43 protein-coding genes are annotated in these 46,353 nt (G+C 72.7%); 23 read left to right on the top strand and 20 right to left on the bottom strand.

What is annotated here, in order from left to right; translation table 11 throughout:
• The coding region (locus MTP10_RS40190) for a hypothetical protein (RefSeq protein WP_310717020.1) at positions 1-236 on the top strand (236 nt) is incomplete at its 5' end.
• Between the two features lie 54 nt (positions 237-290).
• On the opposite strand, the gene MTP10_RS40185 is transcribed toward MTP10_RS40190, so the two are convergent.
• Positions 291-1,073: a type II CAAX endopeptidase family protein gene (locus MTP10_RS40185; protein WP_310717019.1), complete on the bottom strand. Its 783-nt coding sequence runs from the start codon at positions 1,071-1,073 to the stop codon at positions 291-293.
• Between the two features lie 132 nt (positions 1,074-1,205).
• On the opposite strand from MTP10_RS40185, the gene MTP10_RS40180 reads away from it, so the two are divergent.
• The 6 genes from MTP10_RS40180 (at position 1,206) to MTP10_RS40155 (ending at position 8,089) form a co-directional block, all read left to right on the top strand.
• Positions 1,206-3,329 carry a SpoIIE family protein phosphatase gene (locus MTP10_RS40180; RefSeq protein ID WP_310717017.1) on the top strand — a complete coding sequence of 708 codons (2,124 nt, stop codon included), beginning with the start codon at positions 1,206-1,208 and terminating at the stop codon, positions 3,327-3,329.
• A 98-nt stretch (positions 3,330-3,427) separates the two neighbouring features.
• On the top strand, positions 3,428-4,483 hold the full coding sequence (locus tag MTP10_RS40175; protein WP_310717015.1) for an ABC transporter substrate-binding protein: 1,056 nt from the start codon (positions 3,428-3,430) through the stop codon (positions 4,481-4,483).
• Between the two features lie 71 nt (positions 4,484-4,554).
• Positions 4,555-5,385 carry an ABC transporter ATP-binding protein gene (locus MTP10_RS40170; protein ID WP_310717013.1) on the top strand — a complete coding sequence of 277 codons (831 nt, stop codon included), beginning with the start codon at positions 4,555-4,557 and terminating at the stop codon, positions 5,383-5,385.
• Positions 5,375-6,235, top strand: a complete 861-nt coding sequence (locus tag MTP10_RS40165; RefSeq protein WP_310717011.1) for an ABC transporter permease — start codon at positions 5,375-5,377, stop codon at positions 6,233-6,235. Before MTP10_RS40170 ends, MTP10_RS40165 begins: the two co-directional genes overlap by 11 nt.
• Before the next feature lie 5 nt (positions 6,236-6,240).
• On the top strand, positions 6,241-6,726 hold the full coding sequence (locus MTP10_RS40160; protein ID WP_310717009.1) for an Rrf2 family transcriptional regulator: 486 nt from the start codon (positions 6,241-6,243) through the stop codon (positions 6,724-6,726).
• Between the two features lie 193 nt (positions 6,727-6,919).
• A complete protein-coding gene (locus MTP10_RS40155; RefSeq protein WP_310717007.1) occupies positions 6,920-8,089 on the top strand; it encodes an NAD(P)/FAD-dependent oxidoreductase in 1,170 nt (389 codons plus the stop codon).
• A gap of 60 nt (positions 8,090-8,149) precedes the next feature.
• Here the strand turns inward: MTP10_RS40155 and MTP10_RS40150 are convergent, their stop codons facing one another.
• Positions 8,150-9,010 carry a UbiA family prenyltransferase gene (locus tag MTP10_RS40150; protein ID WP_310717005.1) on the bottom strand — a complete coding sequence of 287 codons (861 nt, stop codon included), beginning with the start codon at positions 9,008-9,010 and terminating at the stop codon, positions 8,150-8,152.
• A 173-nt stretch (positions 9,011-9,183) separates the two neighbouring features.
• Here MTP10_RS40150 and MTP10_RS40145 point away from each other — a divergent pair, with 173 nt between their 5' ends.
• From MTP10_RS40145 to MTP10_RS40130, 4 genes are all read left to right on the top strand, one after another.
• Complete coding sequence (locus MTP10_RS40145) at positions 9,184-10,236, top strand: 3-oxoacyl-[acyl-carrier-protein] synthase III C-terminal domain-containing protein (protein ID WP_310717003.1); 1,053 nt, start codon at positions 9,184-9,186, stop codon at positions 10,234-10,236.
• A gap of 49 nt (positions 10,237-10,285) precedes the next feature.
• Positions 10,286-10,816 (top strand): isoprenylcysteine carboxyl methyltransferase family protein, encoded by a 531-nt coding sequence (locus tag MTP10_RS40140; protein WP_310717001.1) that lies wholly within the window; start codon positions 10,286-10,288, stop codon positions 10,814-10,816.
• Positions 10,813-11,826 carry an NAD(P)/FAD-dependent oxidoreductase gene (locus MTP10_RS40135; RefSeq protein ID WP_310716999.1) on the top strand — a complete coding sequence of 338 codons (1,014 nt, stop codon included), beginning with the start codon at positions 10,813-10,815 and terminating at the stop codon, positions 11,824-11,826. The genes MTP10_RS40140 and MTP10_RS40135 overlap by 4 nt, the downstream gene beginning before the upstream one ends.
• Before the next feature lie 85 nt (positions 11,827-11,911).
• Positions 11,912-12,406: a hypothetical protein gene (locus MTP10_RS40130; protein ID WP_310716997.1), complete on the top strand. Its 495-nt coding sequence runs from the start codon at positions 11,912-11,914 to the stop codon at positions 12,404-12,406.
• Between the two features lie 34 nt (positions 12,407-12,440).
• Here the strand turns inward: MTP10_RS40130 and MTP10_RS40125 are convergent, their stop codons facing one another.
• Complete coding sequence (locus tag MTP10_RS40125) at positions 12,441-13,394, bottom strand: NAD-dependent epimerase/dehydratase family protein (protein ID WP_310716995.1); 954 nt, start codon at positions 13,392-13,394, stop codon at positions 12,441-12,443.
• An 82-nt stretch (positions 13,395-13,476) separates the two neighbouring features.
• The gene (locus tag MTP10_RS40120) at positions 13,477-14,370 is read right to left on the bottom strand and encodes an SDR family oxidoreductase (protein WP_310716993.1); all 894 of its coding nucleotides are present in this window, start codon (positions 14,368-14,370) and stop codon (positions 13,477-13,479) included.
• A 62-nt stretch (positions 14,371-14,432) separates the two neighbouring features.
• Here MTP10_RS40120 and MTP10_RS40115 point away from each other — a divergent pair, with 62 nt between their 5' ends.
• Positions 14,433-14,846, top strand: coding sequence for a helix-turn-helix domain-containing protein (locus MTP10_RS40115; protein WP_310716991.1), 414 nt, complete (start codon positions 14,433-14,435; stop codon positions 14,844-14,846).
• A 250-nt stretch (positions 14,847-15,096) separates the two neighbouring features.
• On the opposite strand, the gene MTP10_RS40110 is transcribed toward MTP10_RS40115, so the two are convergent.
• The 6 genes from MTP10_RS40110 to MTP10_RS40085 form a co-directional block, all read right to left on the bottom strand.
• Positions 15,097-15,252, bottom strand: coding sequence for a hypothetical protein (locus MTP10_RS40110; protein WP_310716989.1), 156 nt, complete (start codon positions 15,250-15,252; stop codon positions 15,097-15,099).
• 527 nt (positions 15,253-15,779) lie between these two features.
• Positions 15,780-16,205 (bottom strand): nuclear transport factor 2 family protein, encoded by a 426-nt coding sequence (locus MTP10_RS40105; RefSeq protein WP_310716988.1) that lies wholly within the window; start codon positions 16,203-16,205, stop codon positions 15,780-15,782.
• Positions 16,206-16,350: 145 nt separating this feature from the next.
• Positions 16,351-18,732 carry a SpoIIE family protein phosphatase gene (locus MTP10_RS40100; protein ID WP_310716986.1) on the bottom strand — a complete coding sequence of 794 codons (2,382 nt, stop codon included), beginning with the start codon at positions 18,730-18,732 and terminating at the stop codon, positions 16,351-16,353.
• A 66-nt stretch (positions 18,733-18,798) separates the two neighbouring features.
• Positions 18,799-23,097 (bottom strand): HAMP domain-containing protein, encoded by a 4,299-nt coding sequence (locus MTP10_RS40095; RefSeq protein ID WP_310716985.1) that lies wholly within the window; start codon positions 23,095-23,097, stop codon positions 18,799-18,801.
• 216 nt (positions 23,098-23,313) lie between these two features.
• Complete coding sequence (locus tag MTP10_RS40090) at positions 23,314-24,573, bottom strand: C39 family peptidase (RefSeq protein ID WP_310716983.1); 1,260 nt, start codon at positions 24,571-24,573, stop codon at positions 23,314-23,316.
• Positions 24,574-24,777: 204 nt separating this feature from the next.
• The gene (locus MTP10_RS40085) at positions 24,778-25,830 is read right to left on the bottom strand and encodes a hypothetical protein (protein ID WP_310716980.1); all 1,053 of its coding nucleotides are present in this window, start codon (positions 25,828-25,830) and stop codon (positions 24,778-24,780) included.
• Between the two features lie 384 nt (positions 25,831-26,214).
• On the opposite strand from MTP10_RS40085, the gene MTP10_RS40080 reads away from it, so the two are divergent.
• From MTP10_RS40080 to MTP10_RS40070, 3 genes are all read left to right on the top strand, one after another.
• Positions 26,215-26,457, top strand: a complete 243-nt coding sequence (locus tag MTP10_RS40080) for a hypothetical protein (RefSeq protein ID WP_310716978.1) — start codon at positions 26,215-26,217, stop codon at positions 26,455-26,457.
• Positions 26,458-26,483: 26 nt separating this feature from the next.
• On the top strand, positions 26,484-26,687 hold the full coding sequence (locus tag MTP10_RS40075) for a hypothetical protein (RefSeq protein WP_310716976.1): 204 nt from the start codon (positions 26,484-26,486) through the stop codon (positions 26,685-26,687).
• A gap of 75 nt (positions 26,688-26,762) precedes the next feature.
• Positions 26,763-27,206, top strand: a complete 444-nt coding sequence (locus MTP10_RS40070) for a GNAT family N-acetyltransferase (protein WP_397334583.1) — start codon at positions 26,763-26,765, stop codon at positions 27,204-27,206.
• A gap of 25 nt (positions 27,207-27,231) precedes the next feature.
• Here the strand turns inward: MTP10_RS40070 and MTP10_RS40065 are convergent, their stop codons facing one another.
• From MTP10_RS40065 to MTP10_RS40045, 5 genes are read right to left on the bottom strand one after another with little or no spacing between them, the layout of a single operon-like run.
• The gene (locus MTP10_RS40065) at positions 27,232-27,996 is read right to left on the bottom strand and encodes an amino acid ABC transporter ATP-binding protein (protein WP_310716972.1); all 765 of its coding nucleotides are present in this window, start codon (positions 27,994-27,996) and stop codon (positions 27,232-27,234) included.
• On the bottom strand, positions 27,993-28,940 hold the full coding sequence (locus MTP10_RS40060) for an amino acid ABC transporter permease (RefSeq protein WP_310716970.1): 948 nt from the start codon (positions 28,938-28,940) through the stop codon (positions 27,993-27,995). Before MTP10_RS40060 ends, MTP10_RS40065 begins: the two co-directional genes overlap by 4 nt.
• Positions 28,937-29,860 carry an ABC transporter substrate-binding protein gene (locus tag MTP10_RS40055; protein WP_310716968.1) on the bottom strand — a complete coding sequence of 308 codons (924 nt, stop codon included), beginning with the start codon at positions 29,858-29,860 and terminating at the stop codon, positions 28,937-28,939. The genes MTP10_RS40060 and MTP10_RS40055 overlap by 4 nt, the downstream gene beginning before the upstream one ends.
• A complete protein-coding gene (locus tag MTP10_RS40050) occupies positions 29,853-30,665 on the bottom strand; it encodes a nitrilase-related carbon-nitrogen hydrolase (protein WP_310716966.1) in 813 nt (270 codons plus the stop codon). Before MTP10_RS40050 ends, MTP10_RS40055 begins: the two co-directional genes overlap by 8 nt.
• A complete protein-coding gene (locus tag MTP10_RS40045; protein WP_310716965.1) occupies positions 30,662-31,603 on the bottom strand; it encodes a hypothetical protein in 942 nt (313 codons plus the stop codon). Before MTP10_RS40045 ends, MTP10_RS40050 begins: the two co-directional genes overlap by 4 nt.
• A 106-nt stretch (positions 31,604-31,709) precedes the next feature.
• On the opposite strand from MTP10_RS40045, the gene MTP10_RS40040 reads away from it, so the two are divergent.
• Entirely contained in the window at positions 31,710-33,062 is a 1,353-nt protein-coding gene (locus MTP10_RS40040) for an aminotransferase class I/II-fold pyridoxal phosphate-dependent enzyme (protein WP_310716962.1), read from the top strand.
• Between the two features lie 58 nt (positions 33,063-33,120).
• Here the strand turns inward: MTP10_RS40040 and MTP10_RS40035 are convergent, their stop codons facing one another.
• Entirely contained in the window at positions 33,121-34,494 is a 1,374-nt protein-coding gene (locus MTP10_RS40035) for an MFS transporter (protein ID WP_310716961.1), read from the bottom strand.
• A gap of 65 nt (positions 34,495-34,559) precedes the next feature.
• Here MTP10_RS40035 and MTP10_RS40030 point away from each other — a divergent pair, with 65 nt between their 5' ends.
• Entirely contained in the window at positions 34,560-35,294 is a 735-nt protein-coding gene (locus tag MTP10_RS40030; protein WP_310716959.1) for a helix-turn-helix transcriptional regulator, read from the top strand.
• Here the strand turns inward: MTP10_RS40030 and MTP10_RS40025 are convergent.
• Entirely contained in the window at positions 35,279-36,136 is an 858-nt protein-coding gene (locus MTP10_RS40025; protein ID WP_310716957.1) for an SCO6745 family protein, read from the bottom strand. The two genes, MTP10_RS40030 and MTP10_RS40025, sit on opposite strands and share 16 nt — an antisense overlap.
• A gap of 148 nt (positions 36,137-36,284) precedes the next feature.
• Here MTP10_RS40025 and MTP10_RS40020 point away from each other — a divergent pair, with 148 nt between their 5' ends.
• Positions 36,285-37,295 carry an NADP-dependent oxidoreductase gene (locus MTP10_RS40020; RefSeq protein ID WP_310716955.1) on the top strand — a complete coding sequence of 337 codons (1,011 nt, stop codon included), beginning with the start codon at positions 36,285-36,287 and terminating at the stop codon, positions 37,293-37,295.
• A 34-nt stretch (positions 37,296-37,329) separates the two neighbouring features.
• Here the strand turns inward: MTP10_RS40020 and MTP10_RS40015 are convergent, their stop codons facing one another.
• Positions 37,330-39,408, bottom strand: a complete 2,079-nt coding sequence (locus MTP10_RS40015; RefSeq protein WP_310716953.1) for a cellulose binding domain-containing protein — start codon at positions 39,406-39,408, stop codon at positions 37,330-37,332.
• Between the two features lie 254 nt (positions 39,409-39,662).
• Between MTP10_RS40015 and MTP10_RS40010 the strand changes: the two genes are divergently transcribed.
• Complete coding sequence (locus MTP10_RS40010; protein ID WP_310716951.1) at positions 39,663-40,958, top strand: PHB depolymerase family esterase; 1,296 nt, start codon at positions 39,663-39,665, stop codon at positions 40,956-40,958.
• A 92-nt stretch (positions 40,959-41,050) separates the two neighbouring features.
• A complete protein-coding gene (locus tag MTP10_RS40005; protein ID WP_310716950.1) occupies positions 41,051-41,518 on the top strand; it encodes a hypothetical protein in 468 nt (155 codons plus the stop codon).
• Between the two features lie 7 nt (positions 41,519-41,525).
• On the opposite strand, the gene MTP10_RS40000 is transcribed toward MTP10_RS40005, so the two are convergent.
• Both MTP10_RS40000 and MTP10_RS39995 read right to left on the bottom strand, forming a co-directional pair.
• Positions 41,526-41,930, bottom strand: coding sequence for a hypothetical protein (locus MTP10_RS40000; protein ID WP_310716948.1), 405 nt, complete (start codon positions 41,928-41,930; stop codon positions 41,526-41,528).
• Positions 41,931-42,079: 149 nt separating this feature from the next.
• Complete coding sequence (locus MTP10_RS39995) at positions 42,080-43,069, bottom strand: acyl-CoA desaturase (RefSeq protein ID WP_310716947.1); 990 nt, start codon at positions 43,067-43,069, stop codon at positions 42,080-42,082.
• A 215-nt stretch (positions 43,070-43,284) separates the two neighbouring features.
• Here MTP10_RS39995 and MTP10_RS39990 point away from each other — a divergent pair, with 215 nt between their 5' ends.
• The 3 genes from MTP10_RS39990 to MTP10_RS39980 all read left to right on the top strand — a co-directional run.
• Positions 43,285-44,589 (top strand): cytochrome P450, encoded by a 1,305-nt coding sequence (locus tag MTP10_RS39990; protein ID WP_310716944.1) that lies wholly within the window; start codon positions 43,285-43,287, stop codon positions 44,587-44,589.
• Positions 44,586-46,163: a peroxidase family protein gene (locus MTP10_RS39985; protein WP_310716942.1), complete on the top strand. Its 1,578-nt coding sequence runs from the start codon at positions 44,586-44,588 to the stop codon at positions 46,161-46,163. Before MTP10_RS39990 ends, MTP10_RS39985 begins: the two co-directional genes overlap by 4 nt.
• Positions 46,160-46,353 (top strand): hypothetical protein (locus MTP10_RS39980; protein ID WP_310716940.1); only part of this gene is annotated, 194 nt, incomplete at its 3' end. The genes MTP10_RS39985 and MTP10_RS39980, both read left to right, overlap by 4 nt.

Genomic DNA, 46,353 nt, shown 5'->3' with positions numbered 1-46,353 from the left:
ACTGGGGCCAGCGCATCGGCAGCGAGTACTTCATGAGCAACCTCAACGCCGACAACATCCACATCCTGCTGCACGAGATGGGGCACTCGTTCGGCCTGGACGACTTCTACGACTGGACGCCCACGGGGCAGTGCTGCTTCATCATGAACGCGGGCAGCGCCACCTCGATCACGGAGTTCGACGCGTGGATGCTGCGCGACTGGTGGCGGCACCTGAAGAGCCGCTACGGCCTCTGACGCAGCTTCGACCCGCCTGTGATCCCGCGTCCGGGCGCGGGATCACAGGCGGGGTCAGGGCAGCCAGCTCACCTTGCCGTGCAGCAGCGCGTACCCGACGAAGGCCACGGTGTCGATCAGCGTGTGCGCAACGACCAGCGGCATCGCCCGGCCCCACCGCTGGTAGAGGCGGCCGAACACCAGCCCCATCACCACGTTGCCGACGAACCCGCCGAACCCCTGGTACAGGTGGTACGAGCCGCGCAGCAGCGACGAGATCACCAGCGACCGCCAGGGGCCGTGGCCGGCCTGCGCCAGCCGGTGCAGCAGGTAGCCGGCGACCAGCACCTCCTCCAGCACGCCGTTCTGCGCGGCGGCGAGCACCAGCACCGGTACCCGCCACCACTCGTCGGGCAGGGCCCCGGCGACCACCGTGAGGTTGACCCCGGCGGCGTACACGGCGAGGTAGAACGCCAGCCCCGTGCCGCCGATCACGGCCGCGAGCGTCGCGCCGCGCCGCAGGTCGCGACCCGGCTCGCGGGCGTCCACGCCGATGGCGCGCATGGACTCGCCGGAGCGGACGAGCAGGTAGGCGACGAGCGCGACGGGCGCCACCGTGATGGCGATGTCCACGAGCTGGAGCGCCAGGTCGAGCCAGGGTCGTCCGGGCGCGAGCGAGGGGGTGAGCACGGCGCGCTGGCCCCTGAGCTCCTTCGGGGCCGTGATGGCGCCCACCAGGCGGACGAGCGCCACCAGGCCGCTCGCGCCGAGCGACACGGCGAAGACCACGAATATCTCGGCTCGGATGAGCCGCGGCGTGAGCTCGGAGACGCCTGCGGGGGCGGTCGGCGTGTGCATGGCCGCAGGGTAGCCGCCGGCCCGTCGGTCCCGAGTAAGGGGCTGGGGGTGCCCGCCAGGGCGACTCGGGCATATTGTCCTATATAGGCATTTTTCGGGTATTGAGCTCACTTCGAGAGTGAGGCACCGCCCATGGGTGACCAGGCCAGCTACTTCTTCGGCCCCGCAGACGACCTGCCGGGACTCGACGAGCTGCTGGCCCACGCCGTGGGGAACACCGGATCGCACATGGGCGGCGTCTACCTCCTCACCCCCGGCCAGAACGCGTTGCGCCTGGAGGTGGCGATGGGGCTTCCCTCACCCATCGCCAGTCAGTGGTCCCGGCTCCGTCTGGAGAGCCTGGCCCCCGCCTCCAACGCGCTGCGTGAACGGCGCCTGATCTGGGTGCCCGGCCAGGAGGAGATGGCCCGGTACTTCCCGGACGCCGCGCTCGTCCTGCCGTACAGCTTCTCGACCGCCGCCGCGCCCATCTACACCGAGCCGGACGACTGGGGAACGCTTCTCCTCCTGTGGCCCTCGCCGCACGCCTCCGACCTCAACCGGCACGAGCGGGACGTCATCGAGATCACCTGCCGCAGGATGGGCGTGCTGCTGCGGCGGGCCGCCGAGGCCGGGCGCCGCGTCGTGCCCGGCGAGCGCCCCCGCCTTCTCGTCGCCGCCCGCGGGAACACCCCGGACATGGAGGAGGCGCTGGCCGCGCTCGACTACGTCAACCGGCTGCCCGAGGGCTGCTGCGCGCTCGACATGGACGGCCGCGTCACGTTCATCACCCAGCGCGCGGCCGACATGCTGGGCGGCAAGGTGTCCGAGCTGCTGGGGGCCCGGCCGTGGGACGTGCTGCCGTGGCTGCGGGACCCGGTCTTCGAGGACCACTACCGGGCCGCCGCCCTCAGCAACCAGGTCACCGCGTTCACCGCCCGCAACCCGCGCGGCGAGCGGCTCGCCTTCGAGCTGCACTCCGATCCGCTCGGCATCAGCATCCGCGTCGTCCCCGTCCCGGGGCCGGCCCTCCCGGGGCCGCCCGGGGCGGCCGAGCCGCTGATCAGGCCGATCCGGGCGGACACGCTCTACAACCTGGTCCACCTCGCGGCCACCCTCACCCGGGCCGTCACCGTCCAGGACGTCGTCGACCTCGTCAGCGAGCAGGTCATGGTGCTCTGCGACGCCCAGGGCATGGCCATCCTGCTCGCCGAGAACGGCCGGATGCTGGTGGTCGGCTCCCACAACTACGAGACGGAGATCATCGACCACTTCGACGGACTGCCGCTCACCGCGCACACCGCGAGCCAGCACGTCATGCTGACCGGCGAGGCGGCGTTCTTCGAGAGCTGGGACGACCTCGTCGCGCGGCACTCCGACGCGATACGCCAGCCCGGCATGTCCGCGTGGGCGGTGCTTCCGCTCATCGCCTCCGACCGCCCGATCGGCACCTGCGTGCTCTCGTACGCGCGCCCGCGCGCCTTCACCGCCGACGAGCGGGCCACGCTCACCTCCCTGGCCGGGCTGGTCGCCCAGGCCCTGGAACGCGCCCGGCTCTACGACGTCAAGCACCAGCTGGCCGAGGCGCTCCAGGCGAGTCTGCTCCCCAGCGCGCTGCCCGCCATCCCACGGCTGGACGTGGCCGCCCGCTACCTGCCCGCCACCCTCGGCATGGACATCGGCGGGGACTTCTACGACCTCATCAGCCTGGACGACACCACGGCCGCCGCCGTCATCGGCGACGTCCAGGGCCACGACATGACCGCGGCGGCCCTCATGGGGCAGGTGCGCACCGCCATCCACGCCCACGCGACCGCCGGCGCGAGCCCCGGCGAGGTCCTGTACCACACCAACCGGCTGCTCATCGACCTCGCGCCCGACCTGTTCACGAGCTGCCTGTACGTCAACCTCGACCTGGCGCGGCACACCGCCTGCCTGGCCAGCGCCGGACACCTCCCGCCCCTGCTGTGCCGGCCCGGCGAGCCCGCGGAGATCATCGACATACCCTCGGGGCTGCTGCTCGGGCTGGACCCGGAGTCCGACTATCCGACGCTGGAGCTGCCGCTGCCGCCCGGCTCGCTGCTCGCCCTCTACACCGACGGCCTGATCGAGGTGCCGGGCGTCGACATCGGCGAGGGCATGGAGGCCCTGGGCCGCCGCCTCACCCGCAGCGCAGGCCGCCCCCTGGCCATGGTCGCGCAGACGCTCATCGACCACGCGCTGGACGTCCAGCAGCGCACCGACGACATCGCCCTGCTGCTGCTGAAGCACGTCTGAAAATCCGAAGGTAGCTGGAACCCCCGGCTTGACTCCACGCCCGCGCGGCCCTATAAACACATTATATCTACTAAATAAGTGGGAAATAGGGAGAACCGATGAACGCTCGCGGGCTTCGCGGGGTGGTGGCCGCCGTGGCGGCTCTGGCACTCACGACCTTGACCGCGGCCTGCGGGGGGTCCGGCGGCGACAGCAAGGCCGGCACCGCGCCGGCTGAGGTGCGGCTCGGGTTCTTCCCGAACATCACCCACGCCACCGCCCTCGTGGGCGTCGAGAAGGGCCTGTTCGCCAAGCACCTCGGCAGCGGCACCACGCTCAAGACCAGCACGTTCAACGCCGGTCCCGCCGCGATCGAGGCCGTCTTCTCCGGCGCCATCGACGCCACCTACGTCGGCCCCAACCCGGCCATCAACGCCTGGTCCAAGTCCAAGGGCCAGGCCATCAAGATCGTCGCCGGAGCGGCCTCCGGCGGCGTGTTCCTCGTCGTCAAGCCCGGCATCACCACCCCCGAGCAGCTCAAGGGCAAGAAGATCGCCACCCCGCAGCTCGGCAACACCCAGGACGTCGCCCTGCGCTACTGGCTGACCGAGAAGGGCCTGAAGACCGACACCAAGGGCGGCGGCGACGTCCACATCGTCCCGCAGGAGAACTCCCAGACCATCCAGACGTTCGCCACCGGCGACATCGACGGCGCCTGGGTGCCCGAGCCGTTCGCCAGCCGCCTCATCAAGGAGAGCGGCGGCAAGGTCCTCGTCGACGAGCGCGACCTGTGGCCGAACAAGCAGTTCGTCATCACCCACCTGATCGTCCGGCAGGAGTTCCTCAAGGAGCACCCCGACACGGTCCGCAAGCTCATCGAGGCACACGTCGAGGCCAACGCGCTGATCAAGTCCGACCCGGCGGGCGCCGCCCGGACCGCCAACGCCGCGCTGGAGAAGCTCACCGGCAAGCCGCTCAAGCCCGAGGTCCTCGACAGCGCGTTCAAGAACATCACCTTCACCGACGACCCGATCGCCTCGTCGCTGGTCGGCAGCGCCGAGCACGCCACCAAGGTCGGCCTGCTGGACCCCGTCGACCTGAACGGCATCTACGACCTCAAGATCCTCAACGAGGTCCTGGCCGCCGAGGGCCAGCCGGCCATCTCGGACAAGTGACTCTCGGACCAGCGACTCTCGGACCAGCGACTCTCGGAACAACCGACTCTCGGACAACCGACGGAGGTGCCATGACCGCTCCGCTCACGGAGCAGGCCGGCGGGCGGGTCGGCGGGCAGGAGCCCGCCGTCCGCATCCAGGCCGTCTCCAAGATCTACGGGCAGGGCAAGGCGGGACTGCAGGCCCTGGACAACGTGGCCCTCGACGTCGCGCCCGGCGAGTTCGTGTGCCTGCTCGGCGCCTCCGGCTGCGGCAAGAGCACGCTGCTCTCCCTGGTCGCCGGCCTCGACGCGCCCACCGCCGGCCGCATCGACGTCGACCGCGACCGGATCGCGCTCATGTTCCAGGAGCCCGCGCTGTTCCCCTGGCTGACCGTCTCGGCCAACGTCGAGATGGCGCTGCGGGCCAAGGGCCTCAACCGGCAGGAACGGCGGGACAGCGCGGCGGAGTTCCTGGACATCGTGCACCTCGGCGGGTTCGGCAAGAAGCGGCCCCACGAGCTGTCGGGCGGCATGCGGCAGCGCGTGGCCCTGGCCCGGGCCCTCGCCCAGGACGCCGACGTCCTGCTCATGGACGAGCCGTTCGGGGCGCTCGACGCGATGACCCGCGACCTGCTCCACGACGAGCTGGAGCGCATCTGGCGCGAGCGCGACCTCGCCGTCCTGTTCGTCACCCACAACGTCCGCGAGGCCGTCCGGCTCGGCGACCGGGTCGTGCTGCTGTCCAGCCGTCCCGGCCGGGTGGTGGAGGACTTCCCGGTCACGCTGCCCCGGCCCCGCCGTACCGACTCGGCCGAGGTCGCCGGGCAGGCCGGCGAGATCACGCAGCGCCTGCGCGAGGAGGTCATGCGCCACGGCTTCACGCAGCCCGGCGCCCAGGAGGTCGCCCCCGATGGCCGCTGACACGCACGCCCGGCAGATCGCCGGGCTCGACGCCCTGGAGCTCACCCCGGCTAGGCGCGCCGGCCTGCTCACCCGCGCCTGGGCCGGCGCGTGGCCGGTCGCCCTGGCGGTGGCCCTGGTGCTCGCCGCCTGGGAGCTCGTCGTGCTGGCCGGCTGGTGGCCCGAGTACGTCTTCGCCGGGCCGCTCACCACGCTCCGCGAGCTCGGCGACCGGCTCGGCGAGGCCGAGTTCTACCAGGCCTTGTCGGTCACCATGCGCCGCGCCGTCGTCGGGTTCGCCCTCGCGATCGCCGTCGGGCTGGTCGTCGGGGCGCTGGTGTCGCGGATCCGGCCCCTGCGCCGCGCCGTCGGCTCCCTCATCACCGGGCTCCAGACGATGCCGTCCATCGCCTGGTTCCCGCTGGCGATCCTGCTGTTCGGGCTGAGCGAGAGCGCCATCCTGTTCGTGGTGGTGCTCGGCGCCGCGCCGTCCGTCGCCAACGGCCTGATCGCCGGCGTGGACTACACGCCGCCGATCCTGCTGCGGGCCGGGCACATGCTCGGCTTCCGGCGGCTCGCCCTGTACCGGCACGTCATCCTGCCGGCCTCGCTGCCGTCGTTCCTGGCCGGGCTCAAGCAGGGCTGGGCGTTCGCCTGGCGCTCGCTGATGGCCGGGGAGCTGCTGGTCATCATCGCCAACCGGCCGTCGCTGGGCGAGCAGCTGCACTTCGCCCGCGAGCTGGCCGACTCGCCCGGCCTGCTCGCCACCATGATCGTGATTCTGGTCATCGGCATCTTCGTGGACCGGCTGTTCGGCGTCGCCGACGACGCCCTGCGCCGCCGCTGGGGCCTTCACCAGGTGACCAACTGAGCGATATGCGGATCTCCGCCCGGACCCAGTACGCCCTGAGAGCCGCCGCAGAGCTGGCCGCCGCCCCACCCGGGCCGGTGCCCGCCGAGCGCATCGCGGCGGCCCAGGGCATCCCCCGCAAGTTCCTCGACAACATCCTGCTCCAGCTGCGCCGCGCCGGCCTCCTGCACAGCCAGCGCGGCCCCGACGGCGGCTACTGGCTCGCCCACCCCAAGGACCAGATCAGCCTGGCCGACATCATCACGGTGGTGGAGGGCGTCCCGGAGGGGGGTGACCACGGCGGGTATCCGGGGGTGGCCCGGCCCCTGGCGGACGTGTGGAGCGCGTTGCGGGACCACGAGGAGACGCTCCTGTCGGAGATCACCCTCGCCCACGTCGCCCAGGGAGCCCTCCCCGCCGCGCACCACCAGGACCACCAGGTCCCCGGCCCCCGCCCGCCCACGGAGGACGTGACACCGGCCGGCTCCGGGACCCGCGACGGCGACGACTGACCCCCGCCCGGGGCGACGACTGACCCCCGCCCGGGGCGGCGACTGAGCCCCGCCCCGGGGCGGCGACGGGCGCCCGGCTGGGGCGGCGACTGACCTCCGCCCGGGGCGGCGACGGGCGCCGGCCGTACCCGAGGAGGGCACTCCGTCACCGGCCGGACGGTTTCGGCGGTGGCCGGCGTGGCACAGACCCGATGTGAACGACGTCTGGGATCTGGTGGTCGTCGGCGGCGGCCCGGCGGGAGCGGCGGCGGCGCTGCGGGCGGCGCAACTGCGCCCCGGAGCGCGCGTCCTGCTGCTCGACAAGTCCGGCTTCCCGCGCGACAAGGCGTGCGGCGACGGCATCGCGGCCCACGGCCGGGACGAGCTGGCCCTGCTCGGCCTGCCGGGCCTCATCGACGACTACCGGCCCACCTCCCGCCTCTCGGTGGTGTCCCCGAGCGGCGCGCGGGTCAGCGCGGAGGCGGCCCGGCCCAACCACGTGGTGCCGCGCCGGGTGTTCGACGCCCGCCTGGTCGAGGCCGCCCGGGCGCGTGGCGTCGAGGTCCGCCGCCATCGCGTCCGCGCGATCGACCAGAGCGGGCCGTACACCGTCATCGACGCGGACATCGCCGCCCGCGCCGTCGTGGCCGCCGACGGCGCCCACTCCACGCTCCGCCGCCTCGCCGGTCTCGCGGCCAACACCGCCCAGCACACCGCCATCGCCGTCCGCGGGTACGCCGACGTGCCCGGCTCCGAGGACGCCCAGCTCATCGCCATGCAGAAGGAGGGCTGGCCCGCCTACGCCTGGTCGTTCCCCATCGGCGACGGCACCGCCAACGTCGGGTTCGGGATGCTGCTGCCCCGCCTGCACGCCGTCGGGCCACCCGGGCGGCAGGTGCTGCACGGCCGCCTCGCCGAGTTGCTGCCCGACCGTCCGGCCCGGGACCTGCGCGCCCACCACCTGCCGCTGTCCTCCGGACGGCCGGCGCCCGGCGCGGGCCGCGTCATGCTCGCCGGCGACGCCGCCAGCCTGATCAACCCGCTCACCGGCGAGGGCATCTACTACGCCCTGCTGTCGGGCCGGCTGGCGGGGGAGGCGGCCGTCGAGGCGCCCGGCGACCCGCTGCCCGTCTACCGGCGCAAGCTGCGCGCGGCCCTCGGCCCGCACCTGCGCACCACCGACGTGCTGGCCCGCCTCGCCCAGTCGCCGGGGTTCATCGACGCGGCCATCGGAACGGCGGCGCGCCGCAAGGAGGTGTTCGACCTGCTGGTGGAGGTGGGGCTGGGGGCGGGGATGGTGCCGCTGCCGATGGCGCTCGCGGTGGCCCGCCGCTGGCTGCGCGACTCCGTGTCCGGCCTCCTCCGTACGTCCCACGGCCGGTGAACCTCGTCCGGCCTCCTCCGTACGCCCCACGGCCGGTGAACCGGCCCGGCCGGTGCGGCGTCACGCGGTGAGGGCGGGGCCGTTGGCGAGCAGCACGAGGACGCCCACCGCCGCCACCCCGATCGCGGCCGCGAACGGCGCCCGCGCGGCCCGCCCGTGCAGCAGCGTGCCCGCGACCACCATCACGCCCGTCACCGCCACCGCCAGCCACCCGGCGGCGCCCGCGTCGCCAGGCGGGGCGAAGACCAGCAGCCACGTGGCCGCCAGCAGCGGCAGCGGGGCCAGCAGCCGCGTGCGCTCCGTGCCGAGCCGCTGCGGCCACCCGCGCACCCCCGCCGCCAGGTCGTGCGGGATGTCCGGCAGGACGTTCGCCAGATGGGCGCCGCACCCCAGCAGGGCCCCGGCCGCCACCGCCCACCAGGCCGGCCACGGGTGTCCCGGCAGGCCGAGCGTCACGAAGGCGGGCAGCGAGCCGAACCCCACCGCGTACGGGAGCCACGACCAGATCGTGGCCTTCACGCCCAGGTCGTAGGCCCACGCGGCGCCCACGCCGATCAGATGCGCGGCCCCGGCGAGCAGGCCGGACGCCAGCGAGAGCGGCACGCACAGCAGCAGCGCGGCGAACGCGGCGTTGCGGACGGTCCGCGCGCCGACCACGCCGTCCACGATCGGCTTGCCGGAGCGTCCGGCCGCCACGTCGAGGCGGGCGTCCACCGCGTCGTTGCACCAGCCGACCGAGAGCTGCCCGGTGAGGACGGCCGCCGCCACGAGCGCGCACCCGGCCGCGTCGCGCCCGCTCGCCACGGCGAGCGCGGTCACCAGGGACGTCACCGCGACCGTCGGCCCGGGATGGCACGCCCGCGCCAGCCCGCCGGCCACCCGCCGGAGTCCGCTCACGCGCGCCGCCTCACCACCCGTCACCCCCCGATCGTAGGCCGCGCCTGCCCGCCGCCGAGGTCCCCACGCCCCGTCACACCGCTGCCGGATGATCGAAGGGACAAGGGAATGTGGTCATCGCGATGGCTTAGCGGGCGCCCGGGAGGGAAGCGTCCCGAGGGTCGGAGTCGTACAGCGCCACGAGCCGGAGAGCCCAGATGACCCGTATCGCTGCCGTCCGCACCTCCTTCCCGCCCAACCGCTACCCCCAGGCTGAGCTGACGGACATGGCGGCGCGGATGTGCCTGCCCGACGGCGCCGACCGGCGGCTGCTCGACCGGCTGCACCGCAGCGCCCGCGTCGACTTCCGCAACCTCGCGCTCCCGATAGAGGACTACGACAAGATCGACGGCTTCGGCGCGGCCAACGACGCGTACATCGCCGCGGCCGTCGAGCTGGGCGCGGAGAGCGTGGGCGGGGCGATCAAGGCGGCTGGGCTGGAGCCGGAGGACGTGGACATGATCATGTTCGCGTCGGTGACCGGCGTGGCCGCGCCCTCGGTGGACGCCCGCCTGGTCGACCGGCTGGGCCTGCGGCGGGACGTCAAGCGCGTGCCGGTGTTCGGGCTCGGTTGCGTCGCGGGGGCGGCGGGGATCGCCCGGCTGCACGACTACCTGCGCGGCTGGCCCGGCCATGCGGCGGTCCTGTTGTCGGTCGAGCTGTGCTCGCTGACCGTGCAACGCGGTGACTCCTCGCCCGCCAACCTGGTGGCGAGCGCGCTGTTCGGCGACGGCTCGGCGGCCGTGGTGGCCTGCGGCGGCGAGCGGGAGGCGCGCGGGCCGACGGTGGTGGCCACGCTCGGCCACCTGTACCCCGACTCCGGGCACGTCATGGGCTGGGAGGTGCGCGACACGGGGTTCGGCGTGCTGCTGGACGCCAGTGTGCCGGACATGGTCCGGCGCTACCTGGCCGACGACGTGCGGGGCTTTCTCGCCGGGCACGGGCTCACCGCCCGCGACATGGCCGTCTGGGTGTGCCATCCCGGCGGCCCGAAGGTGCTGGAGGCCGTGGCCGACGTGCTCGACCTGCCGGACGGGGCCCTGGAGCTGACCTGGCGCTCCCTGGCCGCCAACGGGAACCTGTCGTCCTCTTCCGTTCTGCACGTCCTGGGTGACACGCTCGACGAGCGCCGGCCGGAGCCGGGGGAGTACGGGCTGCTGCTCGCCATGGGGCCCGGTTTCTGCTCCGAGCTGGTCCTGCTCCGCTGGTAGCCGTGTCTCCGAAGTCCGCCGATCTCGCTCCACCGCGCCGGGAGTGGCCATGCTCTGGTATCTGACGCTCATCCTGCTCGTCGGCCTGGAACGCCTGGCCGAGCTGCGCATCGCCCGCCGCAACGCCCGATGGAGCCTCGAACGCGGCGGTGTGGTCACCGGCCAGGGCCACTACCCGTGGATGGTGGCCCTGCACACCGGCCTGCTGGCCGGCGCGCCGCTGGAGGTCGCTCTGGCCGACCGGCCGTTCCTGCCCGCCCTGGGCTGGCCGATGCTGGTCCTCGTCGTCGCCGCCCAGGCGCTGCGCTGGTGGTGCATCACGTCCCTCGGCCCGCGCTGGAACACCCAGGTGATCGTGGTGCCGGGGCTGCCGCTCGTGACGCGCGGGCCGTACCGGTTCGGGTGGCTGCGGCACCCCAACTACGTCGCCGTCGTCGTGGAGGGCGCCGCGCTGCCGCTCGTCCACACGGCGTGGGTCACCGCGCTCGCGTTCACGCTGCTCAACGCGGTGCTGATGGTCGTCCGCATCCGCTGCGAGAACACGGCGCTGGCCACCGCCGGCGGGCGGGCGGTCGCGTGATCGACGTCCTCGTGGCCGGCGGCGGGCCCGCCGGCCTGGCGACCGCCATCCACGCGGCCCTGGCCGGGATGGAGGCGGTGGTCGTGGAGCCGCGCGCCACGCCGGTGGACAAGGCGTGCGGCGAGGGGCTGATGCCCGGCGGAGTGGCGGCGCTGACCGCGATGGGCGTGGAGCTCTCGGGCCGGCCGCTGCGCGGCATCCACTACCTCGACGGCCGGCACTCCGCCCGCGCCCCGTTCCGCGCCGCCGAGGGGCTGGGGGTGCGGCGGACCGTGCTCCACGCCGCCCTCGCCCGGCGGGCAGCCGAGCTGGGCGTCAAGACCGTCACGGGACGGATCGGGTCCGTGTCCCAGGACCGCGAGGGCGTGGAGGCGGGCGGGCTGCGCGCCCGGTGGCTCGTCGCGGCGGACGGCCTGCACTCGCCGATCCGCCGCTCGCTCGGCCTCGGGCTGCCCGACGGGGGCCCGCGCCGGTACGGGCTGCGCAGGCACTACCGCGTGGCCCCGTGGACGGATCACGTGGAGGTCCACTGGTCCGGCGGCGGTGAGGCGTACGTGACGCCGGTGGCCGGCGACCTCGTCGGGGTGGCGATCCTGAGCACCCGCCGGCACGGCTACGCCGAGCACCTCGACGCGTTCCCGGCCCTGCTCGCCCGCCTGCGGGGAGCGCCCGCGACGGCGGTGCGCGGCGCCGGGCCGCTGCGCCAGCGCGTGCGGGCCCGCGTTGCCGGGCGGGTGCTGCTGGTGGGCGACGCCGCCGGCTACACCGACGCGCTCACCGGTGAAGGGGTGTCGCTGGCGGTGCGGTGCGCCCGGTCATTGGTCGGCTGCCTGCGGCAGGGCCGGCCGCAGGAGTACGAGCAGGCGTGGCTGCGGCTGTCGCGGGCGCACCGGCTGCTCACGGGGGCCCTGGTGTACGCGGCCGGCCGCCCGGGCATGGCCCGCCTCGTCGTGCCGGCCGCCCAGCGCCTCCCAGGCGTCTTCACCGCTACGGTCCGCGCCCTGTCGTAGTCCCACCATCCTGGATCGTCCCAAATCTGTGCATGGCCGGGCACGCCGCCCGGCCGTCACGCGGGACCCGCCGGACACTGCTGTCATGAATGCGCGCGACACGGACGCGGCTCCGGAGCCGGCCGAGTTCGGGGGAGCGGTGTACGGCTCGCTGCTCGCGGCCTCCGTGGTCGCCGGCAGCGCCGCCGGGACGCCGAGCCCGCCGGGAGATCTGGTGCTGCTGCTGATCAGCACGGGCGTGGTGTTCTGGCTGGCGCACCTGTACGTCAGGCTGGTCGAGCGCGGCCTGTACCCGCTGACGTGGCGGCGGATACGCGCGGCCGGGCGGCAGGAGTGGCCGCTGGCCCAGGCCGCGGTGCCGCCGGCCGTGGCGGTCGCGCTGGCCTCCCAGCTGGGGATGTCGAACGAGGCGGCCACCTGGGTGGCGCTGGGCGTCGCGGTGGCGACCCAGGTCGCCTGGGCCGTCGCGGCGGCGGTGTCGGCGGGCTCGGGCAAGGGCGTGGTCGTGGTGTCGGGGATCATGAACCTGCTGCTCGGGCTGGTGATCATCGCGCTGAAGACCCAGGTCGCCGGCCACTGACGGTTCACCGCCCGGCCTCGTCGCCGGTCGCCGGTCAGGTGGTGATGCGGCCCGTCCGCACCAGCCGGTCGACGGCCTCGGCGACGGCCTCCAGCGAGGTGTGGCGCGGGCGGTGGCCCAGGAGGCGCGCGGCCTTCTCCATCGAGCAGTGGGGGCTGTGCGCGATGTGGTCGTAGGTGACGCGGGCGTCGTTCTCCGGCACCGTCTCGCGCCAGCGCTCCCACGGCAGGTACGCCAGCCGCGCCTCGCGCCCGAACCAGCCCGCCACCGCCTCGGCGTAGCCGCGCAGCGTGAGCGCGGTCGTGGCGACCGAGTGGAAGCTCTCGCCGACGGAGGCCGACGGGGCGGCCAGCGCGTCCATGAACAGCCGCGCCACGTCGTCGGCGTGGACGTGCTGGACCGTCTCCATGCCGAGGTTGGGCAGCGTGACCTCGTCGCCGTCGGCCAGCGCCTGGAACACGCCGATGTCGAGGTTGCCCGCCGGGTTGACCGGGACCCAGCCCGGCCCGGTGATGTGGCCCGGGTGGATCAGCGTGGCGGGGAACCCGTCGCGGTGCGCCCGGTCGAGCAGGTACGACTCGATGGCCGCCTTCTGGCGGCCGTACTCGCCGATGGGGCGGCGCGGCCGGTCCTCGGTGGTGGGCACCCGGGTGCTGGGGCCGTGGATCCAGATCGTGCCGCAGTGCAGGAAGTGGCGCACGCGCCCGGTCAGGGCCGTGGCGAGCCGGCGGGCGCTCTCCTCGGTGAAGCAGATGAGGTCGATGACCGCGTCGGCGTCGAGGTCGGCGATCCGCCGGCCGAACGCGCCGTCCGCCTCCTCCGCCTCGCGGTCGGCGGTCACGGTGGTGACCCGGGACCAGGCGCCGTGGGGGGTGTACGGCTCACGCTTGCCGCGGCTGACGGCCACCACCTCATGACCCGCGTCGACCAGCCGGGGGACCAGGTAGGTGCCGATGTGACCACTGGCACCGATCACCACTACGCGCATGCGCCCCAGCCTAGACCGGCGGCCCGCCCCCGTTCGAGGGGGCCGCCCTGTCCGGAGGCGCCCGCCGTGGAGTCCGGCGAGGTCAGGAGCGGAGGGCGGCGGCGACGCTGTCGGACAGCGGAGTCGTCGGGCGGCCGATGAGCCGCGACAGCTCGCCGCTCGTCCCGGCCAGCAGCCCGCGCGCGATGGCGCCGTCGATGTCGAGCAGCAGGGCGACGACGGGCTCGGGCAGGCCGGCGGCGGTGAGGATCTCCCGGTGCTCCTCGGGGGTCACGCTCCGGTACGTGATCTCCTTGCCGGACTGCCGGGACACCTCCGCCGCGTACTCGTCCAGGTCCCAGGCGACGTCGCCGCTCAGCTCGTACGCCTTGTTCTCGTGGCCCTCGCCGGTGAGCACGGCGACGGCCGCGGCGGCGTAGTCGGCGCGCGCGGCCGAGGCGACCCGGCCCCGGCCGGCGCTGCCGACGAGGGCGCCCCGCTCCAGGACCTGGCCGAGGCTCTCGGTGTAGACCTCGGTGTACCAGCCGTTGCGCAGGAAGGTGTGGGGAACGCCGGCGTCGATGATGGCCTGCTCGGTGTACTGGTGGTCGCGGGCCAGGTCGAAGTCGGCCTTCGGACCGCCGAGGACGCTCGTGTAGGCGAGGAGGGCGACCCCGGCGTCCTTGGCGGCGTCCACGACCGCCTGGTGCTGGGCGGCGCGCCGCCCGACCTCGTTGCCGGAGATGAACAGCACCCGGTCGCCGGCCGCGAAGGCGCCGCGCAGGCTCGCGGGGTCGTCGTAGTCGGCGACGCGGAGCTCGACCCCGCGGGCGGCCAGGTCGGCGGCCTTGTCCTTGTCCCGCACGACGGCCGCGACCTGGTCCGCGGGGACCCGGTCGAGCAGTTGCCGGACGACGAGGCGGCCGAGAGATCCGGTGGCTCCGGTGACGACGTACATGGTGATCCCTTTCGTGGCGGGGTGTTCGTGACCCACCATGGCACTTTCTCCTAGAAAGCGCAAACTTAAAGTAAGTGCTAACCAAGAGGTAGCATCAGGGCATGGACGCACTCGCACAGCCCGCCACCGAGGCGGAGCGGACTCTGCCGGCGCTGGAGTTCGACGTCTTCGCCCGCGCCTGCCCCTCCCGCGCGACCTTCGAGCACATCACCGGCCGCTGGGGTCCCCTGGTCCTGCTCGGCCTGCACGAGCACGCCATGCGCTTCAACGAGCTGCGTCGCCGCGTCGACGGGGTGAGCGACAAGATGCTCACGCAGACGCTGCAACTGCTCGAACGTGACGGATTCGTCGACCGGCGTGCCCGTGAGGGTTTCCCGTCGCGGGTGGACTACAGCCTCACGCCGCTCGGCGAACGCGCCGCCGTGCGGCTGTTCGCCCTCATCGAGCAACTGGAGGCGGACATGCCCGAGGTGCTGGAGGCCCAGGCCGCTTATGACAGCCGGCGTTCCGGGTGACGGACAATGGGCACGTCGCCGGCCTGCCGGAAAAGGGCGGGGGGATAAATGTCCAACTGTGAGCGGTGGAAAATCTTCGGAATGTACGCGGCCTGAACAAGGCCGTTGTCGAGGAGCGGCGCGGCCCTTTGTTTTCCGAACTCCGAGGTATCATGGCTGCATCGGAGTCGTCCCGTGCGGGCGCGTCGTCGGCGTGCGCGCCGGCGCGTCAGGCCGCTCACCGCGAGGGCGGGCGGCCTTGCGCCGCCGGTCACAGCAAGAGCTGGACCGTCGTGTTGTCACCGGCCACCAGGACGATGGCTACGACGACGGCGATCAGGCTGACGACGAGAAAGGTTCGGCGTGGCGGTCGTACGCGGAACTCTCCGTCGATCCTGATCCTCAGGTGGCGAGAGGACTTCGGCATGACGCCCTCCTTCGGGTGGGTAATGGTCCGGCGGGGTCCGCTGGTTGTGGTCCGATGGACCCCGCCGGGCTGTGATAACGAGCGTATCCCCACTAATGCACGACGCCAACGATTTCCAGCTTCAACACGTCAATAAGGATTAGTGGCGGGTGCTTCGCCGTTCTCGGTAAAGGCGCGACTACGCAAAAATCATCAGGTTGATGCCGCGCGGTGGATTGAAATGGCGAGCAGCCGAGCACCGTGACCCCGATCCCGCGGACGCGGACGCGGACGAGACGGGCCGGGAGTCGCTCCCTGAGATCCGCGTGCTCGGCCCCCGCCGGGCGGAGGGCCCCCGCCGGGCAGAAGGCCGTCGCCGGCGTGCGCGGAGGCCGGGGACGGCTTCGTCGAGCGGCGGTACGGCTCGCAGCGTGGCAGTCTCGCCACATGCCCCGGACGGATTGCTCCGCGATATTCCTGGCGGTCGGCACGGCATTTCTCGCCGTACGGACGAATGCGCCGGGATTTATACTCGGATAAAAGCGGAGTTATTCGGAAATATCGGCGTCGGCGGTGAGGGCGCGCGCCACCGTGAGGCTGTCCTCGTAGATGTGGTACCGCGTGATCAACCCGTCCTCGACCGTGAGGTGGAGCGCGAAGGCCGAGGTGTAAGCCTGCCCGTTCGCCCGCACGGTCTGCCTGATGTGCCCCAGGACGACCGCGTCGGCCCCGTCCACCAGGATCCGCGTGACCGACGTGCCGTTCAGCTCGGGCACGTGGTACGCCTCCAACATGCGGAAATGTCCGGCCACGTCACCCCGGCCGGTACGCCGCCGGATCCACGGCACGGCGGGGTGCCCCTCCTCCGGCCAGTCGAGCTGCCAGTCGATCTCCTCGGCGAACAGCTCGGCGGCCCCGTCGTGGTCGCCCTTGGCCATCCGGCCGAGCAGCTCTTCGACGATCTTCCGGGTCATGACGGGTCCCTTTCCTTAGACTGTGCGGCCAGTCTCGTGGAAGCCGATAGGCAAGTCGATTACCTCTCACGTAAGCGTTCCGCCGTACCCGGCGTTCCCGCGCGCCGCCCTCCACCCCAGGTTCGACGCCCGGGGAGGCGCCGGGTCAGCGGAGCTGGATGCCGATGACGCAGGTGTCGTCGTCCGTGTCGGACCTGCTGTACGTGAGCAGGTGGTCGAGCCGCTGCTCCAGCGACGACACCTCGGCCGTGGCGACCGTGAGGAGCTGCCGCTGGGAGTGCTCCAGGCTGCGGTCCTTCCGCTCGATGAGCCCGTCGGTGTACATGAGCAGCACGTCGTCCTTGAGGAGCTGGACGCTGCCCTCGTCGTACCTCGCCTCGGACAGCGCCCCCAGCAGGACGCCGTCGATCATCGGCAGCTCCGACGACTCGCCGTCGCGCACCATGATCGGCGGGAAGTGCCCGGCCCTGGCCCAGCGCAGCACCCGTGTCTCCGGGTCGAACAGCGCGCAGACGGCCGTCGCCGTCACCTGCTCGGTCAGGTGGTGGGCGACGAGGTTGAGCCAGGTGAGGAGCTGCGCGGGCCCGGCGCCGGTGGTGGCCAGGCCGCGCAGCGCGTTGCGCAGGACCACCATGCCGGTGGCCGCCTCGATGCCGTGGCCGGCCACGTCGCCGAGCGACAGCAGCACCTGCTTGGACGGCAGCACCACGCAGTCGTACCAGTCCCCGCCGACCAGCGCCTCCTCCTCGGCGGGCCGGTAACGGACGCCGATCCGGAGGTCGAACGCCTCGATCGGGCCGTGCGTGGGCGGCATGATCGCCTGCTGGAGCTGGAGAGCCAGGCGGTTGCGCTCGGCCGCCTGCTGCTCGCTGTGCGCGAGCTGGTCACGCGTCGCGGCGAGCGCCACCTCCGTCCAGTGCTGTGCGGAGATGTCCTGGTACGCGCCACGCACGCAGAGCAGCCGCCCGTTGGCGTCCAGCACCGGCTCGGCGACCACCCGGATGTGCCGTGACACCCCGTCGGAGCGCCGGAGCCGGAAGGCGGTGGACGCGGGCCGCTGGTGGTGCAGCAGCCCGCGCAGGAAGCGGCCGAGGGCGACCCCGTCGTCCGGGTGGGCGTGCCGCGGGAGCTGCTGGAGCGGGATGGGCGCCGCGTTGGCCGGCAGGCCGAGCAGGGAGAAGAGCTGGCCGTTCCAGGTGATCTCGCCGGTGACGACGTTCTCCTCGAAGCCGCCCATGCGGCCGAGCCGCTGCGCGTGCTGGAGCAGCCCCGCCACCCGCGCCGCCTCGTCCAGCACGCGCCACACCAGCAGCACGCAGTCGCCGTGGCGGCTGACGCTGACGTTGGCGACGGCGGTCAGCGGCACCTGGTCGATGATGGCCGTCAGCTGCATCCGCTCGGTCCGGAACGCCTCGCCGGTGGCGTGGACGCGCTCGACCTTCTCGAACAGCCCGCCCTCGCCCGCCGCCATCGGGTACGCCTCCAGCAGCAGCGCGCCGTTGACCGCGGCCCGGGGGCGGCCCGCGAAGTCGACGAAGTTCGTGTTGGTGTGCTGGATGAGGAAGTCGACGAGCCGCCCGTCGGCGTCGAGGTGGGGTCGCAGGACGAGGGCGGGGTCGTGCAGGCCGTCGGCCAGGTCGATCAGGTCCGACTGGGGCGGGCGCAGGACCGCCTGCAAGGCCGGGTGCCCCTCCAGGGTGTGGGCGATCAGCTCGGCCAGCGCCTCCACCTGCCGCTGGACCGACTGCGGCTGCGGCGGCAGACGATGAGTCCAGGCGATCTCCAGCACGCCGAGGATGCGTCCTCCGGTGCCCGCGGGGACGGTGACCCGGCCACCGCTCTGCGAGGGCTGATGGCCGATCGAGGGCAGGCCGAACTCCGACAGGTCGGCGAACCACACGGTGCCCCGCTCCACCAGCGCCTGCCGGGCGGGCGTCGCGACGCCGGGCGGCACGTACCGCCACCGCTCCGCCTCACCGGCCGCGAACCCCGCCGCGCCGGCCAGGGTGAGAGAGCCGTCCGTGCCGGCCGCCCACACGGCGACGGCCGTGGCGCCGAGCGGCGACAGCGCGTGCTGGAGCAGCGACTCGCTGACCGTCTGGGTGTCGTCCGCGGCGAGGACCCCGCTCTCCGCGGTGCGCAGCCGTACGGCGATCGACGCGTGGTCGCCGGAGTCGCCGGGGTCGCCGCCACCGGGGCTGGGCGCGGCGCCCTCGCGGCCGGTGGCCGCGCTGACGAACTGGCTGGCCGCCTCGGTCAGCCGGTCCTGCGCGGCCTGGTTGACGATGTCGGCGGCCAGTTCGAGCTGCGTCAGCCGGGTCTGCTCGGCGAGGGCGGCGAGCTGCCTGGCGGCCTCGGCCGGGTTGCAGCCCAGCCGCTCCACCAGGATGCCCTTGGCCAGCTCGATCAGGGCCCGGCCGTCGGCCGCCGCGTGCGCCTCGCGCACCTCACGGCGCAGCCGCTCCACGGTGGCGGCCAGCCGCCCGAGGCGGGTGCCCTCATCGGCGGGCTGCTGGGAGTCGTGCACGTCCTGCTCCTCGACGCTGGTCGTAGCTGCTGTGGGCCCGGGCGGGCGGGATGGCGCCGCGAGCGGCTACCTGCCCAGCCGGCGCTGGATCCGGGCCAGCAGGTCGTCGGCGTCGACCGGCTTGGTGACGTAGTCGCTCGCCCCCGAGGCCAGGCTCTTCTCCTGGTCGCCCGGCATCGCCTTGGCCGTCACCGCGATGATGGGCAGGTCGGCGTACTGCGGCATCGCCCGGATGGCCACCGTGGCCGCGTAGCCGTCCATCTCCGGCATCATCACGTCCATCAGCACGATGTCGATCTCCGGGTGGGCGGTGAGGGTCTCGATGCCCTTGCGGCCGTTCTCGGCGTGCAGCACCTGGAGGCCGTGGATCTCCAGGATGCCGGTCAGCGCGTACAGGTTGCGGGCGTCGTCGTCGACGACCAGCACGGTACGGCCGGCGAGCGACCCGTCGCCCGCCTGCGTCACCGGCCGCTGCACCTCCTCGGGCCTGACCAGCGGCAGCACGTCGTGCGGACCCTCGGCCGACAGGTGCAGCGCGATGCGCTCACGCAGCTCGTCCAGGCTGGAGAGCAGTTCGAGCGGCTGGGTGCCGGTGCGGGCCTGCAGGTTGGACTCCTGCCCGGGGTCCAGCCGCCAGTTGTTGTAGGCCAGGACGGGCACGCCCCGCAGCGCCGAGTCGCCGTCCATGTCCTCCAGGAAGCGCAGCGCCGCGCCGTCGGCCATGTCCAGCTCCAGCACGATGCAGTGGTACGCCTGGGCCGCGAGGGCGGTGGCCGCCTCCTGCACCCCGACGGCGTTGATGACCTCGACGGGCCCGCGCTGGTCGCCCCGGTCGCGGTTGTTGGCCAGGTCGGCCACCGCGCTCTCGGCCACCAGCGACAGCAGCCCGCGATCGCGGCCCTCGATCACCAGCAGCCGGCGCTGCTGCTGCGGCTGGGGCGGCGACACCGCCGGCGTGACGGTCACCGAGCCGGACTCCAGCACCTCGCGGGCGTCGCGCTCCCGGGCGGAGGAGCCCGCCGGCGGCTCGTCGAAGTCGGGGCGCGCCACCGGCAGGTAGAGGGTGAACACGCTGCCCTTGCCCGGGGAGCTCTGGGCGGTGATCGCGCCGCCGAGCAGGTAGGCGATCTCGCGGCTGATCGACAGGCCGAGCCCGGTGCCGCCGTACTTGCGGCTGGTGGTGCCGTCGGCCTGCTGGAACGCCCCGAAGATGGCCTCCAGGTGCTGCTCGGCGATGCCGATGCCGGTGTCCTTGATCCGGAAGGCGATGGCCGAGCCGTGCATGCGCACCGAGGACGGGACCTCGGTGGTCGAGGCCGGCTCGATGTGCAGCTCGACGCTGCCCGCCTCGGTGAACTTCACCGCGTTGGACAGCAGGTTGCGCAGGACCTGGCGGAGCCTGGAGTCGTCGGTCAGCACGTCGACCGGGACGCCGGCGGCCGTGGTGACGACGAAGTCGAGGCTCTTCTGCATGGTCATCGGGCGGAACGTGGCCTCGATGTCGTCGAGGAGCTGCCGCAGCGGCACCCGCTCGGGCGCGATGTCCATCTTGCCCGCCTCGACCTTGGACAGGTCGAGGATGTCGTTGATGAGCTGCAGCAGGTCGGAGCCGGCCGAGTGGATGATGCTCGCGTACTCGACCTGCTTCGGGGTGAGGTTGCGCGTGTGGTTCTGCGCCAGGAGCTGGGCCAGGATGAGCAGGCTGTTGAGCGGGGTGCGCAGCTCGTGGCTCATGTTGGCCAGGAACTCGCTCTTGTACTTCGAGGCCAGCGCGAGCTGCTGGGCGCGGGTCTCCAGCTCCTGCCGGGCCTGCTCGATCTCCAGGTTCTTGGTCTCGATGTCACGGTTCTGGGTGGCCAGCAGGGCCGCCTTCTCCTCCAGCTCGGCGTTGGAGCGCTGGAGCTCCTCCTGCTGGTTCTGCAGCTCCTCCGAGCGGGCCTGGAGCTCCGCGGTGAGCCGCTGCGACTCGACGAGCAGCTCGTCGGTGCGGGCGTTGGCGATGATGGTGTTGACGTTGACGCCGATGGCCTCCATCAGCTGGTCCAGGAACGCCCGGTGGACCGCGGTGAACGCGTAGACCGAGCCCAGCTCGATGACGCCGAGCACCTGCTCCTCGACCACGATCGGCAGCACGATGACCGAGGTCGGCGTGGTCTCGCCGAGCGCGGAGGAGACCTTGACGTAGTCGGCCGGCACGCCGTCCATCGCGATCGTGCGCCGGGTGCGGGCGGCCTGCCCGATCAGCGACTCGCCCAGCCTGAAGCGGGTGGGCCGGTCGGTCCCGGCCGGGTAGCCGTAAGCGTTGATGAGCTTCAGCTCGGCGCCGGCCGGCGACTCCTCGGCGAGGAAGAAGGCGCCGTACTGGGCGGCCACGAGCGGGGCCAGCTCGCTCATGACCAGCTCGGCCACGGCGCTGAGGTCGCGGTGGCCCTGCATGAGGCTGGAGATGCGGGCCAGGTTGGACTTGAGCCAGTCCTGCTCCTGGTTGGCGCGGGTGGTCTCGCGCAGCGAGCCCACCATCGAGTTGATGTTGTCCTTCAGGTCGGCCAGCTCACCCTCGGCGTCCACCGTGATGGAGCGGGTCAGGTCGCCGGAGGTGACGGCGCTGGTGACCTCGGCGATGGCACGCACCTGGCGGGTGAGGTTGCCGGCCAGCTCGTTGACGTTCTCGGTGAGCCGCTTCCACGTGCCGGAGACGCCCTCGACCTCGGCCTGGCCGCCCAGCCGGCCCTCGCTGCCCACCTCGCGGGCGACGCGGGTGACCTCGGCGGCGAACGAGGAGAGCTGGTCGACCATCGTGTTGATGGTGGTCTTGAGCTCCAGGATCTCGCCGCGGGCGTCGACGTCGATCTTCCTGGTCAGGTCGCCCCTGGCGACGGCCGTGGTGACCTGGGCGATGGAGCGCACCTGGTTGGTCAGGTTGTCGGCCATCGAGTTGACGTTGTCGGTGAGGTCCTTCCACGTACCGGCCACGTTGGGGACCCGGGCCTGGCCGCCGAGCTGGCCCTCGGTGCCGACCTCGCGGGCGACGCGGGTGACCTCGTCGGCGAACGCGGACAGCGTGTCGACCATCGTGTTGATCGTCTGGGCGAGCGCGGCGACCTCGCCGCGGGCGTCGACCGTGATCTTCTGCGACAGGTCGCCCTTGGCGACCGCGGTGGCCACCTGCGCGATGGACCGCACCTGGCCGGTCAGATTGGAGGCCATGAAGTTGACGTTGTCGGTGAGGTCCTTCCAGGTGCCCGACACGCCCCGCACGGTGGCCTGGCCGCCGAGCTGGCCCTCGGTGCCGACCTCGCGGGCGACGCGGGTCACCTCGTCGGCGAAGGCGGAGAGCTGGTCGACCATCGTGTTGATGGTCTCCTTCAGCTCCAGGATCTCGCCCCGGGCATCCACCCGGATCTTCTGCGACAGGTCGCCCTTGGCGACCGCGGTGGTGACCTCGGCGATGGAGCGCACCTGGGCGGTCAGGTTGTCGGCCATGACGTTGACGGACTCCGTCAGCGCCTTCCACGTGCCGGACACGCCCTTGACGTCGGCCTGGCCGCCCAGCCGCCCGTCGGTGCCCACCTCGCGGGCGACGCGGGTGACCTCGTCGGCGAACGAGGACAGCTGGTCCACCATGGTGTTCAGCGTGTTCTTCAGCTCCAGGATCTCGCCCCGGGCCGACACGGTGATCTTCTGGGACAGGTCGCCGCGGGCGACGGCGGTGGCCACCTGCGAGATGTTGCGGACCTGGGCGGTGAGGTTGCCGGCCATGTAGTTCACCGAGTCGGTGAGGTCGCGCCACGTGCCCGCGACACCCTTCACGTCGGCCTGGCCGCCGAGCTGGCCCTCGGTGCCGACCTCGCGGGCGACGCGGGTGACCTCGTCGGCGAACGAGGAGAGCTGGTCGACCATCGTGTTGACGGTGTTCTTCAGCTCCAGGATCTCGCCCCGGGCGTCCACGGTGATCTTCTGGGACAGGTCGCCCTTGGCGACCGCGGTGGTGACCTCGGCGATGGAGCGCACCTGGCTGGTGAGGTTGCCGGCCATGGCGTTGACCGACTCCGTCAGGTCCTTCCAGGTGCCCGACACGCCGGGCACCTCGGCCTGGCCGCCGAGCCGTCCGTCGGTGCCCACCTCGCGGGCCACCCGGGTCACCTCGGAGGTGAACAGCGAGAGCTGGTCGACCATGCCGTTGAAGACCAGGGCGATCTCGCCCAGCAGCCCGCCGGCGTCGTCCGGCAGCCTGGTGCCGAAGTCGCCGTCACGTACGGCGGTCAGCCCGGCCAGGAGCTGCCGGAGCTCCAGCTCCTGCGCCTTGCTCACACCTCGGCCGGGGCGTGCCTGCTGGCGGGAGCCGCTGGCCGTCGTCTCGCCCATGTTCACCCTCGTTCCGCTGTCCGGCATGCGAGTGCACGTCCGATCATCATTATCGCCATATGGGGCATAACGGGCGGCCGATCCGAGGGCCGCGCAGAGAATGTACCGGCAAGTAAGCCCTGTCGGTACACATGGGAGACGAGCGTGCGGGTGCGCGGCTCAGCCGTCAGGCCGAGCCGCGCGGGCGCCCGGCGGGCGCCTGAAGATCGGAGGACGTCACCAGTTCGCGGGCAGGCCCGGGACCGTGGCGGGCAGGGCGTGGCCCGGCGGGTGGATGACGTACACGATGCCGCCGCTGCTGGAGCTGCGCTGCCAGACGTTCTCGAAGTCCGCCCGCGGGTACACCCGGCGCACCGCGTCGTTGTCGGACGACGCCGGGTCGTTGGCGATCACGTCACCGGTGGAGGTGAAGCCGACGACCACCATGATGTGCCCGTTGGTCCCGTAGCCCGCGCCCGGCAGCTCGCCCTTCTTGAACGACTGCGACGTGATCACCGGGATGCCCGCGGAGATGAACCGTTCCAGCTCCGTGAGCGACCGCAGCCGCGTCACGAACCCGTCCATGCCGTACCGCCCCGCGTAGGCGGTGTTGAACGGCCAGTTGCCCGCCCCCTGGTAGGCGTGGTCGTAGCTGTAGCGCGCGGCGTAGTCCACCTCGGGGTCGGGATCCGAGGGGTCCACCCAGGCGGTGTCCGCGGCGCTCGGCCCCTGGCCCCAGTAGCCGAGGACCATCGTGGTCGAGGTGGGGCTGCACCACGCCTGGCCGCCGCCGTCCCATTCGGGGTAGTGGCCCTCGTGGACGTTCTGCGAGCGGCGCGGCACGGGCAGCTCGACGCCCCACGCGCCGCCGGCCGGGCTGGCGGGCACGGTCTTGCGCTCAGGCACGTTGGAGGCCATCGCGCCGAGCGTGCGCACCCGGGGCGTGAGGCCGGAGCCGGGCGTCCGGTAGAGGGTGAGGCGGAGCTGGTAGGCGTTGATCTGGCGGCCGGCCGCGGCGACCAGCGTGTCGACGGAGACGGTGGCGTCGGCGTCGCCCTGGCCGGGCACCGAGGTGCGGCGGATGGCGTCCTCTCCGTACGCCCAGCGGCCGAGCACGTACCACTTGGTCAGCCCCGCGGCGTTGCGGGCACGCGCCTCGACCTGCATCCAGCTCCCGGCCGGGATGTCGGCGGTCCAGGAGGCGATCAGCTCGGTGGCGGGGAAGCCGACCTGCTCCTCGGGGCCGGTCCAGCGGGCGTACTCCCACGTCCTGGTGCCGAGCGCGTCGGTGTAGGAGGTGGTGCCGGCCGCGGAGGCGAAGGACAGGCCGTCGCCGTCGCCGGCGGTCCCCTCGGGCGCGCCGGTGGAGAAGTCGGACCGCCGGTAGGCGACATCCGAGGTGCCGGCCGCCGGTTTGGCGCGGACCGCTCCAGCGGCGGGACCGGTAAAGGTCGTGACCACTAAGACGGTGGAGACGAACATGGATAAAGCGCGCATGTAGCCACCTTGCTCGGACGCCGCTCGACGCGGCAGACAGTAAACAGATCGGGCATGCGACCGCATCGGGAGATCTACGTATGGCCAGCAAGAGGACCATGTTTCTGCCGATTCGTGAACAGGCTGTTAGCGGTCCGTGACCGCCTTCGACGGCTTCTCCCGCTCGCCGTCCGTTCCCGAAATCACCCGAAATCCGGTGGATCACTACTCTGCCGGCATCCCGTCGAGGAGCTCGGCGAGGAGGGCCGCGTCGATCGCGCCCGAGGGCGTGCGGGCGCCCGCCAGCACGGAGGCCGCGAGGGGATGCCCGGCGTCGGCGGCGCGCCGCAGCCACTTCTCGGCCTCCGTGTCCTCCCGCTTGGCGCGGTGCGCCCTGGCCAGCCGGTACGCGGCTCCGGCGTGGCCCCGGTCGGCCGCCAGCCGGAAGAAGAACATCGCGCAGCTCGGCCGGGGAGGGTCGGCCTCCTGGTAGCCGACGCCGTGCAGGTAGGCGTGCCCGGCGGCGCGCTCCTGGGGGCGGGGATGGTTGAACAGCTCGGTGGCCTCGTGCCTGCCGGCGTCGCCCGCCCGGCGCAGCCAGTCGCGCGCCACGTCCGGCTGGTTCCTCAGCAGCGTGACCACGGCCAGCCGCATGCAGTCCAGCCCGTCGCCGGGGTCGCTCCGGCGCAGCAGGCGCAGGCCGGTCCTGCCGTAGATCCGCAGCAGCTCCCGGTCCTCCTCGGACACGGGCTCCACCGGGTCCGGCCCCTGCTCGGGCACCTGCGCCACCGGCTGGTCCGCGTACGCGGCGACCGCCCGGGCCGCGTACCCGGTCATCGCTCGGGTCTCGTGGTCCGCGACGGTCCGCGGGGCGGAGGCGAACATGGTGGTGGCGGGTGCGGCGACGGCGAGCGCGGTGGCTCCGCTCAGCGCGGGGAGAGGGGTGAGCGCGGCGGCGGCCCCGCCGGCGTCCTGCGCGGCCCGCCAGTGCTCGTTCCACGTCTGGACGTCGCCCATGCCGCCCACGTCCAGACCCGCCTGCCGGGCCGCGGCGGCGCAGGCCGTGACGAACGCGTACACGAACGGCCACTTCGGCACCCGCTTCCGCTTGCCGGTGAGGACGTCGGACACGGTGCTCTTGCGCAGCTCCAGGTGCGGTCCGTTGGAGCGTGACAACCGGCACAGCTCCGACAGCGCCGGGTATCCGGCCAGCGCGTGCAATTCCCTGAGCCGCATGACGAAGGGGCACGGCACCCCGTCGCGAGGTAGTTCGGTCATCGCCCCAGCCGAAAATGAGTGATCTTTGATAAACGGCGGATAACAGGAGTCATCCTGGCACCACCGGACGCACAAGCACGGCCAGATCCGAGATTTCCGATTGTCCGGGATCAACCGGTGACTTTGCCGTGTGAGAGCTCGTCTGTTGCCGCACACTTCCGCACACAGCCGGACGCGCCCGCATGGCGGCGAATGCTTCCGGACAATCCCGGACGATCCCGGATGATGAGCGCCGCTCATTCTCCGCTTTTATATAGCCTTTTGTCCGGATACAGCGGTATTTGCTCCGGAGTTGTACGGAGGCGTTTGGACCGGTGGCACCCGAGCCGTTCTCCTCGGCATCGTTGGCCGCATCCCGATCGCCGACCATGGAGACGAGAGCTCATGCCGTGTGCCGCCGCCGCTCCGCACACCTTCCTGCGCGTCACCGGTGACCGGCGGCCGGGCCGTCCGCCGGGGCCGTGGGCCCACGACGACGACCAGCTCCTCATCCTCCTGGTGACGACCTGGGCGCTGGCCACGGGCCGCACGCCTCCCGGCCGCCCCGCCGACCGGCTGACGGCCGAGGAGCTGATCGAGTTCTGGGCCGACGAGCAGACCGCCGCCGGCCACCCTCCGACGCCCTGACCCACCTCACTTCAGAAAGGACACCCATGGGCATTCCCTGCTGTCACCACCCGGCGCTGCCCGCGCCCGGCTCGCGGGCCGCCGTGATCGTCGTCGTCGTCATCGTGTCGGGGGCGGTGGTGGTGCTGTTGCGCGCGGGCGTCGGCGTCGAAGGCGCGACGGCCCTCCTGGCGGCGATCACGGCGTGCGTCGCCGGCGTCGCCCGCCACCTGCACCCCCGCACCGGTTAGCCGTACGTGGAGAAACCAGTCGTACCAGGAGAAGAGGATGGCAAGCGCGCCCGCCGGGCGGCCATCATGGATCCCATGGCCATCCGCACCGCCGGCCCCGGCGACCTGCCCGACCTGCTTTCCCTGGCTGTCGCCTTCTACGCGGAGGACGGCTTCACCACCTCGCGCGACGACCTGCGCGCCAACCTGGCCCACCTGGTCGCCTCGCCCGCCGCCCGCGTCGCGGTGAGCGAGGCGGAGGGCCGCGTCGTCGCGTTCGCGATCACCACGACCTCCTTCGGGCTGGAGTCGGGGCTGATCGCCGAGCTGGAGGACCTGTACGTCGTCCCGGAGGCGCGCCGGCGGGGCGAGGCGGAGCGGCTCATCGACGACAGCCTGCGCTGGGCTGCCGGACAGGGATGCGCGGCGGTCGAGATCGTCGTCGCCCCCAACGGCCTGGACGTGAGCCACCTGTTCGCCTACTACGGCAAGCGCGGCTTCCGCGACGAGGGCCGCCGCCTCCTCACACATCCCGTGTGAGCGACACATCCCGGGTGAGCGCCGGTCAGAGGACCTTGCTGAGGAAGGCGCGGGTGCGGGGGTTGCTCGGGTTGTCCAGCACCTCGGCGGGCGGCCCCGACTCCACGACGACGCCGCCGTCCATGAAGACCACCCGGTCCGCCACCTCCCGCGCGAACCCGACCTCGTGCGTGACGACGAGCATGGTGAGCCCGTCGTGGGCCAGGCCCTTCATGGTGGCGAGCACCTCGCCCACCAGCTCGGGGTCGAGCGCGCTGGTCGGCTCGTCGAACAGCATGAGCTTGGGCTCCATGGCCAGCGCGCGGGCGATGGCGACGCGCTGCTGCTGGCCGCCGGAGAGCTGCCTGGGGTAGCTGCCCGCCTTGTCGCTCAGCCCGACCCGCTCCAGCAGGGCCGCGGCGCGGGCACGGGCCTTGGCGCGGGACTCGCGGCGCACCCCGACGGGCGCCTCCATGACGTTCTGCACCACCGTGAAGTGCGGGAACAGGTTGAACTGCTGGAAGACCATGCCGATCTCCCTGCGCTGGCGGGTGATGTCGCGGTCGCGCAGGTGGTGGACCCGGCCGCCGGAGGCGGAGAACCCGATCAGCTCGCCGTCGACGTGGATGGCGCCGCCGTCGATGGTCTCCAGGTGGTTCACGCAGCGCAGGAACGTCGACTTGCCGGACCCCGACGGCCCCAGGATGACGACGACCTCGCCCCGCCCGACGGTCAGGTCGATGCCCTTGAGCACCTCCAGGTGGCCGAAGCTCTTGCGGACGGCCCGCGCGTGGACCATGGGCATGCTCATGACGGCGTCTCCTCGCGGGTCGGGGCGGCGGCCGGGCGCCGTCGGCGCAGCAGCAGGAAGCTCCAGAAGCTCTGCGGGGCGTTGCGGGTGGCGCCGCGCGCGTAGTGCCGCTCGATGAACGACTGCCCGACGTACAGGACGGACGTGATCACGAGGTACCAGACGCACGCGACGATCAGCAGCGGGATGGTCTGGAAGGTGCGGTTGTAGATGGCCTGCACGGTGTAGAGCAGGTCGGCCAGCGCGATGACGCTGACCAGCGAGGTGGCCTTCAGCATGCTGATGACCTGGCTGCCGGTCGGCGGCACGATGAACCGCATCGCCTGCGGCATGACGATCCGCCGGAACGTGCGCCCCCGGCTCATGCCGAGCGCCGACGCGGCCTCCGACTGGCCGGGGTCCACCGACAGCAGCCCGCCGCGGATGATCTCCGCCATGTACGCGGCCTCGTTCAGCCCGAGGCCCAGGACGGCGGCCAGCAGCGGCGTGATCAGCTGGTTGGTGTCGGCAGACAGGAACTCCGGCCCGAACGGCACTCCGAACGAGATCCGCGGCATCAGGGCCGACAGGTTGTACCAGAGCACGAGCTGCACCAGCACGGGCGTGCCCCGGAAGAACCACACGTACAGCCCGGAGACCAGCCGCGCGACCGGGTTGTGCGACAGCCGGCCCATCGCGACGAGCACCCCGCCGACCACGCCGACGGCCATGGCGATGACCGTCAGGAAGAGGGTCGTCATGATGCCGGCGCCGATCACCTGGGCGTTCAGGTAGCGGCCGACCACGTCCCACTGGAAGTTGGGGTTGGTGACGAGGAGGCTGACGAGCTGCGCGGCCAGGACCAGCAGCACGGCCGAGGCCACCCAGCGCAGCGGGTGGCGCGTGCGGGAGGCTCCCGCGACGTCGACCTCCGGGGGCGAGCTCCGCTCGGTGACGGCCGTCACGACTGCGCCGCCAGGTTGACGCCGGCCTGCTTGATCATGTTGCCGCCGGTGCCCCACTTCTTCATGACCTTCTCGTACGTGCCGTCGTCGATCAGCTTCTGGAAGCCGTCCTTGACCACCTCACGCAGCGGGGAGTCCTTGGCGACGACGGCTCCCTGGTAGAGGTCGTCGAAGCCGTTGGCCTTGCCGGTCCCGGCCAGCTCCAGCTCGCCGCCCGACTGCTGCGTGAAGTACGTCAGCGGGGCCTGGGAGGAGAAGAACGCGTCGGCGCGGTTGGAGCGGACCGCCAGGATCGAGGTGGGCTGGTCCTTGTACGACTGCACCTCGATCTTCTGCTTGCCGTCCTTGACGCAGGTGGCGGACTGCCCCTTGATCACCTTCTCGGCGGAGCCGCCGGACATGACGGAGATCCGCAGCCCGCACGTGTCGGCGATCGACTGGATGCCGCGCGGGTTGCCCTTCGGCACGGCGAAGACCACGAACTCCTGCACCCAGTCGACGAAGTCGTTGGCCACCTGGCGCTCGGGGAAGTCGCCGACCGGGCCGAGGGCCAGGTCGTAGCGGCCCGCCTTGATGCCGGTGAGCAGGCTGGGCAGCCCGTCCACGGTCACGTGCTCGATCTTGACGCCGAGCAGTCCGCTCAGCTCCGCCGACAGGTCGGCGGTCACACCGGTCAGCGACTTGCCGTCGGTGCCCGCGATCTCGTACGGGGGGAAGGAGCCGTTGTTGACCGATACCAGCCTGCCCGCCGTCTTCACCTTGTCGGGCAGGCGGTCGTACAGGGCCTGGTCCTTGGCGTGGGTGGCGGCGGCCGGGGCGGAGGAGGCGGCGCCGACCGCGCCCTCGCTCTCCGGCGGGTTGGCGCCGCAGCCGGCCAGCAGCAGGGCGGTCGCCACGACGGCGGGGGTCGTCTTACGCATCGAGGCTCCTCGGGCTGGGGTTCACGGTGAAGCGCCGGTTGGCGAGGACGGGGAGGGTGAGGCGGGCCTGCGCGAGATCCTCTGCCGAGGCCGTGCCCCACAGCAGGCCGGGCGTGTCGCCGAGCCGGGCCCGGCAGACGCCGAGCGGGTCGACGAACATGCTCGCGCCGATGTTGCGGCGGCCGCACTCGCCGGAGGCGGCCACGTAGTACGTGTTCTCCAGGGCGCGGGCGGTGACCATGACCTCCCAGTGCCACTCCTTGGCGGGGCCGCGCACCCAGGCGGCGGGCAGCGCCACGACCTGGGCGCCCTGGTCGGCGAGGAGCCGGGCCATCTCGGGGAAGCGCACGTCGTAGCAGGTCATCAGGCCGACCTTCCAGCCGGCGCAGTCGAGGACGACGGGGGAGTCGTCGCTCGCGAGCACGTTGTCGGACTCGCGCCGGCCGAACGCGTCGTACAGGTGCAGCTTGCGGTAGGTGGCGACGATCTCGCCGTCGCGCAGCGCGACCAGCGTGTTGATCACCCGGCCGTCCTCGGCGGGCTGGTGCATGCCCACGATGACCGTGGTGGCGGTGCCGCGGGTCCGCTCGGCCAGGCCGGTGACGAACGGGCCGTCGAGCGGCTGCGCCGCCTGCCTGATCCGTACCGGGTCGTCCACGAACAGGGCCATCGCGCCCTCGGGCAGGACGAGCAGGTCGGCGTTCCCGGCGATGGCCTCGTCGAGCAGGCCGGCGCACGCCTTCAGATTGGCCTCCCAGTCCTCGCCCGAGGCGAACTGGCCGACGGCCACGCGCAGATCCTTCATGCGGTGAAGACCTCCTTCGGGTCGATGGGGGAGGCGGCGATGCCCTGGGCGTGCAGCTCCTCGCAGAAGGCCGCGGTCATCGCGGCGTTGGCGCCGGCGCCGTACGGCATCCAGTCCTCGCCGAACACCTCGCTGGTGCGGCTGAGGCCGGCCAGCAGCCACGGGGTGGTGTCGGCGAGCAGCCGCCGCCGCGCCACCCAGTGCCGCTTGGACTCCTCGAACAGCTCCTGTACGGCCTCCGGCAGCCAGGGGTGCCGCCGGACGACCTCGCTCCTGATCGTCACCAGGTGGATGCCGGGGACGAACCCGTGGCGGCGGTAGTAGTCCAGCTCGGCCGCCGGGTGGTCGGCCAGCAGGTGACGGAACCGGCTCTGCGGCGTGAAGAAGCCGCGGGGCATGAACGGCGTCATGAGGGCGTCGATCCGGCCGGCGGCCAGGTCCTCGGCGAGCGAGCCGTCGGTCACGCCGACGTTGTCCGGCAGCGCGCCCTGGCCGACCCGGTCCTTGCCCGGCTCGGGGGCGTCCACGGCGCCGACCGTCCAGGTGATGCCGCCCAGGTCGACGCGGGCCTCCCGCAGCAGCGCCCGGGTCCAGGTGTTGCCGGAGTCGGGCCAGCCGGTGAGGCCGACGCGGGCGCCCTTGAGGTCGGCGAGGTCACCGGCGTCGCTGTCGCGGCGCACCAGCACGCATCGCTGCCGGAAGCCGCGCATCACGAACACGGGCAGGCCGACCAGCCGGTCGTCGCCCCGGGCCCGGCCGAGCACGTACCTGCTGAAGGACGTCTCCCCGCCGTCCAGCTCGGGCTCGGCCAGCACGTCCGGCGTGCTGTCCCTGGACTCCAGGGCCAGCTCGAACGCCCGGGGGCGGACCGCGCCCGTCACCACGGGCACGAGGTGGTCCCAGTCACGCAGGGCGAGCCGGATGAGGGGTTTAGTCACAATGCTCCCTTTCGTGCTGCATTGCGCTGTACTTTATGTTCGGGAACTTTGGTGGTACAAGATGTACTTTGTTCCTTAACAACGTTTTGTCCGAAACGGAGGCTCTGTGGAGATCGATCCCGGCTGGCTCGCGACTCAGGTCCGCGAGCCCAGCGCTCGCGGAGTCGCCACGTCCCTGATCGACCTGATCCGGGAGGGCGCGCTGCGTCCCGGAGCGCGCCTGCCGACGGTGCGGCAGCTGGCCCGCCTGCTCGGCGTCAGCCCGGGAACCGTCGCCGAAGCCTGGAGCGAGCTGCGCAAACACCGCATGATCAGCACCGACAGGCGGCGCGGGACCGTGGTGCTCGGACCGCCCGGCGTGCAGCACCCCGTCCGGTACGAGCGGATCGGGAACTTCGGCGGCAGGCTCGCCATCGACCTGGCCATCGCCGCCCCCGACCGGACGCTGCTGCCGCCCCTCGGCGCCGCGCTCGCCGCCGCGGCCGGCACTGACGGCCTCAACGACTACACCCGCGAGACGATCACGCCCCGCCTGCGGGCCGCGGTCGAACCCACCTGGCCGTTCCCCGCGCAGTCCTGGCTCGCGCTCGGCGGCGGCTACGAGGGGCTCCAACTCCTCCTCCAGACCACCGCACTGCCCGGAGACCGCGTCGCCATCGAGGAGCCGACGGCCGCCCGGCTGCTCGACATCCTGGAGCTGATCGGCGTCGAGGTGCTCCCGGTGGCCTGCGACGAGGACGGTCCCGTCCCCGCCGCGCTCGCCGAAGCCCTGCGGGCCAGCCCGGTGGCGTTCGTCCACCAGCCGCGCGGCCACTCGCCGTGCGGCCACGCCGTGTCCGCGGAGCGCTCGGCCGAGCTGGCGGAACTGCTCGCGCCCACCACCACCCTGGTCGTCGAGGACGACGGGATCGGCGACCTGTCGGTGGCGCCGCTGCACAGCATCGGCGCGCGGCTGCCCGGCCGTACGGTGCTGGTGCGTTCGTACTCGAAGTCACACGGCCCCGACCTGCGGCTCGCCGTCATCGGCGGGGCGGCCGACGCGGTGGAGCGGGTCCGGGTCCTGCGCAGCTACGGCACCGGCTGGAGCAGCCGGATCCTCCAGGACACCCTGGCCGGGCTGCTCGCGGACCCGGACGCGCGGGAGGTGGTGGAGCGGGCCCGCGAGACGTACGCCCGCCGCCGCGCCGCCCTCGCCGGGCGCCTCACCGCCCGCGGGGTCACGGTGGGCGGGCGGGACAGCCTCGTGCTGTGGGTGCCGGTCCACGACGAGCCGGAGGCCCTGGTCACGCTGGCGGCCCACGGCATCTCGGCCGCCCCGGGCAGCCGCTACCTGGTACGGCCGGGCCGCCCGCACATCCGCCTGGCGATCGCCCGGCTCACGGAGGACCCGGGGGAGCTGGACGACCTGGCGGACGTGATCGCCCTGGCCGCCAAACGCCCCGGCCCGGACCGGCACTGACCGGCACTGACCGGCACCGGCGGCGTCCCCAGCCGCGCCACCCGCCCGCCGGCACCGCTCACCGCCGGGCGGTGAGCACGGCGAGCGCGGCGGCGGCCAAGAAGGCGGCGCCGCCGACGACGACATGGGTGTGCAGGCCGGTCACGAGATCGCCGCGCGCCACCAGCGTGCCGGCCAGCGCCACCCCGATCGCGCTCCCGGTCTGGCGGGCGACGTTGAGCACCCCGGACGCCGCCCCTCCGAGCTCGGCCGGCGCCGCCTCCAGGATCGCCGTGGTCGCCGCCGGCATCGTGAACCCGGTCCCGAAGCCGGTCAGCACCATCGGCGCCACCAGCGACAGGTAATCCGTCCCCTGACCGGCGGGCAGCCAGCCGAGCAGGCCGATCCCGCCGATGACCAGCCCGCACGCCATCGGCGGGTACGGACCGGTGCGGGCGGCGATCCGGCCGCTCAGCGGCGAGGAGATCATCGGCGCCATCGCCATCGGGAGCATGGCCAGGCCGGTCATCAGGGGGTCGAGATGCCGTACCCGCTGGAAGAACAGCGGCACGAGGAACAGCAGCCCGTAGAAGCCGAGGTTGAGCAGCCCGCCGATGACCGCCGGCCCGGAGAACCGCCGGTCGCCGAACAGGCGCAGCGGGAGCATCGGCGCGCGGGCCCGGCGTTCGAGCCGGAGGAAGGCCGGCAGCGCCCCCGCGAACAGGGCGAAGCCGCCCGACACCGCCGGTGAGCCCCAGCCGCGCGCCCCGGCCTCGATCAGTGCCCAGGTCAGCCCGCCGAGACCCAGCGCGCCCGTCACCTGAGCGGGTATGTCCAGCCCGGACCGGCCGCCGGACGCCGCGGGCGCCGGGACGTACCTCAGGGTCAGCAGGAAGCCCAGCAGGCCGAAGGGCACGTTGGCGTAGAACACCCACCGCCAGCCGACGGTGAAGACCAGCACGCCGCCGAGCACCGGACCGGCGGCGGCGGCGATCCCGGCGACCATGCCCCACACGCCGAACGCGCGCGCCCGTGACCCGCGGTCCGGGTAGGCGTTGCGCAGCAGCGCGAGCGACGCGGGCACCATCAGGGCGGCGCCGGCTCCCTGCACCAGCCTGGCCCCGACCAGCGCACCGGCGGAGGGCGCCAGCCCGCAGCCGATCGAGGCGGCGGTGAACACCACCAGCCCGGTCAGGAACACCGGCTTGCCGCCGAACCGGTCGCCGAGCCCGCCGCAGAACAGCAGCAGCCCGGCGAACGCGAGCGTGTAGCCGTCGACCACCCACTGCAGGGCGGTCAGCCCGCCGCGCAGGCCGGTGCCGATGGCCGGGAGCGCGACGGTGACCACGGTGACGTCCAGGATGACCAGGAAATATCCGACGCAGACCGCGACCAGCGGCAGCCGGCCGGCTGTCGTGGCGAACGCGGTCTCGTTCCGTGTGGGGACCGTCATGACCCCAGTCTCGGCCCGAAGTACTACGGTGATCGCCGAAATGTCGTCGTTCTAGACTGGGACGCGTGTGGAACGCCGCAACGGAGACCGACATCGCCCACGTGGCGGCGGCCATCGGTGATCCGTCGAGGACCAGGGTGCTGCTCGCGCTCGCCGACGGGGGAGTGCTGCCGGCCAGCGCCCTGGCGGCCGAGGCCGGGGTGAGCATGTCCACCATCAGCGGCCACCTGACCAGGCTGCGCGAGGCGAAGCTGCTCACGGTCGAGCACGACGGGCGGCACCGCTTCTACCGGCTCGCCAGCACGGACGTGGCCCGGGCGCTGGAGGAGCTGGCCCGGATCGCGAGACCGCTGCCGGTCCGGTCGCTGCGCGAGGGCGTTCGGGCGCAGGCCCTGCTGCGTGCCCGGCTGTGCTACGACCACCTCGCCGGACGGCTCGGCGTCGCCCTGCTGGCGGCGCTGGTGGACGACGGCGTCGTGGCCCATGCCGGCGGCGGTTACCGGATCACCCGGGCGGGCCTCGGCAAGCTGGAAGCCTTCGGGGTCGACGTCGAGGAGTTCTCCCGGCGGCGGCCGGCCATCCGGTACTGCGTCGACTGGGGCGAGAACCGCCACCACCTCGCCGGTGCGCTGGGCGCGGCCATGGCCGACCGGCTGTTCGCGCTGGAGTGGCTACGCCGGGGACGGGCCCGGCGGGTCGTCCACGTCACCGACACGGGCCGCGCCGGCCTGCACGAGACCTTCGGCGTGCCCCTCGACTGGGACAGCCCGCCGGCCCAGACGGCTCAACCGGGCGGCTGACCGATGGAGGTCCTCAGCGCCGCGCCCATGTCGAGCAGGCCGGCGTCGACGACGGCGCGGCCGAAGGGGCGGGCCAGCTCGGCCAGCCGCTCGCAGCCGTCCTCGCCGAGGACGCCGTAGGCGGGCAGGGTGAGGGCGTCGGTGCGGTCCTCGATGTGCTGACGCAGAGCCCTGCCTTCGGCGCTGAGCCCGTCCTCGGCGAGGAGGCCGCGCTCGCGGAGGCGTCGCTCCGCGGCGGCCCACTCGTCCTCCGGCCAGGCGCGGGTGACCCGGAGGACGGCGGAGGGCACCTCGCCGCCGGCGCCGTGCAGCACCAGTGCCTCCAGCCCGCTCACGCCCTCGCTGAGCAGCAGCGCGACGTGGCCGTCGCCACGGAACTCGCGTAGCAGTGTCTGAGCGTGCCACAGCAGGCGGAGCGGCTCGTCCGGCCACGGCAGGGCGGCGTGCGCGGCGAACAGCGGGCGGCCCTCCAGGTGGTCGCAGGCGGCGACGGCCGCCCGCCGCGCGAGGCCGGCCGCCTCGTCCAGGCCGGGCAGCTCGTGGATGCCCGCCCGGCGCAGGGCCTCGGCGGCGGCGTCGGCCCGGGCGGTCAGCATGTCCTCGGGGGTGACCACGTTCCAGGCGGCCGGCAGCGCCTCCCGGACGAGGGCGGGCCGGAAATTGTAGAAGGTCGCGATGACCTGCTCGGCCGTGGCGCGCCCCAATGCCGCGCCCCGGGAGGCGAAGTACCCGGCCCTGCCCTTGAGCCCGAGCTCGGCGTAGCGGCGGGCCGCTTCGGGGACGAAATAGATCATGCCGTGGACCGGCTCCAGCCGCCGCCACGCCTGCCGTGCAGCCTTCATGCGTACCGTCCTCCAGAATGCGCAAACCGACCAGTCGGTTCACCGAACTTAGTTCTGCTGTCGGTCCGGGTCAATGGCCGGGTGGCTCTTCTCGAATTTGGGCACAACGCCTCAAAACGGTCATAACTCACAAATCCGGAGTCGTGTCATGTCGGTACCCAGCCGTGAGGTTCACCTGGTCGCCCGCCCCTCCGGCGAGCCCAAGCCGGCCGACTTCGCCCTCGTCGAGGCGACGCTCCCCGATCCGGGCCAGGGGCAGATCCTCGTGCGCAACGACTGGATGTCCGTCGACCCCTACATGCGCGGCCGGATGAACGACGTCAAGTCGTACGTCCCGCCGTTCCGGCTCGGCGAGGCCATGGACGGCGGCGCGGTCGGCACAGTCATCGTCTCCAACGCCGAGAGCGTGCCGGTCGGCGCGACCGTGCTGCACTCCGGCGGCTGGCGGGAGCACGCGGTCCTCGACGCCTCCCAGGCGCGGGTCGTGGACACCGCGATCGCGCCGCCGCAGACCTACCTCGGCGTGCTCGGCATGGTCGGCCTGACCGCCTACGCCGGGCTCAAGGAGGTCGCGCCGGTCAAGGAGGGCGACGTCGTGTTCATCTCGGGCGCGGCCGGAGCCGTCGGGCTCATCGCCGGTCGGGTGGCCCGGCACCTGGGCGCGTCCAAGGTGATCGGCTCCGCCGGCGGCCCGGCCAAGACCAGGCGCCTGGTGGAGGAGTTCGGCTACGACGCCGCGATCGACTACCGCGCCGGGGACCTGCCCGGCCAGCTCGCGGACGCCGCGCCCGACGGCATCGACGTCTACTTCGACAACGTCGGCGGCGACCACCTCCAGGCCGCCCTCGGCGCGCTCAACACCTTCGGCAGGGTCGCGCTCTGCGGCGCCATCTCCCAGTACAACGCCACCGAGCCCGTCCCCGGCCCCAGCAACCTCTTCCTGGCCGTGGGCAAGCGGCTGACCCTGCGCGGCTTCCTCGTCCGCGACCACCAGCACCTGGCCGCCGAGTACGTCCCGCTCGCCGCCGCCTGGCTCCGCGACGGAACCCTGCGCAGCGAGGAGACGGTCGTCGACGGCCTCGACAACGCCGTCGACGCCTTCCTCGGCCTCCTCCACGGAGCCAACACCGGCAAGATGCTCATCCACCTGAGCTCCTGAGCCGCTGAAGGCCGTCAGCTCCGGCAAGGGCCGGTCAGGCCGTGTGGCAGGTCGTGCCGTTCAGGGTGAAGACCGGCGGCAGGAGGTCGGGGCCGGTGTACCCGGCGACGAAGCCCACGCTCACGCTGCCTCCGCCCGCCGCCAGCTTGCCGTTGGAGTCCAGGCTGGTGGCCTTGACCGTGCGGCCGTTCTGCTCCCAGCTCGCGTTCCAGCCGCCGTTCATCCGCTGCCATCCGGTCGGCCAGTCGAACGTGAGCGTCCAGCCGTCGATCGCGGCCGGCCCGGTGTTGGTGATGTCCACGGCCGCGACGTAGCCGCTGCCCCAGTCGCCGTTGGCGCCGAACCTCACCGTGCACGTGCTCGTGGCCGGGCTGCCGGTGGTGAACGTGAGCGGCGGCGAGGCCCAGCTCACGTTGCCGGCCGTGTCGCGGGCCAGCACGTTGACGGTGTACCGGGTGCCGGGGTTGAGGTTCGCGACGGTGAACGACGTGCCGGCGCTCTCACCGAGCTGCTCGTCGGTCGCGCCGTTCTGCCGGTGGACCTCGTACTTGGCGACGGGGTGCGCGCCGGCGGCCGACGCCGTCCACGAGAGGGTGGCGGCGCGGTCGGTGACGCCGGAGGCGGCGGGGCGGCCGGGAGCTCCGGGCGCCCCGGTGACCTGGCTCGCCGGGTGCAGCACGAGCGTGGTCAGCGAGTACGGCGGCAGTGTCCGGCTCCTCGCGGTGCCCGTCTGACCCGTGGTGACGGCGGTGCCGCCGTTGACGTACGAGTACACGGTCGGGGCGGCGGCGGCCGGGGTGTAGCCGGTGTAGTCGATGGTGACCGTGCGGGCGTTGTCGGGGTCCTTGTTGACCAGCAGCACCGCGAGGTCGCCGTCGCCCCGGCGCGCGGCGTGCGCGGTGACCAGCGGCTCGTCCGTGCCCGCCCGGACGAACTGGTCGCCCGGCCGGGCGAAGGCGTTCATCATGGCCAGGCCGTGGTACGGCGCGAACGGCGTGTTCAGCGGCGGCTCGCAGGTCGTGCCGTCGGCCAGGCAGGTGCCGCTGGACAGCAGGCCGAAGTCGCCGTAGTCGGTCTGGCCCGCCACCGTCGAGACCGTGCCGATGCCGTTGTGGACGTTCCACCACTGGACCGTGAAGACGCCGCTCTCCAGCAGCCCGCTGTAGGCGTCGGCGAGGAACAGCGCGCCCGGCTGGGTGTTCTGGCCCACCCCCACGTTCATCTCGGTCAGGCTGATGCCGATGCGCCCGGCGCCGGCCGGGGCGTACCGGGTGATCTGCTCGCGCGTCGCGTGCACCATGTCGGTGATCTGCTCCGGCTTGGCCAGCGCCTCGGCGGCCGTGCTCCCGCCCGGGTACCAGTGCACGTCCACGAAGTCGATCTTCGATCCGGCGACGGACAGCACGGTCTGGTTCCACGTGGCCGGGTCGCCGCCGGCGACGATGCCGTCCGGCCAGTTCCCCGGCGCGGTGAGGACCGCGCCGACCTTGATGCCGGGGTCGACGGCCTTCATCGCGTCGGCGAAGGCGACGACGCCGTTGGCGTACGCCGTGGGGCTCTTGTCCGCGTGCTCGTCCGCCTCCCAGTCGGCGCCGTAGTGGCCGTTGCCGTAGTTCTCGTTGCCGACGGTCCAGTACGTGGCCCCGTACTTCTTGGTCACGTTGGCGTACCGGACCCAGTCGGCCGCCTCCTCGGGGGTCCCGGTGCCGTAGTTGGCGATGATCATCGGCTGTGCGCCCATCCGCCGTACGGAGGCCATGAAGGTGTCGAAGTCGGTCCCCGGGGCGACGTAGCCGCCGGGCGCGGTGTGGTCCTTCCAGTGGTAGATGTCGCCGTAGGAGCCGCCGGGATAGCGGACCATCCGCACCCCCGCGCCCTTCAGCAGGTCCGACACCGCCGTGGTGCCCAGCTCCTTGTCCCAGATGGCGTCGTTCACCCCGAGCCCGGTGTCGGGCATGGCCGCGAGCCCCGCGCGGGCGTTCACGGTGACGCTCACCGGCGCGGCGGCCGCGCTCGCGGCCGTGCTCGCTCCGGCCGTGTCCGGCCCGGCGAGAGCGAGGGCGCCCAGGAGCACCGTCGAGGCGGTGGCGGCGCAGAGACGGCGAGTCCTCATGGGGGTCCAATCGACGCACGTTGCTCGAAGTCGCCTCATGCTGGGTTCGCCCGGTCCGCCTGTAAAGGACCGCCCCCGGGGTGCGCGGATCCCGTACCGCATGACGCCGGTAGAGGCGCGGGAGCCCGCACCCCGGCCGTGAAAGTTTCAGCGGCGCGCCGAGGTGGCGGCCACGCCCCCGGCGGCCGCGTTGACGCCCCCGCCGCAGCTCCCTAGCGTGCGGGCCACCCGGAGCCTGAGGAGGCCGCGCGGCGATGAGGACGACGACGAAGGTCATGGCGGTGCTCATCACCCTCGCGGTGGCGGTCTGCGGCTGGCTCGCCTCCGCGCTCCCCACGTCGGCGGCGGCGCTGACCGAGGTGACCGGCTTCGGGGCGAACCCGACGAACCTCCGCATGTACGAGTACGTCCCGGCGAGCGTCACCGCGCGCCCGGCCGTCCTCGTGGCCGCCCACTACTGCGGCGGCTCGGGCCCGGCGATGCACTCCGGCACCGAGTTCGCGTCGCTGGCCGACCGGTACGGCTTCATCGTCGTGTACCCGTCGGTGACGCGCAGCAGCCTGTGCTTCGACGTCTCGACACCGGGCGCCCTGACCCACAACGGCAACAGCGACCCGGCGGGCATCGTGTCCATGGTCCAGTGGGAGATCCAGCACCGGAACGCCGACGCGAGCCGCGTGTACGCCACGGGCCTGTCGTCGGGCGCGATGATGACGAACGTCCTGCTCGGCGACTACCCGGACGTGTTCAAGGCCGGGGCGGCGTTCGCCGGCGTGCCGTTCGGCTGCTTCGCCACCACCGACGGCTCGATGTGGAACAGCACCTGTTCGAGCGGCAACCTCATCAAGACCCCGCAGCAGTGGGGCGACCTGGTCCGCGCCGCCTACCCCGGCTACACCGGGCCGCGCCCGCGCATGCAGGTCTGGTACGGCACGAACGACACCACGCTGAACTACGCCAACTTCGGCGAGCAGCTCAAGCAGTGGACGAACGTGCTCGGCGTCAGCCAGACCCCGGCGCTCACCGACCACCCGCAGCCCGCGTGGACCCGCACCCGCTACGGCGGCACCGGCGTCACGGCCCCGGTCGAGGGGATCAGCGTCGAGGGCGGCACCCACAACATCCTGGCCTCCGGGATGGCCGCGATGGCCCTCGACTTCATGGGCCTCACCACGGGCGGGCCGGCCCCCACGCCGACCCCCACGCCGACCCCGACGGTCACCCCCGCCCCGGGCGCGTGCCGCGTGGCCGTCACCACCAACGCCTGGAACACCGGCCTGACCGCGACGCTCACCGTCACCAACACCGGCACCGCGCCCGTCAACGGCTGGTCCCTGACCTTCACCCTCCCCGCCGGCCAGGCCATCACCAGCGGCTGGAACGCCACCTACAACCCCACCACCGGCAAGGTGACCGCCGCCAACCTGTCCTACAACGCGACCCTGGCGCCCGGCGCCTCGACCAGCATCGGCTTCCAGGCCACCCACACGGGCGACAGCGCCAAGCCCACGGCGTTCACCCTCAACGCCTCTCCTTGCACGGTCGCCTGACGGGCGCGCATGTCCGGCGTCCGTCAGCTCGCAAGCCACCTGAAAGCGGAATGACGGACATTGCGGTCAGCTACGAGAGAGAGGAACTCTCCATGAAGATCGCACGCCCCCTGGTGGCCCTGTCCGGTCTCGCCGCAGCACTCATCGCGTTCACCCCCGCCGCTCAGGCCGCCGCGGCCACCCCCTGGGGCCCCTCCTACGCGCCGGGCCACGCGGCCAAGGCCCTCGGCACTCTGACCGCCTCCGGAGAGGACCACGCCGACATCCCGGCCGCCGACACCGTCACGATCACCGGGAAGCTCACGGACTCCACCCGCGCCACCTCCACCTGCGGCTGGGCCGTCTTCCGCATCACGTACCGGGACTCCTCGAACAACCTGCCGTTCAAGCACCACATCGTCCGCGACTGCTCGTACGGCACCCCGAAGCGGTTCTCCTTCAGCCACCACGACGTCTACCAGGTCGAGCTGAAGGTCTGCGCGCAGCCCAGCGGCGCCACCCGCCCCTCGGACACCTGCCTGTACGCGGGCACCTGGAAGGTCCTGTACCTGTCGAAGTAGGACCGGGTCAGGCCGTCAGGGAGTGGACGGCGCGAACCTCCGTCACGGTGAACTCGTCCACGATGTGCCGGTTCTGCACCAGGAACCCGACCAGGCCCGCCACCGCCTCCACGCCCCGCTCCGCGCGGGCCTGGCCCGTCAGCAGGAAGATCAGCGGAGTGGACGGCTGGTCGATCGCGAAGTGGCGGTTGTGGCGGTGCACATCGTGCAGGGCCCTGATCGGGATCGGCCGGGGGGAGGTGAACCACACCGCCACCTCCCACACCGGCAGCGCCGGATCCGCCTCGGCCTCCACGGCCTCCTGGTAACACGCGACACAGCCCTGCCCCGCGTGCCGGCCGTGGAGGCAGGTCCAGTGCTCGACGTCCGCCGGAAGCTGGGGACGGGTGCCGAGGATGGCCGTCTCGGTCACGCGGCGCCGTGGCCGGGGTGTTGGGGATGAGGTGAAGTATTCGCTGATGATGCATCCTCGCGCGTCGTTGGCCGTACGGCCACCATACGCCCGGACGGGAGATTCGAGCGGATCTCGGCAGGATGATGACAGGTGTCCGGCCGGAGTCGTCACCCGCCGTGGGGTCGTTCTCCGTCCCCGCCGGCGCGGCGGGCCGTCAAGCGGCCGGGATCCGGCCAGTGCACGCCGTACGCCCAGCCCGCGGCCTCGAACCAGCGGATCAGCCGCGCGCTCGGGTCGAGCTGCCCCTTGAGCACCCCGTGACGCGCGCAGGTGGGCTCCACGTGGTGCCAGTTGTGCCAGCCCTCGCCGAGTGTCAGCATCGCCACCCACCACACGTTCGAGGAGCGGTCCCGGGTACGGAACGGCCGGTCGCCGAAGGTGTGCGCGACCGAGTTCACCGACCACGTGACGTGGTGCACCACGGCGTAGCGGACCAGCCCGCCCCAGAAGAACGCGGTCCACGCGCCCGCCCACGACATCGACCACAGCCCGCCCGCCACGGCCGGCAGCGCGAACGACAACGCCACGACCGCCGGATAGGCGGCGTCGAAGCGCCGCACGTCCGGATCGGCCAGGAGGTCGGGCACCCAGTGCCGGGGGCTGGAGCGCCGGCGCGCGGTCCAGAACCAGCCCACGTGGGCGTGCGCCATGCCACGCAGCAGGGCCAGGCCGTCGTCCCCGTAGCGCCACGGCGAGTGCGGGTCGCCCTCGCGGTCGGCGTACTTGTGGTGACGCCGGTGCTCGGCCGTCCACAGGGTGACCGGGCCCTCGACCGCCATGCCGCCGGCCAGCATGAGCGCGACGCGCAGCGGCCTGCGGCACCTGAACGCCCGGTGGGTGAACAGCCGGTGGTAGCCGATGGCGATCCCGAAGATGCTGACCAGGTACATCACGACCGCGATGACCACGTCCCGCGGCCCGATGCCCCATCCCCAGACGGCGGGCACGGCGAGGCCCAGCAGCACCACGGGGAGCACCACGAGGACGACCAGGTAGACGGTCCGGCGGCCGGTGGTGACCGTCACCGTCTCCGCCGTGCCCGAGCCCGTGCCCGAGCTTGTGCCCGAGCCCGGCTGCGGGATGGCCGACGAGGTCACGCTACCTCCCATGATCGCTAAGACGGATGCGGCTCCTCATTGAACGGCCGCCTCCCCGGATCCCGGCAATGGCTCCGGAGTGACGTTCCCGTCACCCAGAGGAGTCATAACACTGCACACCGTAGCCATGAGCCGGTGGGCCGTCCCTGTCTAGATTGTGGCTACACAACGTGATGATCTCTGTTCGCTCCGGCTTCAGACGGAAGGGTCCACGCATGGGTGCTGTCGGTCAGACGACCACGGGCGGCTATCTGGAGAGGTACGACGAGGCGCTGGCCCGCGACCCGACGTCCGCGTTCGGCCTGGTCCGCGAGTGGATGCGCACGGACTGGCGCGCCCTGTTCGCCGAGCTCCGCGAGCGGCGGCCGATCTTCGTCACGCCCGCCTTCACGGTCGTGACCCGCTTCGCCGACGTCACCGAGGTGCTCTCCCGCGAGTCGGTCTTCTCGGTGCGCGCCTTCGCCCCGCGCCTCGACGCCGCGCTGGGCGGCCCGTTCATGCTGGGCCGGGACGCCACGGCGATGAACTGGCGCGACAAGGGCCTGATGCGGGTCATGCTCGACCCGCGCGACGTGGACGGCGTGCGCGAGCTGGCCGGGCGCCTGGCCGACGAGGCGCTGGACGCCGCCTGGCCGGACGGCCGCGTCGAGGCGGTCCACTCGCTGTTCCGCCACGTCGCGCTGGGCGTCTGCGCGGAGTACTTCGGCTTCCCCGGCCCCGACGCGCAGACCCTGTCCCGGTGGACCCGGGCCATCGTCACCGACGGCTTCGCCAACTTCCTCGGCGATCCGGACGTCCAGTCCGCGTCGGTCCAGGCGGGCGCGGAGATGACGGCGTACCTGCGCGGCCGGCTCGCCGAGCTCAGGGCCGCGCGGCGGGCGGGACACGACCTGCCCGACACCGTCTTCGGCCGGCTCGCCGGCACCACCCTGCCCGCCGGGATCGGCGTGGACGACGAGCGCGTCGTCGTCAACATGGCCGGCCTGCCGCTGGGGTTCGTGGAGAGCGCGCCCGGGGCCATGGCCGAGGCGGTCGAGCAGCTTCTGCTGCGCCCGCCGGTGCTGGCGCGGGCCGTCGAGGCGGCCCGCGACCCCGACCCCGCCCGCTTCGACGGGTACGTCTGGGAGGCGCTGCGGTTCAGCCCGTTCTTCAAGCTGCTTCCCCGGCTGTGCGAGCACGACCACGTCCTGGCCGCGGGCACCCCGCGCGCGACGCCGATCCCCGCGGGCACGTTCGTGCTGGCCGCGCCGGCCTCGGCCATGTTCGACGCGGACGTGGTGGCGGAGCCCGACGAGTTCCGTCTCGACCGGCCCGGCCACCAGCAGCTGTTCTTCGGCCACGGCCACCACGCCTGCCTCGGCGTCCATCCCGCCAGGGTCGTCGTCTGCGAGGTCCTGCGCCGCCTGCTGCTGCGCCCCGGTGTGCGCCTGCTGCCACCGCCGGAGGGCCGGGTCGCCCGCTCCCACGGGATCTTCCCCGACCGCTTCGTCCTGGGGCTCGGCCCCGAAGGGCAGGAATGATGACGACGGCACGGACCATCGCCACCGACGGGGCCGTCAACCGGCTCAGGTTCCTGGCGCTGACCAACGGCCGGCCGTTCTGGGACCTCGTCCAGGCCGTCCAGCCCCTGCGGCGGCGCCTCAACGCCTCGCTGATCGACCACGCGATCCGCGAGATGCCCCCACGGCCCGAGCCGCTGAGCACCATGGCCGGCTACACGTCCTGGGCCTCGCTGACCGACCGCACCTACAGCGGCAGGCACCTGCCCCCGGCCGCCGCGTCCGAGGACGGCCGGCCCAGCCCCGAGCGGGCCGCCGAGCTGTTCGCCCGCGGCGACACCATGATCCCCTGCCCGCGCTCCACGGTGCTGTTCGCCTACTTCGCCCAGTGGTTCACCGACGGCTTCCTGCGCGGTGACGTCAACATCCCGCGCGACCCCCGCAAGAACAGCTCCAACCACCACATCGACCTGAACCAGGTGTACGGCCTCCACGAGGACGCGACGGCGGCGCTGCGCGCGTTCGACGGCGGGCTGCTCAAGAGCCGGATCGTCGGCGGCGGGGAGTTCCCGCCCCAGCTGTGCGAGAACGGCAAGATCAAGCCGGAGTTCGCCCCGCTGAGCGTCATCCGCTTCGACGAGCTGACCGACGCCCAGCGCGACACCCTGTTCGCGACGGGCAGCGACCGCGGCAACATCCAGCTCGGCTTCACCATGCTCACGGTGCTGTTCCTGCGCGAGCACAACAGGGTGGCGCGCCTGCTCGCCGAGAGCCACCCGCGCTGGGACGACGAGCGGCTGTTCCAGACGGCCCGCAACGTCCTCATCGTGCTGCTGATCAAGCTGGTGGTCGAGGAGTACATCAACCACATCACGCCCTACCACTTCCGCTTCACCCTCGACCCGCGGCTGTCGTCCGTGCTGGCCCGCGCGCCCTGGCACCGCGAGAACTGGGCCTCGGTGGAGTTCAACCTCGTCTACCGCTGGCACAGCCTGATCCCGTCCCGGCTCTCCGTGGGCGGCCACGAGCTGCCGATGGAGCAGACCCTGCTCGGCGGCGCGGTGATCCCCGAGCACGGCCTCGGCCGGCTCTTCGAGGACGCCTCCCGCCAGCGCGCCGGCCGCCTCGGGCTGTTCAACACCGATCCCTTGCTGAGGGAGGTCGACGCGGCCAGCATCGCCGACTCGCGGACCCTCGCGCTGGCCTCCTACAACCGCTACCGCGAGCACTGCCGCTTCCCCCCGGTGCGCCGTTTCGAGCAGGTCTCCGGCGACGAGCGGGTCAGCGGCGCGCTGCGGGAGCTCTACCGGAGCGTGGACGACCTCGACCTGTACGTCGGCCTGTTCGCCGAGGAGCCCGGCGCTCCCGGCGCCATCCTGCCGCCGCTCCTCACCAAGATCATCGCGATCGACGCCTTCTCCCAGGCGCTGACGAACCCCCTGCTGGCCCCGCGGGTGTTCAACGCCGCGACCTTCTCGCCGACCGGCCTGCGGGTCATCGCCACCACGAGATCGCTGTCGGACGTGCTGCACCGCAACGTCCCCGAGGATCCCCGGCCCCGCTTCGTCAGCATGTCGTGGGGCGCGGATCGGTGAGCGGCGAGACCGGCCCGGCGCCGGAGCCGCTGCGCGCCGCGGCCCGCGAGCTGGCCGAGATCGGCGTCGTGATCCGGGATGCGGCGGTCCACGCCACGGCCGCGCTCACCGACGGCGCCGCCCTCCGCGCCCTGCCGAGCGCGCCCTCGGCCCGGCAGCCGGCCGAGGGCGCGCTCGGCGTCAACGCGAC

Source organism: Nonomuraea sp. 3-1Str (assembly GCF_031570565.1).
Lineage (GTDB): Bacteria > Actinomycetota > Actinomycetes > Streptosporangiales > Streptosporangiaceae > Nonomuraea.
This window is presented reverse-complemented; position numbering and strand designations above follow the sequence as displayed.

What these genes read in the sequence shown, in the direction of transcription:
- MTP10_RS40185 (WP_310717019.1), bottom strand. Translation starts at nt 1,073, where the DNA reads ATGCACACGCCGACCGCCCCCGCAGGCGTCTCCGAGCTCACGCCGCGG.
- MTP10_RS40180 (WP_310717017.1), top strand. Translation starts at nt 1,206, where the DNA reads ATGGGTGACCAGGCCAGCTACTTCTTCGGCCCCGCAGACGACCTGCCG.
- MTP10_RS40175 (WP_310717015.1), top strand. Translation starts at nt 3,428, where the DNA reads ATGAACGCTCGCGGGCTTCGCGGGGTGGTGGCCGCCGTGGCGGCTCTG.
- MTP10_RS40170 (WP_310717013.1), top strand. Translation starts at nt 4,555, where the DNA reads ATGACCGCTCCGCTCACGGAGCAGGCCGGCGGGCGGGTCGGCGGGCAG.
- MTP10_RS40165 (WP_310717011.1), top strand. Translation starts at nt 5,375, where the DNA reads ATGGCCGCTGACACGCACGCCCGGCAGATCGCCGGGCTCGACGCCCTG.
- MTP10_RS40160 (WP_310717009.1), top strand. Translation starts at nt 6,241, where the DNA reads ATGCGGATCTCCGCCCGGACCCAGTACGCCCTGAGAGCCGCCGCAGAG.
- MTP10_RS40145 (WP_310717003.1), top strand. Translation starts at nt 9,184, where the DNA reads ATGACCCGTATCGCTGCCGTCCGCACCTCCTTCCCGCCCAACCGCTAC.
- MTP10_RS40140 (WP_310717001.1), top strand. Translation starts at nt 10,286, where the DNA reads ATGCTCTGGTATCTGACGCTCATCCTGCTCGTCGGCCTGGAACGCCTG.
- MTP10_RS40130 (WP_310716997.1), top strand. Translation starts at nt 11,912, where the DNA reads ATGAATGCGCGCGACACGGACGCGGCTCCGGAGCCGGCCGAGTTCGGG.
- MTP10_RS40125 (WP_310716995.1), bottom strand. Translation starts at nt 13,394, where the DNA reads ATGCGCGTAGTGGTGATCGGTGCCAGTGGTCACATCGGCACCTACCTG.
- MTP10_RS40120 (WP_310716993.1), bottom strand. Translation starts at nt 14,370, where the DNA reads ATGGTGGGTCACGAACACCCCGCCACGAAAGGGATCACCATGTACGTC.
- MTP10_RS40115 (WP_310716991.1), top strand. Translation starts at nt 14,433, where the DNA reads ATGGACGCACTCGCACAGCCCGCCACCGAGGCGGAGCGGACTCTGCCG.
- MTP10_RS40110 (WP_310716989.1), bottom strand. Translation starts at nt 15,252, where the DNA reads ATGCCGAAGTCCTCTCGCCACCTGAGGATCAGGATCGACGGAGAGTTC.
- MTP10_RS40105 (WP_310716988.1), bottom strand. Translation starts at nt 16,205, where the DNA reads ATGACCCGGAAGATCGTCGAAGAGCTGCTCGGCCGGATGGCCAAGGGC.
- MTP10_RS40095 (WP_310716985.1), bottom strand. Translation starts at nt 23,097, where the DNA reads ATGGGCGAGACGACGGCCAGCGGCTCCCGCCAGCAGGCACGCCCCGGC.
- MTP10_RS40090 (WP_310716983.1), bottom strand. Translation starts at nt 24,573, where the DNA reads ATGCGCGCTTTATCCATGTTCGTCTCCACCGTCTTAGTGGTCACGACC.
- MTP10_RS40085 (WP_310716980.1), bottom strand. Translation starts at nt 25,830, where the DNA reads ATGACCGAACTACCTCGCGACGGGGTGCCGTGCCCCTTCGTCATGCGG.
- MTP10_RS40080 (WP_310716978.1), top strand. Translation starts at nt 26,215, where the DNA reads ATGCCGTGTGCCGCCGCCGCTCCGCACACCTTCCTGCGCGTCACCGGT.
- MTP10_RS40075 (WP_310716976.1), top strand. Translation starts at nt 26,484, where the DNA reads ATGGGCATTCCCTGCTGTCACCACCCGGCGCTGCCCGCGCCCGGCTCG.
- MTP10_RS40070 (WP_397334583.1), top strand. Translation starts at nt 26,763, where the DNA reads ATGGCCATCCGCACCGCCGGCCCCGGCGACCTGCCCGACCTGCTTTCC.
- MTP10_RS40065 (WP_310716972.1), bottom strand. Translation starts at nt 27,996, where the DNA reads ATGAGCATGCCCATGGTCCACGCGCGGGCCGTCCGCAAGAGCTTCGGC.
- MTP10_RS40055 (WP_310716968.1), bottom strand. Translation starts at nt 29,860, where the DNA reads ATGCGTAAGACGACCCCCGCCGTCGTGGCGACCGCCCTGCTGCTGGCC.
- MTP10_RS40050 (WP_310716966.1), bottom strand. Translation starts at nt 30,665, where the DNA reads ATGAAGGATCTGCGCGTGGCCGTCGGCCAGTTCGCCTCGGGCGAGGAC.
- MTP10_RS40035 (WP_310716961.1), bottom strand. Translation starts at nt 34,494, where the DNA reads ATGACGGTCCCCACACGGAACGAGACCGCGTTCGCCACGACAGCCGGC.
- MTP10_RS40025 (WP_310716957.1), bottom strand. Translation starts at nt 36,136, where the DNA reads ATGAAGGCTGCACGGCAGGCGTGGCGGCGGCTGGAGCCGGTCCACGGC.
- MTP10_RS40020 (WP_310716955.1), top strand. Translation starts at nt 36,285, where the DNA reads ATGTCGGTACCCAGCCGTGAGGTTCACCTGGTCGCCCGCCCCTCCGGC.
- MTP10_RS40015 (WP_310716953.1), bottom strand. Translation starts at nt 39,408, where the DNA reads ATGAGGACTCGCCGTCTCTGCGCCGCCACCGCCTCGACGGTGCTCCTG.
- MTP10_RS40010 (WP_310716951.1), top strand. Translation starts at nt 39,663, where the DNA reads ATGAGGACGACGACGAAGGTCATGGCGGTGCTCATCACCCTCGCGGTG.
- MTP10_RS40005 (WP_310716950.1), top strand. Translation starts at nt 41,051, where the DNA reads ATGAAGATCGCACGCCCCCTGGTGGCCCTGTCCGGTCTCGCCGCAGCA.
- MTP10_RS39990 (WP_310716944.1), top strand. Translation starts at nt 43,285, where the DNA reads ATGGGTGCTGTCGGTCAGACGACCACGGGCGGCTATCTGGAGAGGTAC.
- MTP10_RS39985 (WP_310716942.1), top strand. Translation starts at nt 44,586, where the DNA reads ATGATGACGACGGCACGGACCATCGCCACCGACGGGGCCGTCAACCGG.